The organism is Streptomyces sp. NPDC055966, assembly GCF_042269865.1.
Lineage (GTDB): Bacteria > Actinomycetota > Actinomycetes > Streptomycetales > Streptomycetaceae > Streptomyces.
This window is the reverse complement of sequence record NZ_JBHJYK010000001.1, coordinates 620062-677732: the sequence shown is the minus strand read 5'-3', so window position 1 is coordinate 677732 and position 57671 is coordinate 620062. Positions and strand designations below refer to the sequence as shown.

47 protein-coding genes and 1 pseudogene (2 of these 48 only partly in view) are annotated in these 57671 nt (G+C 71.8%); 24 read left to right on the top strand and 24 right to left on the bottom strand.

The features are described from left to right. The 3 genes from ACFC8N_RS03100 to ACFC8N_RS03090 all read left to right on the top strand — a co-directional run. A protein-coding gene (locus ACFC8N_RS03100; RefSeq protein ID WP_356023189.1) for a class II aldolase/adducin family protein crosses the window boundary here: on the top strand, window positions 1–123 show its 3' portion. 549 nt of this gene lie to the left of the window's left edge; 123 of the gene's 672 nt are visible here — the last part of the coding sequence; its start codon lies off the left edge, out of view; the stop codon is at window positions 121–123. Beyond that, the gene (locus tag ACFC8N_RS03095; RefSeq protein WP_376285835.1) at window positions 120–695 is read left to right on the top strand and encodes a cupin; all 576 of its coding nucleotides are present in this window, start codon (window positions 120–122) and stop codon (window positions 693–695) included. Before ACFC8N_RS03100 ends, ACFC8N_RS03095 begins: the two co-directional genes overlap by 4 nt. Window positions 696–1102: 407 nt before the next feature. Then, window positions 1103–2551, top strand: a complete 1449-nt coding sequence (locus tag ACFC8N_RS03090) for a helix-turn-helix domain-containing protein (RefSeq protein ID WP_376286262.1) — start codon at window positions 1103–1105, stop codon at window positions 2549–2551. 87 nt (window positions 2552–2638) lie between these two features. On the opposite strand, the gene ACFC8N_RS03085 is transcribed toward ACFC8N_RS03090, so the two are convergent. Continuing rightward, window positions 2639–3250 carry a helix-turn-helix domain-containing protein gene (locus ACFC8N_RS03085; RefSeq protein WP_356023276.1) on the bottom strand — a complete coding sequence of 204 codons (612 nt, stop codon included), beginning with the start codon at window positions 3248–3250 and terminating at the stop codon, window positions 2639–2641. Between the two features lie 273 nt (window positions 3251–3523). Here ACFC8N_RS03085 and ACFC8N_RS03080 point away from each other — a divergent pair, with 273 nt between their 5' ends. Next, window positions 3524–4210, top strand: coding sequence for a haloacid dehalogenase type II (locus ACFC8N_RS03080; RefSeq protein WP_376285832.1), 687 nt, complete (start codon window positions 3524–3526; stop codon window positions 4208–4210). Between the two features lie 24 nt (window positions 4211–4234). Here the strand turns inward: ACFC8N_RS03080 and ACFC8N_RS03075 are convergent, their stop codons facing one another. Genes ACFC8N_RS03075 through ACFC8N_RS03065 form a run of 3 tightly spaced genes read right to left on the bottom strand, consistent with a single transcriptional unit; the run spans window position 4235 to window position 8432 of the window. Then, complete coding sequence (locus ACFC8N_RS03075) at window positions 4235–5920, bottom strand: thiamine pyrophosphate-binding protein (protein ID WP_362819696.1); 1686 nt, start codon at window positions 5918–5920, stop codon at window positions 4235–4237. 23 nt (window positions 5921–5943) lie between these two features. Then, complete coding sequence (gene speB / locus ACFC8N_RS03070; RefSeq protein WP_376285829.1) at window positions 5944–6912, bottom strand: agmatinase; 969 nt, start codon at window positions 6910–6912, stop codon at window positions 5944–5946. 56 nt (window positions 6913–6968) lie between these two features. After that, window positions 6969–8432: a sodium:solute symporter gene (locus tag ACFC8N_RS03065; RefSeq protein ID WP_376285826.1), complete on the bottom strand. Its 1464-nt coding sequence runs from the start codon at window positions 8430–8432 to the stop codon at window positions 6969–6971. Window positions 8433–8624: 192 nt separating this feature from the next. Between ACFC8N_RS03065 and ACFC8N_RS03060 the strand changes: the two genes are divergently transcribed. Beyond that, window positions 8625–10130, top strand: coding sequence for a helix-turn-helix domain-containing protein (locus ACFC8N_RS03060; RefSeq protein WP_376285824.1), 1506 nt, complete (start codon window positions 8625–8627; stop codon window positions 10128–10130). 219 nt (window positions 10131–10349) lie between these two features. Here ACFC8N_RS03060 and cyaB read toward each other — a convergent pair whose 3' ends face one another. The 5 genes from cyaB to ACFC8N_RS03035 all read right to left on the bottom strand — a co-directional run bounded on the left by cyaB (window position 10350) and on the right by ACFC8N_RS03035 (window position 14864). Continuing rightward, entirely contained in the window at window positions 10350–10910 is a 561-nt protein-coding gene (cyaB, locus tag ACFC8N_RS03055) for a class IV adenylate cyclase (protein ID WP_376286259.1), read from the bottom strand. 309 nt (window positions 10911–11219) lie between these two features. After that, entirely contained in the window at window positions 11220–13487 is a 2268-nt protein-coding gene (locus ACFC8N_RS03050; RefSeq protein ID WP_376285821.1) for a glycosyltransferase family 39 protein, read from the bottom strand. A gap of 129 nt (window positions 13488–13616) precedes the next feature. After that, on the bottom strand, window positions 13617–13817 hold the full coding sequence (locus ACFC8N_RS03045; protein WP_356023167.1) for a DUF397 domain-containing protein: 201 nt from the start codon (window positions 13815–13817) through the stop codon (window positions 13617–13619). A gap of 22 nt (window positions 13818–13839) precedes the next feature. Continuing rightward, window positions 13840–14040 (bottom strand): DUF397 domain-containing protein, encoded by a 201-nt coding sequence (locus ACFC8N_RS03040; protein WP_376285818.1) that lies wholly within the window; start codon window positions 14038–14040, stop codon window positions 13840–13842. Then, complete coding sequence (locus ACFC8N_RS03035) at window positions 14037–14864, bottom strand: helix-turn-helix transcriptional regulator (protein WP_376285815.1); 828 nt, start codon at window positions 14862–14864, stop codon at window positions 14037–14039. Before ACFC8N_RS03035 ends, ACFC8N_RS03040 begins: the two co-directional genes overlap by 4 nt. 551 nt (window positions 14865–15415) lie before the next feature. On the opposite strand from ACFC8N_RS03035, the gene ACFC8N_RS03030 reads away from it, so the two are divergent. Then, complete coding sequence (locus ACFC8N_RS03030; protein WP_376285812.1) at window positions 15416–15736, top strand: hypothetical protein; 321 nt, start codon at window positions 15416–15418, stop codon at window positions 15734–15736. Here the strand turns inward: ACFC8N_RS03030 and ACFC8N_RS03025 are convergent. Next, window positions 15705–16034 (bottom strand): hypothetical protein, encoded by a 330-nt coding sequence (locus ACFC8N_RS03025; RefSeq protein WP_356023158.1) that lies wholly within the window; start codon window positions 16032–16034, stop codon window positions 15705–15707. The two genes, ACFC8N_RS03030 and ACFC8N_RS03025, sit on opposite strands and share 32 nt — an antisense overlap. A 134-nt stretch (window positions 16035–16168) precedes the next feature. Between ACFC8N_RS03025 and ACFC8N_RS03020 the strand changes: the two genes are divergently transcribed. The 3 genes from ACFC8N_RS03020 (at window position 16169) to ACFC8N_RS03010 (ending at window position 21448) form a co-directional block, all read left to right on the top strand. Continuing rightward, on the top strand, window positions 16169–17092 hold the full coding sequence (locus tag ACFC8N_RS03020) for a serine hydrolase (RefSeq protein WP_376285809.1): 924 nt from the start codon (window positions 16169–16171) through the stop codon (window positions 17090–17092). 121 nt (window positions 17093–17213) lie between these two features. After that, the gene (locus ACFC8N_RS03015) at window positions 17214–20933 is read left to right on the top strand and encodes an ABC transporter ATP-binding protein (protein ID WP_376285806.1); all 3720 of its coding nucleotides are present in this window, start codon (window positions 17214–17216) and stop codon (window positions 20931–20933) included. A gap of 122 nt (window positions 20934–21055) precedes the next feature. Continuing rightward, entirely contained in the window at window positions 21056–21448 is a 393-nt protein-coding gene (locus tag ACFC8N_RS03010; RefSeq protein ID WP_356023151.1) for a hypothetical protein, read from the top strand. Between the two features lie 10 nt (window positions 21449–21458). Here ACFC8N_RS03010 and ACFC8N_RS03005 read toward each other — a convergent pair whose 3' ends face one another. Then, the gene (locus ACFC8N_RS03005; protein WP_376285803.1) at window positions 21459–22019 is read right to left on the bottom strand and encodes a hypothetical protein; all 561 of its coding nucleotides are present in this window, start codon (window positions 22017–22019) and stop codon (window positions 21459–21461) included. 115 nt (window positions 22020–22134) lie between these two features. Further along, the gene (locus ACFC8N_RS03000; RefSeq protein WP_376285800.1) at window positions 22135–24078 is read right to left on the bottom strand and encodes a glycoside hydrolase family 3 protein; all 1944 of its coding nucleotides are present in this window, start codon (window positions 24076–24078) and stop codon (window positions 22135–22137) included. Between the two features lie 108 nt (window positions 24079–24186). On the opposite strand from ACFC8N_RS03000, the pseudogene aroA reads away from it, so the two are divergent. After that, window positions 24187–25301: pseudogene (gene aroA / locus ACFC8N_RS02995) on the top strand (3-phosphoshikimate 1-carboxyvinyltransferase); the annotation flags it as partial. Between the two features lie 91 nt (window positions 25302–25392). Here aroA and ACFC8N_RS02990 read toward each other — a convergent pair. Continuing rightward, the gene (locus ACFC8N_RS02990; protein WP_356023144.1) at window positions 25393–26193 is read right to left on the bottom strand and encodes a sugar phosphate isomerase/epimerase family protein; all 801 of its coding nucleotides are present in this window, start codon (window positions 26191–26193) and stop codon (window positions 25393–25395) included. A gap of 18 nt (window positions 26194–26211) precedes the next feature. Next, a complete protein-coding gene (locus ACFC8N_RS02985; RefSeq protein WP_376285796.1) occupies window positions 26212–26979 on the bottom strand; it encodes a GNAT family N-acetyltransferase in 768 nt (255 codons plus the stop codon). A 254-nt stretch (window positions 26980–27233) separates the two neighbouring features. On the opposite strand from ACFC8N_RS02985, the gene ACFC8N_RS02980 reads away from it, so the two are divergent. Then, window positions 27234–27566 (top strand): hypothetical protein, encoded by a 333-nt coding sequence (locus tag ACFC8N_RS02980; RefSeq protein ID WP_356023139.1) that lies wholly within the window; start codon window positions 27234–27236, stop codon window positions 27564–27566. Between the two features lie 129 nt (window positions 27567–27695). After that, window positions 27696–28961, top strand: coding sequence for an FAD-dependent monooxygenase (locus ACFC8N_RS02975; RefSeq protein ID WP_356023137.1), 1266 nt, complete (start codon window positions 27696–27698; stop codon window positions 28959–28961). A gap of 71 nt (window positions 28962–29032) precedes the next feature. Here the strand turns inward: ACFC8N_RS02975 and ACFC8N_RS02970 are convergent, their stop codons facing one another. After that, window positions 29033–30082: a LacI family DNA-binding transcriptional regulator gene (locus ACFC8N_RS02970; protein WP_376285792.1), complete on the bottom strand. Its 1050-nt coding sequence runs from the start codon at window positions 30080–30082 to the stop codon at window positions 29033–29035. Window positions 30083–30305: 223 nt separating this feature from the next. On the opposite strand from ACFC8N_RS02970, the gene ACFC8N_RS02965 reads away from it, so the two are divergent. From ACFC8N_RS02965 to ACFC8N_RS02940, 6 genes are all read left to right on the top strand, one after another. Continuing rightward, window positions 30306–31457: a Gfo/Idh/MocA family protein gene (locus tag ACFC8N_RS02965; RefSeq protein ID WP_376285789.1), complete on the top strand. Its 1152-nt coding sequence runs from the start codon at window positions 30306–30308 to the stop codon at window positions 31455–31457. Next, window positions 31454–32605: a dihydrodipicolinate synthase family protein gene (locus ACFC8N_RS02960; protein ID WP_376285786.1), complete on the top strand. Its 1152-nt coding sequence runs from the start codon at window positions 31454–31456 to the stop codon at window positions 32603–32605. The genes ACFC8N_RS02965 and ACFC8N_RS02960 overlap by 4 nt, the downstream gene beginning before the upstream one ends. After that, complete coding sequence (locus tag ACFC8N_RS02955) at window positions 32602–33441, top strand: sugar phosphate isomerase/epimerase family protein (RefSeq protein ID WP_356023125.1); 840 nt, start codon at window positions 32602–32604, stop codon at window positions 33439–33441. The genes ACFC8N_RS02960 and ACFC8N_RS02955 overlap by 4 nt, the downstream gene beginning before the upstream one ends. A gap of 193 nt (window positions 33442–33634) precedes the next feature. Next, window positions 33635–34534: a LysR substrate-binding domain-containing protein gene (locus ACFC8N_RS02950; protein WP_376285783.1), complete on the top strand. Its 900-nt coding sequence runs from the start codon at window positions 33635–33637 to the stop codon at window positions 34532–34534. Window positions 34535–34629: 95 nt separating this feature from the next. Continuing rightward, window positions 34630–34812 carry a 4-oxalocrotonate tautomerase DmpI gene (dmpI, locus tag ACFC8N_RS02945; protein WP_356023120.1) on the top strand — a complete coding sequence of 61 codons (183 nt, stop codon included), beginning with the start codon at window positions 34630–34632 and terminating at the stop codon, window positions 34810–34812. A gap of 51 nt (window positions 34813–34863) precedes the next feature. Next, window positions 34864–35298: a nuclear transport factor 2 family protein gene (locus ACFC8N_RS02940; RefSeq protein ID WP_376285780.1), complete on the top strand. Its 435-nt coding sequence runs from the start codon at window positions 34864–34866 to the stop codon at window positions 35296–35298. Between the two features lie 15 nt (window positions 35299–35313). Here the strand turns inward: ACFC8N_RS02940 and rbsD are convergent, their stop codons facing one another. The 5 genes from rbsD to ACFC8N_RS02915 form a co-directional block, all read right to left on the bottom strand. Continuing rightward, window positions 35314–35694 carry a D-ribose pyranase gene (gene rbsD, locus ACFC8N_RS02935; protein ID WP_356023115.1) on the bottom strand — a complete coding sequence of 127 codons (381 nt, stop codon included), beginning with the start codon at window positions 35692–35694 and terminating at the stop codon, window positions 35314–35316. Then, window positions 35691–36593, bottom strand: coding sequence for a ribokinase (locus tag ACFC8N_RS02930; RefSeq protein ID WP_356023273.1), 903 nt, complete (start codon window positions 36591–36593; stop codon window positions 35691–35693). Before ACFC8N_RS02930 ends, rbsD begins: the two co-directional genes overlap by 4 nt. 89 nt (window positions 36594–36682) lie before the next feature. Beyond that, window positions 36683–38632 carry a substrate-binding domain-containing protein gene (locus ACFC8N_RS02925; protein ID WP_376285777.1) on the bottom strand — a complete coding sequence of 650 codons (1950 nt, stop codon included), beginning with the start codon at window positions 38630–38632 and terminating at the stop codon, window positions 36683–36685. Then, a complete protein-coding gene (locus ACFC8N_RS02920; RefSeq protein WP_376285774.1) occupies window positions 38622–40160 on the bottom strand; it encodes a sugar ABC transporter ATP-binding protein in 1539 nt (512 codons plus the stop codon). The genes ACFC8N_RS02925 and ACFC8N_RS02920 overlap by 11 nt, the downstream gene beginning before the upstream one ends. After that, window positions 40157–41173 carry a LacI family DNA-binding transcriptional regulator gene (locus ACFC8N_RS02915; protein ID WP_376285771.1) on the bottom strand — a complete coding sequence of 339 codons (1017 nt, stop codon included), beginning with the start codon at window positions 41171–41173 and terminating at the stop codon, window positions 40157–40159. The genes ACFC8N_RS02920 and ACFC8N_RS02915 overlap by 4 nt, the downstream gene beginning before the upstream one ends. Window positions 41174–42300: 1127 nt before the next feature. Between ACFC8N_RS02915 and ACFC8N_RS02910 the strand changes: the two genes are divergently transcribed. The 5 genes from ACFC8N_RS02910 (at window position 42301) to ACFC8N_RS02890 (ending at window position 50552) form a co-directional block, all read left to right on the top strand. Further along, on the top strand, window positions 42301–44337 hold the full coding sequence (locus ACFC8N_RS02910) for an FAD-dependent oxidoreductase (RefSeq protein ID WP_356023102.1): 2037 nt from the start codon (window positions 42301–42303) through the stop codon (window positions 44335–44337). Further along, window positions 44334–46163, top strand: a complete 1830-nt coding sequence (locus ACFC8N_RS02905; protein WP_376285767.1) for a thiamine pyrophosphate-binding protein — start codon at window positions 44334–44336, stop codon at window positions 46161–46163. Before ACFC8N_RS02910 ends, ACFC8N_RS02905 begins: the two co-directional genes overlap by 4 nt. Window positions 46164–46198: 35 nt before the next feature. Beyond that, a complete protein-coding gene (locus ACFC8N_RS02900; protein ID WP_356023098.1) occupies window positions 46199–46708 on the top strand; it encodes an inclusion body family protein in 510 nt (169 codons plus the stop codon). An 86-nt stretch (window positions 46709–46794) separates the two neighbouring features. Next, window positions 46795–49065, top strand: coding sequence for an ATP-dependent RecD-like DNA helicase (locus tag ACFC8N_RS02895; protein WP_376285764.1), 2271 nt, complete (start codon window positions 46795–46797; stop codon window positions 49063–49065). A 197-nt stretch (window positions 49066–49262) separates the two neighbouring features. Further along, window positions 49263–50552 carry a citrate synthase gene (locus ACFC8N_RS02890; protein ID WP_071372096.1) on the top strand — a complete coding sequence of 430 codons (1290 nt, stop codon included), beginning with the start codon at window positions 49263–49265 and terminating at the stop codon, window positions 50550–50552. 663 nt (window positions 50553–51215) lie between these two features. Here ACFC8N_RS02890 and ACFC8N_RS02885 read toward each other — a convergent pair. The 4 genes from ACFC8N_RS02885 to ACFC8N_RS02870 all read right to left on the bottom strand — a co-directional run bounded on the left by ACFC8N_RS02885 (window position 51216) and on the right by ACFC8N_RS02870 (window position 55599). Further along, window positions 51216–53480, bottom strand: a complete 2265-nt coding sequence (locus tag ACFC8N_RS02885; RefSeq protein WP_376285761.1) for a heavy metal translocating P-type ATPase — start codon at window positions 53478–53480, stop codon at window positions 51216–51218. Between the two features lie 86 nt (window positions 53481–53566). Further along, window positions 53567–53806, bottom strand: a complete 240-nt coding sequence (locus ACFC8N_RS02880; RefSeq protein WP_071386002.1) for a heavy-metal-associated domain-containing protein — start codon at window positions 53804–53806, stop codon at window positions 53567–53569. Between the two features lie 92 nt (window positions 53807–53898). After that, entirely contained in the window at window positions 53899–54849 is a 951-nt protein-coding gene (locus ACFC8N_RS02875; RefSeq protein WP_376285758.1) for a PrsW family intramembrane metalloprotease, read from the bottom strand. A gap of 84 nt (window positions 54850–54933) precedes the next feature. Beyond that, window positions 54934–55599, bottom strand: a complete 666-nt coding sequence (locus tag ACFC8N_RS02870; RefSeq protein ID WP_362819669.1) for a TetR family transcriptional regulator — start codon at window positions 55597–55599, stop codon at window positions 54934–54936. Between the two features lie 161 nt (window positions 55600–55760). Here ACFC8N_RS02870 and ACFC8N_RS02865 point away from each other — a divergent pair, with 161 nt between their 5' ends. Beyond that, window positions 55761–57671, top strand: the 5' portion of a protein-coding gene (locus tag ACFC8N_RS02865) for an MMPL family transporter (protein ID WP_376285755.1). It continues 330 nt past the right edge of the window; the window shows 1911 of its 2241 coding nt (coding positions 1–1911); it begins with the start codon at window positions 55761–55763; the stop codon falls past the right edge of the window.

The window sequence follows — 57671 nt, the reverse complement described above, 5'->3', positions numbered from 1 at the left end:
CTCGCCTGGGGCCGGGACACCGACGAGGCGCGCGACAGACTGGAGTGCATCGAGGAGCTGAGCCACTTCCTCCTGCTGACGGGCACCGGCACGGCCGGCGCGGTCACGGTGCATGCTCGGTGACGCTGTTGCAGATCATGCCGGAGGACGCGCCGGAGACGGTGCGGGTGCGGACCGGCGACGTGGACGTCATCCACAAGCAACTGCTCGGAATCGGCGTGCGTTTCGCACGCTGGCACGCCGCCCGCCGGCTCCCGGCCGACGCCGACGACGCCACCATCAGACATGCCTACCGGAGCCACATCGAGCATCTCGGTGCCGAGGGCTACCCGGTCGCCGACATCGCGCGCGTGACCTCCTCGCCGGGCGACCGGGACCGTCCCCGGCGGACACGTCCGGCCCGTGCGAGGTTCCGTGCGGAACACTTCCACGACGAGGACGTGGTGCGCTTCGTGGTGCACGGGGCCGGCTGCTTCTACCTCCATGTCGCCGGACAGGTGCACGCGATGCTGTGCACGGCGGGCGACCTGCTGTCCGTGCCCGGACGGACGGCGCACTGGTTCGACGCGGGAGCGCGCCCGTGCTACACCGCGATCCGCTTCTTCCAGGAGGCCGGCGAGCGCCCGGTCCGGTTCCTGCCGGACGGCATCGCCGCCCGCTTCCCGGCCTTCGACGAACTGCCGGCGACGTCATGAGCCGCGCCGTCCGCACCACTGTCCGGGCCGGGCGATGTCGCGGCTGCGGCGAGACGCCCGACGCGCCGGACCCGCACCGCTCGTGAGATCCGCGGCGGACAGCTCGCCGACGCGTCGCCGCCCACGGCCCACGGCCGGCCGCTCCGGCAGCGGGAGGCCCGCTCTTCCCGCCCGGCACGTCCCGGGGCCGCCACCGGCTCACTGACCACCGCGCCGCAGGAGCCGGACGGGGGCTGGACGGGGCAGGACGAGGGACGCGGCCGGCGTCGGCCATCACGTGCTCACCAGGGACTCGGGGACGAGTACGCCCTGCCGGCACACCCGCGCAACCCGCCTGGACCGGCTCGGAGTACGCGACCTGGCGTGCCGGGCCGATTCGGACCATTCGTACAACAGGGGGCTTGACAGTGGTACGGGAACTGGCACAGGACACGGCAGCGACGCACTCTTCGCGCACGGGAGCCGGCTGTCCCGCGGGTGCCGGCGCCGCGGGGACGTTCGGGCAGCTGCTCCGCGCCCACCGGCAGCGGCGAGGGCTCTCGCTCTCGCAGCTCGCCGCCCGGATGCACTTCAACCGGGGGCACCTCAGCAGGATCGAGACGGACAAGCGGCTGCCCTCGGTGAGCTTCGCGAAGGCCTGCGACCGGGTGCTGAGCGGGGGCAGGACCTTCACCACCATCGCCCTGGCCCTGGAAGCGGCGGCCCGTCAGCAGCAGGGATGGGTCCAGCCCGCCCAACTACCGGCGGCCAAGCGGCACTTCGTGGGCCGCCGCGGTCATTTCGACCGGCTGGACAGGCTGCTGCACGGCCACGAGCAGTCCCTCGCGGTACCCGTCGCGGTCATCAACGGGCCGCCGGGCGTGGGAAAGACGGCGCTGGCCGTGCAGTGGGCCCACCAGGCCGTCAGCGACGGCCGGTTCGCCGACGGACAGCTGTTCGTCGATCTCCAGGGCCCCGAGCCGGGCGGCGCGGCGGCGCCGTACGACGTCCTGGCGGACCTGCTCCGCGCCGTGGGCGTGCCCGCCGAGCGCGTTCCGGCGGACCTGGACCAGCGGGCCGCCACCTTCCGTTCCTATCTGCACGGCCGTGAGGTGCTGCTGGTCCTGGACAACGCCGCGGACGCCCAGCAGATCCGCCCCCTGCTCCCGGGCTCCGCGGGCTGTGCCGTCGTGGTGACCAGCCGCTCACGACTGCCCGGACTGATGTCCCTGACCGACGCGGTCACCCTGTCCCTGCGGGAGCTGTGCCGGCCCGAGGCCGCCCTGCTGATCCGCTCGGCCATCGGCGGCGCACGCGCCGACGCCGACCCCGCCGCGGTGGCCGTACTGGCGGAACGCTGCGGGCATCTCCCCCTCGCGCTGGTCCTGGCGGCCGAGCGCATCGTGAGCCATGAGCACCACAGCGCCGACGCCCTGGCCACCGAACTCAAGCAGGAGCACGCCCGGCTGGAGCTCGCCGAGGGCGACGTCGTGCTCCGTGACGCGTTCGACGCCTCCTACCAGGCGCTCGACGAGCAGACCGCCCGGGTCTTCCGGCTGCTGGGGCTGCTCCCGGGCCGGCTGATCGACGCCGCCGCCACCGCGGCGAGCGCGGGCGTCAGCCAGGACGAGGCCGCACGGCTGCTGCGCAGCCTCGCCGGCGCGCATCTGATCCGGAGCCAGGACGAGCGCCACTACCTCATGCACGACCTGCTGCGGGCGTACGCCGCCGACCTGGCCAGGCGGCTGGACGGCAACTCCGCCGGCGGCCGGGTACCCGCTCGGCGAGCGGAACGGAATTCGCGTTTCGTCCCGGCGCGTGCCCGTGTCGCGTCCGGGACCGGAAAGCCGGTTCCGGTGAACACCGGTATTCGGTGAGGAGAGCGGGCGTGAGGGCGAGAGAGCGAGAGGAGCGGAAAGAGAGACACGGGCGGGGCGGGTGAAAAGGGTGCCCGTCGTGGCGTGTTACCGCGTACGCGCCCTTTCGACCAGGACGCGGGCGACCTGCTCGGCGTGATCGACCGCGCGGCCCACCGACCCCATGGAGTCGGCGACGCAGGCCCCCTCGTGCAGGATCAGCACCTGGGCGGCCAGCGTGGCGGGATCCCGGAGGCGGGCCTGTGCCGCGAGGTCCTCCAGGTAGGCGAGGAGCCAGGACTTCTGGTCGCGGGCGACCTCCCGGCCCGGGTGGTCCGCCGGCAGCTCCACGGAGGCGTTGATGAAGGCGCAGCCCCGCAGGCTGCGCTCGCGCATCCAGTCACGCAGGGCGCCGAACGTGGCCAGGATCTTCTCTTCCGCGGGCCCGTCATGGCCGTTGACGTGCTTCACCAGCGTGGAACGCCAGAGGCCGTCGCGCGTCCGGAGATAGGCGACGACGAGGTCTTCCTTCGAGCCGAAGCGGTCGTAGATGGTCTTCTTGGTGACGCCCGCCTCCTCGGCGATCGCCTCCACGCCGACCGCGCGGATCCCCTGCTCGTAGAAGAGCCGGGAGGCGGTCTCCAGCACCCGGACACCCGCCGGCGTCAGGTGCCGCATGCCGCGCCGCTTGCTCCCTCGACCGACGGTCTCGCTGTTCATCGCCACGCCGTAACGGTACACCCAGCGGTATAGTTACAACAGTCGCCGCGACCCGCCGGTCCCGGCAATTCACACGCCTCCTTTTGTGAATTGGCCGATGATTCCGGCAACGCCCGTGAATTCCACCGGGATTCGGACGCGCTGTTTTCCGACCGGAATGCCCAATGCCGGTTCCGGCCGCCTGTGACATGCCGCCGATGGGGTAATGGCGGTCCTGGACAGCCGGTTCGGGCCACGCTGGGTGCCGCCGGAACGCGACGACGAGGAGGCGGGATGACCCGGGCGCCCGACATCGAGGTGGTCGTCCTCGACGTCCTCGGCACGATGGTCGACGAGCCCGGCGGACTGCGCGCGGCCATCCATGACGCCCTGCCCGCGTCCGACGAGGCGACCGTCGAGCGGCTGCTGACCGTCTGGCAGGAGTACGTCGAGCAGGCCCAGGACGGCATCAGGGAGAAGCGGCGGGGCTACGCCAACTCCGATGTCATCGACCGGGAGGCGGCCGAGCGCGTGGCCGCGGGCGCCGGGCTCACCGACCCGGCCGCCCTCGCGCGCCTGGCCACCGCCGCACGGCGCCTGAGCCCCTGGGCCGACTCCGCCGCCGGCCTGGCACGCCTCGCCGGGCGCTTCCCCGTGCTGGCCCTCACCCACGCCAGTCGCGCGTGCCTGCTGCGCCTCAACGCGCATGCGGGCCTGCGCTGGCACCAGGCCCTGTCCGCGGAGGACGCACGGGCCTACAAACCGGCACCGGAGATCTACCGACTGGCCCTCGACGCGGCGGGGTGCCCGCCGGAGCGGGTGCTGATGGTCGCCGCCCACGCCTGGGACCTGCGCGGAGCCCAGGCGCTGGGCATGCGAACCGCGCATGTCCGGCGACCGGTCGGGGACCCGCCACGGGACACCGACACCTTCACCTGGCGGACCCACGACCTGACCGAACTGGCCGAGGCCCTGCCCTAGTCCACGTGCGTCAGCCCAGGTGCTTCAGCCCAGGTGCGTCGGCGCGAACATCCGCAGTACCGCCGGGAGTACGACCACCGACGGGCCCGGAGCCGCCAGGGCCTTCGTCAGGTCCTCCGCCAGGGTCTGCGGGGTCGTGCGGACGCCGGGTACGCCGAACGACTCCGCCAGGGCCACGTAGTCCGGCCGGGTCAGTTCCGTCGCGGTCGCCTGGCCGAAGGCGTCCGTCATGTACTCGCGGAGGATGCCGTAGCCGCCGTCGTCCACGATCAGCCAGGTGACCGGGAGGCCGTACTGGCGGGCCGTGGCCAGTTCCGCGATCGAGTACAGGGCGCCGCCGTCGCCCGAGACCGCCAGGACCGGTCGGGTCGGGTCGGCCGCCGCCGCGCCGAGGGCCGCCGGGAAGCCGTAGCCGAGGCCGCCGGCGCCCTGGGCCGAGTGCATCGTGTTGGGGCCCTGCGCGTCGAAGGCCGACCAGGCCCAGTACGCCAGGATCGTCATGTCCCAGAAGGACGGGGAGTCGGCGGGCAGGGCGCTGCGGACGGCCGCCAACACCTGCTGTTCCAGGGTGAGTTCCTGGGACGCGATCCGGGCGGCCACCTTGGCCAGCAGCTCCCGCACCCGCTGCGGGGCCGACGCGTCGCTCCGCTCCGCCACGGTCTCCAGCAGGGCCTGCAGGGCCAGGCGGGCGTCCGCGTGGATGCCGAGGGCCGGGTGGTTGGACTCCAGCTTGCCGAGGTCGGCCTCGATCTGGATCACCCGGCCCCGGGGCCTGAACGTGTGGTAGTTCGAGGACAGTTCGCCGAGGCCCGAGCCCACGACCAGCAGGACGTCCGCGTCCTCCAGGAAGTCCGTCGTGTGCCGGTCCTCCAGCCAGGACTGGAGCGAGAGCGGGTGCTCCCAGGGGAAGGCGCCCTTGCCGCCGAAGGTCGTCACGACCGGCGCGTCCAGCTTCTCGGCCAGCGCCCTCAGCTTGCCCGAGGCGTCCGCGCGCACGACCCCGCCGCCCGCGATGATCGCCGGGCGCCGCGCGCGCGACAGCAGGTCGGCCGCCACCGCCGTCAGTTCGGGGCGCGGGACCAGGTCGTCCGGTGTCGCGTCCATCGCCGTCACCACCGGCAGGGCGGCCGGCGACAGCAGGACGTCCTGCGGGATCTCCACCCACACCGGGCCGTGCGGAGCCGTCAGCGCCGACTTCCAGGCCGCCGCTATCGCGGACGGGATCTGGGACTGCGTACGGACCGTGTGGACGGACTTGACCACGCCCCGGAACGAGGCCGACTGGTCCGGGAGTTCGTGCAGATAGCCGTGGCGGCCGCCGCCCAGGCCCGCCGTCGGGACCTGGCTGCTGATCGCGAGGACGGGAGCCGAGGCCGCCGCCGCCTCCTGGAGCGCGGCGAGCGACGTCAGGGCGCCCGGACCCGTCGAGAGCAGGAGCGGCGCGGCCTCGCCGGTGACACGGCCGTACGCGTCCGCCGCGAAGCCCGCGTTGTTCTCCACGCGCAGGCCCACATAGCGGAGCGACGAGCGGCGCAGCGCGTCGAACATGCCGAGCGCGTGCTGGCCGGGCAGGCCGAAGACCGTCGTCGCGCCGAGCCCGGCCAGGGTCTCCACGACCAGGTCGCCGCCGCTCCGGCCGGGAGGGGGATTCAGCGCGGCCGCCGTCTGCCGGTCGGTCGGGCGGAGTACCAGGTCGTGGTCGTGAGTCACTGCTCTCGGTCCCCTAAGGAGAATCAGGCGTTGCGGGCCGCCGCGATCTGGCGGCTCATGATGGTGGTCAGTTCGTAGGCCGTGTGGGAGGCCGCGACCGAGGTGATCTCGGCGTGGTCGTACGCCGGGGCCACCTCGACGACGTCCGCCGAGACCAGGTTGCACGAGGCCAGGCCGCGCAGGATCTCCAGCAGCTCCCGCGAGGTCATGCCGCCCGCCTCCGGGGTGCCCGTGCCGGGGGCGTGGGCCGGGTCCAGGCAGTCGATGTCGATGGAGATGTACAGCGGGCGGTCGCCGATGCGCTGGCGCAGCTGGTCGGCGACCTCGTCGGCGCCGCGGCGGTAGATGTCCGCCGAGGTGACGATGCCGAAGCCCATCTTCTCGTCGTCCGTGAGGTCCTGCTTGCCGTACAGGGGGCCGCGGGTGCCGACGTGGGACAGCGCCGAGGTGTCGAGGATGCCCTCCTCCACCGCGCGGCGGAACGGGGTGCCGTGGGTGTACTCGGCGCCGAAGTAGGTGTCCCAGGTGTCGAGGTGGGCGTCGAAGTGGAGCAGGGCCACCGGGCCGTGCTTCTTCGCCACCGACCTCAGAAGGGGCAGCGCGATGGTGTGGTCGCCGCCCAGCGTCATCAGGCGGGCGCCCGTGCCGAGGAGGTCGTCGGCCGCGGCCTCGATCGTCTCGACCGCCTCGTTGATGTTGAACGGGTTCACGGCGATGTCGCCGCCGTCCGCGACCTGGGCGAGCGCGAAGGGGGAGGCGTCCTGCGCCGGGTTGTACGGGCGCAGCAGCCGGGACGCCTCGCGGATGGCGTTGCCGCCGAAGCGGGCGCCCGGCCGGTACGAGACGCCGGAGTCGAACGGCACGCCGACGACGGCGACGTCGGCGGTGCCGACCTCGTCCAGGCGGGGCAGCCGGGCGAAGGTCGCGGGGCCGGCGTAGCGCGGGACGCGGGAGGAGTCGACGGGGCCGCGGGGCGTCTCGTTGCTGCTCATGGTGAAATGCCTTCTTTCCTGCGCTTCGTCGCGCATGCACTGCTTTCCATACGACTCTACTGGGGAGCCGCTACCGGTTCGGACGGGAGTTCGGGGGCGGGCCGTCCGGCGAGGCGCTCGCGCCAGAGCGCGAGGACGGCCGCGTCGGTGGGCCTGGTCGCCAGGGACACGGCGACGTAGGCGGCGAGGGAGGCGAGCAGGCCGTAGTAGACGGGCTCGTCGGCGAGGATGCCGTACCCGGCCATCAGGCCGACGACCGCGAGGCCGCCGACGATCACCGAGGCCAGCGCGCCCTGCGCCGTGCCGCGCTTCCACAGCAGGCCGCCGAGGATGGGGACGAGCAGACCGGCGACGAGCAGGTTGTACGCCACGGTCAGCGCCTCGACCACGTTGTTCAGCGCGATGGCCGTGCCGATCGCCGCCACGCCCATGATCAGGATGAAGGCGCGGTTGCCCTTGACCTCGTCGTGTTCCCCGGCGGCGGGCTTGACGGCGCCCCGCAGCCGCGACCAGATGTCGTTGTTGGCGACGGTCGCGCAGGCGATCAGCGCGCCGGAGGACGTGGACATCACGGCGGCGAGGGCGGCGGCGAGCACCAACCCCCTGACGCCGACGGGGAGTTCGTCCTTGACGATGGTCGCGAAGGCGTCGTCCGGGCTGCCCAGCTTCGGGTACAGCACCTTGGCGGCCGTACCGATCACCGCGCCGGCGAGGGCGTAGGCCAGACAGTAGGTGCCGGCGACCGTGCCGCCCCACCGGGCGGTCGAGTCGCTGCGGGCGGTGAACACGCGCTGCCAGATGTCCTGGCCGATCAGCATGCCGAACGTGTAGATCAGGACGTAGGTGAAGATCGTCTCGCCGCCGATGCCCAGCGGGTCGAAGTACGAGGTCGGCAGCTTGGCCCTCATCGCGCCGAAGCCGCCCGCCTTGACGACCGCGATCGGCAGGAGGAGCAGGAGCACGCCGATCGTCTTGACGACGAACTGGACCATGTCCGTCAGGGTGATCGACCACATGCCGCCGAGCGTGGAGTACGCGACCACGATCGAGCCGCCGATGACGATCGCGAGCGTCCGGTTCATGTCGAAGAGGACGTCGAAGATCGTGGCGTAGGCGATCGTCGAGGTGACGGCCAGCATGAGGGTGTACGCCCACATGACGATGCCGGAGATCATGCCCGCCCGGCCGCCGTAGCGCAGGTCCAGCATCTCGGAGACGGTGTAGACCTTCAGACGGGCGATGCGGGCGGAGAAGAAGACCGACAGCGCGAGCAGGCCGAGCCCGATGGTGAAGACCATCCACGCGCCGGACAGCCCGTACCGGTAGCCCAGCCCCACCCCGCCGATGGTGGACGCGCCGCCGAGGACGATCGCCGCCATGGTGCCGGAGTACATGGCCGGTCCGAGCCGGCGGCCCGCCACCAGGAAGTCGCTCTTCGACCTGGCGCGGCGCATGCCCCACCAGCCCATGGCCAGCATTCCGGCGAGATAGAGGACGATCACTGTGTAGTCGACGGCCATGGGGCCCTCCTTCGCGCGCTGTCGGTGGCGTGTCGTGCAGATACATGGGGGGTGGCGTGCCGGCAGCGGATCGCGGGGACATCCGCCCGTACCCGCGGCTGCCGTGCTGACTTGACACTAGGTGGCCGGAAAGCGACTGCGAAGTGTACGTTTCATCCATACGAACGGGGTGGAGTGGAGGAAACGCACACCATGCCGGATGCGCTCGCCCCAGCCGTCCCGCCGACCCCACCCGTCCCGCTCTCGGCCCTGCTGGCCCGCGAGGACCTGGGCCTGCGGCAGATCGCGGGCCCGGCGGATCCGTCGGTCGTGATCCACTGGGCGCACACGTCGGAGATGGCCGACCCGTACCCGTATCTGCTGGGCGGGGAGCTGCTGCTCACGGCCGGGGTGCAGATCCCGGAGGCGGCGGGTTCGGATGGGGGCGCCCCCGGTCGAGCGAATTCGAGACTGGGGGACTACTTCGACGACTACGTCGCCCGGATCGTCGAGGCGGGCGGCGCGGCCCTCGGCTTCGGCGTGGCACCGGTGCACGACACGGTCCCGCGCGCGCTGGTCGCCGCCTGCGACCGCCACGGCCTCCCGCTCCTGGAGGTCCCGCCCCGGACGACGTTCTCCGGCGTGGCGCGGGCGGTGTGGCAGCTGATGGCGCAGGCCAGGCTGGCCGAGCTGCGGCGCGTCACCGAGGCGCAGCAGAGCCTCGCCTCCGCCGCAGCCCGCCCCGACCCGGTCCCCTCCGTGCTGCGCCAGCTGGCCCAGCGGCTGACCGGCCACGCGGTGCTGTACGGCCCCGACGGCACGCAGACCGCCTCGGCGGGCCGGGAACCGGCGGCGGTACGGCAGGCGCTGACGCACCTGGCGGAGGTGGTACGACCGGGCGGAACCGGCACCCCGGGCCCCACGTCGGCCACCGACACCCTGGGTGACACGCACCTGGCCGCCTACGCGCTGGGGACGGGTTTCGTCCTCGCCGTGGCGAGCACCCGGCGCGAGCCCGGCGACCACACCATCGCCTCCGTGGCCTCCGTCCTGCTGTCCTTGCTGACCGGCGAGCACCAGAGCGGCGCCGGTGCCGCCCGCTCGTCCGCCTTCGTCCGCCTGCTGCTCGGCGCGCGCCCGCAGGAGGTCGCGCCGCTGCTCGGGGAGGGCAGGTGGGTCGTCGTCCACGCCCGGCCGGAGGCGCAGCTCCCGGACGCCGTGGCCGCCTCGGCGCTCGGGGCGGCGCTGGGGTCGCCGCTGGTCGACCTCGCGCGGGACGTCGTACGGGTACTGGTGCCGGGCGGGCGGGAGCCGGCGGCGCAGCCCGGCTGGACGCTCGGGGTGAGCGCCGCCGTGACCCCGGACGCCTGGCCGGACGCCGACGCCCAGGCGGCCCGCGCCCTGGCCAGGGCCCGCGCCACCCGCACCCCGCTGGTCCGGCACGGGGCCCGGCCGGGCCTCGCGGACCTGCTCCCCCGCGCGGACGCCGAGTCCTACGCCCGCACCCTCCTCGCCCCCCTCACCGACCACCCGGCCCTCACCGAGACCCTGCGCAACTGGCTCGCGTTGCACGGCAGTTGGGACCGCACGGCGGTCGCCCTGGACGTCCACCGCAACACGGTCCGCCAACGCATCACCCGCTGCGCCACCCTGCTGGACACCGACCTGGACGACCCGGACGTCCGGATGGAGCTGTGGTTCGCGCTGCGGAACGGCTAGCGACGACGCGGCGCGCCAAGGGGACAGATCCCTTGGCGCGCCGCGCTGTTCGGGGGGCGGGGGTTTCCGCGTAGGCAGAGGACGAGGAGGAGCTCGGGGCCGCCGTCCGTCATGCCGCCGCCGAGCTGGATGTAGTGCAGAGGACCTGCGCAAGGCGCCGGCGACTCCGGGCCCGTCGGTGGTCGTGCTCTCTCAGAGGACGTGAGGTTGCGCTGAGGCTCATGAAGTGGTGCAGTCCATGGCCAGATCGCGGTAGGGCAATTCGACAGTCGGCAGGTCGGCCACGCCGAGCCGCCGCTCGATCGTTGCCACGGTGTGGGATGCCGTCTCCGGGTCCGCGCTGATGACCTCCGTTTCGACGAAGACGCCGACGCCTGCCACGGTGTCGATGTTCACGCTGACGTTCGGGTGCTGCGGATGCCGGTAGGCCGCTCGGTGTTTTCTCACCTGGACCAGGCGTCGCATGCCGATGTTCTCCAGCAGCTGGTCGGCCCGCTGTGCCTGGTCGAAGGCGAGCAGGACGTTCGTCTCCTTCTTGGAGATGACGCCGTCGCTGCTGTGGGTGGCCTCGGTGGACGGGGGCTTGTAGGTGATCTCGCAGAAGTCGCCGCGGCGCCTGACGCGCAGGCACTCCACCGTCTGCATGTAGTCGACGTCGGGGCGGCTGTAGTACGTGTCCACTTCGGTCACCGGCGTGTCCGGCTGCCAGCCGAGCCCGGTGAGCATCCGTGCTACGAACGACCCATCGTCTTCGTCCGGGAGGCGCCGCTTGCGCTCCACTTCGATGTGCCCGTCCAATGCTGGTCACCCTCCTGAATTGATCGCTGAGTACACGCGGGCCAAGCTGCCCTTGCTGCACCACTGCTGGAGACAGTGCATCCCCTCTGACAACGAACGGGTGTCACCGACGGGGATGTTGGTGAAAAGGACCAGTTGCTTGGCGTCGCGGAGGGGCTGGTGGTCGAGGTGAACGAGATGACGCTGGACTCGTCGGCGTATGTGCTGGAGTACGACTTCGAGGCCTGAGATGTGAACGCGCCAGGGGCCCGTGGGCCCCTGGCGCGGGTGGTGCGGTCGGTGGGCGGTGCGTCAGTTCAGTTCCGACGGATCCAGGCGGTAGAGCGTGGACTGGTTCGTGGTCGAGGAGGCGGAGGACGACGTCTTCGACGCGGAGGACGACGCCGAACTCTTGCTGTACGCGCTCTCCTTCACCAGCGTGCCGTGCTTCTTCACCCAGGCCGTGACCTCGGAGGACACGCTGTTGGTGGAGCCGCCGGGGCCGCCGCCCATCATGCCGCCGCCGAGCTGGATGTAGTGCAGCTCGCCCTTCTTGACCAGTTCCTCCAGCTTGGCGACGGTCATCGCCTTGTCGGTGCCGGTGAAGCCCCACATGGAGATGACGGGCACCTTCGTGGTCAGCTCGATCGAGGCCGCGCTCTGCGAGTTGGAGACCGCGAGCAGCCAGGTCGCGCCGTCCCGGTGCTTCTTCAGGTAGGCGATGAGGCCGCTGTCCGCGCCGCCCATGCCGCCGCCCATCATGCCGCCGCCCATCATGCCGCCGCCCATGGCACCCCGCATACGGCCGCTTCCGGTCGTACCGCCCGGGGCGCCACCGGCCTCGGTGGCGGTGCCGGTCGGGGGCGTGCCGCCCTGTCCGCCCGTACCGGGGAAGCCGCCGCTCGGCATGTTGCCGCTCTGCCCGGTACCGCCGGGCATCTCGCCGTTCGCCGAGCCGCCGGGGAAGCCGCCGCCCGCCTCCGCGTTCCGGCTGCCGCCCGGCATCTCGCCGCCGCCCGGGAAACCGCCCCGGCCGCGGCCCCCGCCCATGCCGCCGAAGCCGCCTCCCGTCGAGGGGCCGGCCGTCGGGTTCACGCCGCTCATGCCGCCGCCCGAGCCGGACGGCACCGACCAGGCGTACGCCGCCGGGCCCGCGAGCGCCGCGATCACGGCCGCCGTCGCGGCGGCTGCCGACAGGCGGGCGCGGCCCGCGGAGCGGGACAGGAACAGGCCCACGATCGCCGCCGCCATCAGCACGCCCACCGTCGGCCACAGCCAGGTGTTCCAGCCGGAGGCGCGGCGCAGGAGGACCACGGCCCAGACCGCCGTGACCGCGAGAGCGGCCGGCAGGACCCACACCCAGCGCTTGTCGGCGCGGAACGCGCGCAGCAGCAGTACGCCACCGCCGCCGCACAGCGCCGCGATGCCGGGCGCGAGGGCGGTCGTGTAGTACGGGTGCATCGTGCCTTCGGCGGTCGCGAAGGTGACGTAGTGCAGGACCGTCCAGCCGCCCCAGAGGACGAGCGCGGCCCGGGTGAGGTCGGTGCGCGGGGCGCGGCCGCACAGGATCAGGCCCGCGACGAGGGCGATCAGCGCGAACGGGATCAGCCAGGAGACCTGGCCGCCGAGGATGGTGTTGAACATCCGGCCGAGGCCCGCGGAGCCGGAGAAGCCGCCTCCGCCGCCCCCGCCCCCGCCGCCGTTGCCCTCGCCGCCGAGGATCCGGCCGAGGCCGTTGTAGCCCATGATCAGGTTCCAGGCGGTGCCGTCCGTCGAACCGCCGATGTACGGCCGCTCGGAGGCGGGGACCAGGGAGACGGCGATCGCCCACCAGAAGCTGGCGACCGCGAGGATCACGCCCGCGATCAGCAGGTTCACGATCCGCTTCACGAGCGTCGGGCGCGCCGCGAGCAGGTAGACCGCGAAGACGGCGGGCAGTGCGATGTAACCGGCCAGCATTTTCGTGTTGAAGGCGAGGCCGAAGCAGACCGCCGAGCCGAGCAGCGGCAGCAGCCTGCCGGTGCGCGTGGCGCGCAGGGCGAGCGCCGCGCCGCCGACCATCAGCAGGACGAGGATCGTGTCGGGGTTGTTGTCCCGGTTGATCGCGACCGTGATCGGGGTCAGCGCGAGGACCAGCGCGGCCACCGTGGCCGCCGCGTGCCCGAAGGACCGCTTCACGGAGGAGTGCAGGATCCAGATCGCGCCGAGCCCGGCCGCGACCTCCGGCAGCATCATCTGCCAGGTGCCGAAGCCGAAGATCCGGCACGACAGGCTCATGACCATGTCGGCGAAGGGCGGCTTGTCGACCGTGAGGAAGTTGCCCGCGTCGAGCGAGCCGAAGAACCAGGCCTTCCAGTTCTGGGTGCCGCTGTAGATGGCCGCGCTGTAGAAGCTGTTGAGGCTGGAGCCGGACAGGTTCCAGGTGTACAGCAGGGCCGCGAGCAGCATGATCGCGAGCAGCGCGGGCAGCGACCAGCGCGGCGCGCGCTCCGGACCGGTGTCCGGCGGTGTCGGCGTCGGCGACGGCGGACCCGGGGTCGCCGTCATGGCGTGGGGGAGGGGATCGGTGGCAGATGTCACCACTGCACCCTGCAGACCGGCGATGGGTACGCGCTGTGCCGTACCTGGGCGGAAGCTGTGGGTCTGTGTCCCGTCCGGGACTCGGCGGCGCCGCTTTGACACTGCCGAGTCCGTGTTCGTTCCCGGTGGTCAGACCTGAGCGTCCTTCGCCAGGGCCACGAAGTGGGACCATGCGTGGGCGGGGAGGCTCAGTACCGGGCCGTTGGGGTTCTTGGTGTCACGGACGGGGACCAGGCCGTGCGGGGCGGCAAGGTTCACGGCGACCTCGATGCACTGGCCGCCATTGCCGCTGTAGGAGGACGTGATCCAACGAGGGGATTCGGTCGTCACCGGGAATCCTTCCTTCCGGCGCTCAGACCTGAGTGCCCTTCGCCAGGGCTACGAAGTGGGACCACGCGTGGGCGGGGAGGCTCAGTACCGGGCCGTTGGGGTTCTTGGTGTCACGGACGGGGACCAGGCCGCGGGTGGCGGCGAGGTTGGTGGCGACCTCGATGCACTGGCCGCCGTTGCTGCTGTACGAGGACGTGAACCACTGCGGGGCTTCGGTCGTCACGGATTGCCCTTTCGTAACTGGCTGATCATTGCCACAGAGGCCGCTTGCGAGAGCGCTTCGGCCTGCAACTGATGGTAGGCGCGCAGCAGGGGCTGAACGAACCCAGTATCCCGCTCCAATCGGCCCTGTAGGGCGGACTCGGCGTACGCGACGTAGGACCAGTTGGGCAGGGTCAACAGGGTTACGGGGAGATCGAACGCCCGGCGCTCACCGAGATCGTACGGCGCCACCTGGAGGACTGTGGAAGGCAGTTCGGCGAACGCGATCAGCCGGTCCAGTTGGGCCGTCATGACCTCGGGACCGCCCACGACTCGCCGGATGCAGCCCTCGTCCAGGACCGCGTAGACCATGGGCGTCGGTGTGCGTTCCAGGGCCGCCTGGCGCTCCGCGAGCTTCGACAGCCGTTCCTCTGCCTGGAATTCCGAGATGGCGCCTCGCCGTACTTCACCCGTGGTGACGGCGGCGGCGTACTCCGGGGTCTGGAGCAGCCCGGGAACGATGGTCAGCTCGAAGAGGCGGATCTCGGTCGCCTGGACCTCCTTCTCCACGAAGTCCGGGAATCCGTCCAGCAGCGCCGTCTCCCGTACGGCCTTCTCCTGGCGGGCGAGCAGGCTGCCCGTGCCCAGCGCGTCGTCGGCCTTCTTCGCGAAGCGACGAGTTGGAGAGCGGCGGCCAACTTCTACGGCCGAGATGTGCGTGCCCGAGTACCCCATCCGCAAGCCCAGCTCGTCCTGGGTCCAGCCGCGTTCGTCCCGCAGCCTGCGCAACCGTTCCCCGAACGCGTCGAGGGGTGACTTTTCGGGGTTCAACTCTTTTCGGTTCAACGGCTACCTTCCAACTCCCCGTGCAAGCGCCGCAAGTTGAAGACACTCCGACTATAGGCCACGCTGAACCCGCTTGGTAGTCATACCGCTACGGAGAGGAGTTCCCGTGTCCGAAGTTGCCCGGAATCAGGTAGAGGCCTTCCCCAAGTGCCACGGGTCGCTCGTGGAGTTACGGGAAGCCTTGGCCGGCGCCGGTGTCTCCCTTCCCGGCCTCCGCCTCGACCCGGCGTCCTTCGACGACGGGGACGGGATCCCTCTCTTCGACCTCGGCCGCTGCAACATGACCAACGCGGCTCGACTGGTCGAAGCGCTCAGGAGGGGAGCTTCGCCACCCGGAACAACCAGTGCAAGGGAGTTGACGACATGCGTCACCGCATCGCCCGCCTCCTCAAGTCGCCGCTGCTACGGCGCCACAGGCCGACCGGCTACGGAGCCGGACCCCGGCCCCCACGGCCGCAACCGCAACCGCAACCGCAACCGCCGCTCCCCGCCCGCGTGCCCGGCATCGGCATGGGGTCGTGCGGGATGCCGCCCGCCGGGGAGGTGACCCGGTGAACGGCGGCACCAGCGCACGCCTGCTGCCCTGGGCCGGGTCGGAGGGCAAGCCCTGCATCCTCGTGACCGACGGCACCGGCCCTCTCTCCAAGGTGGCCGACACCGTCGAGAGCGTGCAGCTCGGGATGGCGGCCGATCTGCTCGGCCACGCCGCCGAGTTGATGGCCGACCACCGGGCGACATCCGCCCAGCTGCGGTTCCTGCTCGCCAGGATGCGCGAGGCGTTGACCGACGTGCACCGGATCGCCGCCAGCCGGGGTGCCCGCCTCGCGGAGCGGACCGGCATCAGGGCAGCAGGTCCGGGAAGTCCTTCCTGAGGGCCGCCAGCTGGGCCTCGTACCCCGCGACGAAATCCGGGCGGCGATCGTCGCCGAGGGTGCCCGTGGACGGAAGCGGGCCCCGTTCCAGGAGTTCGGGCAGCGCGCGGAACACCGCCGTTGCCGCCTTCCAGCGCGCGTCATCGCGCGTGCGGGCCCGCAGCAGGGCGTCGTACGGATTCGACTTCAGGTCGTTGATGCGCTGTGCCGGGACGAACTTGCCCGTGAAGGCGTCCGCGCCGGGCAGGGGCTCGCCCGGGTCGGCGAGGGAGCGCAGCACCGCCACGGTCGCGAACAACCGTCCCCACCGTCTGACGTGACTCTCATTCACCGCCGGCATGAGCGAATCATTGCCGGATTCCCAACCTTTCGAACTTCCTTGGTGAGGCCGCGTGTGCAACCATCCGGCCGCCTCGGCGAGTCCACTGGGGCATGGACTCCCGAATACCCATACGTACCGGCGCGCTCGCCGCCGTGCTCGGTGCCGCCCTGCTCGTACCCACCGCGCTCGCCGCCGCCCCCGCCGCCGCGGCCACGCCCGCCGTCAGCTGCACGTCCGCCAAGGCGGGCCTCGCCGCGAAGCTCCAGAACGACATCACCGCCGCCCTCGCGAACCGCAAGGGCACCGTCGCCCTCGGTGTGTACGACCGCAGCACCGACACCACCTGCACCCTGCGTGCCACCAGCTCCTACGACTCGGCCAGCACCGTGAAGGTCACCGTGCTCGCGACGCTGCTGTGGGACGCCAAGAAGCACAACCGCTATCTGACGAGCACCGAGACGAAGCTCGCCACGGCCATGATCACCCAGTCGGACAACGCCGCGACCAGCACGCTGTGGAAGCAGCTGGGCCTGACGAAGATCAAGGGCTTCCTGTCCGCCGCCGGGATGACGAAGACCGTGCCGGGCACGGGCGGCTACTGGGGGCTGACCCAAGAGAACGTCACCGACGAGCAGAAGCTGCTGAAGCTCGTCACCGCCAAGAACAGCGTGCTGAGCGACAACTCCCGCGCCTACATCCTGAAGCTGATGGGCGAGGTCATCTCCGCGCAGCGCTGGGGCACCCCGGCCGGCGCCCCCTCCACGGTCGCGGTGCACGTCAAGAACGGCTGGCTGCAGCGTGCGACGCACGGCTGGCGGGTGCACAGCCTCGGCACCTTCAACGGCGCGGGCCACGACTACATGATGTCGGTGCTGACCCAGGACAACAGCACCATGGACTACGGCGTGACCACCATCCAGAACGTCGCCAAGGTCATCCACAAGGACCTCGTGCCGACCACGACGGCCACCAAGGTCTACGTCCCGACGAGCAGGCCGAGCGAGGCCTTCGTCGCCGTACCGCCGCAGGGCTGAGGCGCGGCACACGGCATACGGCCGGACCCCGCGGAGCGTTTTGTTGCAGCGGGATGAAATCCGGCCCCGCCGGCGTTGGTGCCTTCCGGCAGAGCAGGTCAGGCGAACGGAAGGCACCGGCGTGGCAGCGCAACGGGGATGGGCACGGCGTCTGGCGGCTTACGCCTGGCGGTATCCGAAGGACGTGATCCTCGCCCTCGGCTCCTCCCTCGCCGGCATGGCGGTCATGGCGGTCGTCCCGCTGATCACCAAGGTGATCATCGACGACGTGATCGGGAACCACACCCGCACCATGGCCCCCTGGGCCGGCGCCCTGATCGGCGCGGCCCTGCTCGTCTACGCCTCCACCTACGTCCGCCGCTACTACGGCGGCCGCCTCGCCCTCGACGTCCAGCACGACCTGCGGACGGAGATGTACGGCACGATCACCCGGCTCGACGGGCGGCGGCAGGACGAGCTGTCCACCGGGCAGGTGGTCGGGCGCGCGACCAGCGACCTGCAGCTGATCCAGGGCCTGCTCTTCATGCTCCCGATGACCATCGGGAACGTCCTGCTCTTCCTGATGTCCCTGGTGATCATGGCCTGGCTGTCGCTGCCGCTGACCCTGGTCGCCCTCGCCGTCGCGCCCGCCCTCGGCTGGATCGCCCGCCGCAGCCGCAGCAAGCTGCACCCCGCCACCTGGTACGCCCAGGCCCAGGCCGCCGCCGTCGCGGGCGTGGTCGACGGCGCGGTCAGCGGCGTCCGCGTGGTGAAGGGCTTCGGGCAGGAGGACCAGGAGACCGGGAAGCTGCGGGAGGTCGGCCGCCGGCTCTTCGCCGGGCGGCTGCGCACCATACGGCTGAACAGCAGGTTCACCCCCGCCCTCCAGGCCGTACCGGCCCTCGGCCAGGTCGCCATGCTGGCCCTCGGCGGCTGGCTGGCGGTGCGCGGGCACATCACGCTCGGCACGTTCGTCGCCTTCTCCAGCTACCTCGCCCAGCTCGTCGGCCCGGTCCGCATGCTCGCGATGGTCCTCACCGTCGGCCAGCAGGCCCGCGCCGGCACCGAACGCGTCCTGGAGCTGATCGACACCGAGCCGACGATGCAGGACGGCGGCAAGACCCTCCCGGCCGACGCGCCCGCGACCGTCGAGTTCGACGACGTGTCCTTCGGGTACGGCAGCGGCTCCCCGGTCCTCGACGGGCTCAGCTTCGAGATACGCGCCGGCGAGACCCTCGCCGTCGTCGGCTCCTCCGGCTCCGGCAAGTCCACCCTCTCGCTGCTCCTGCCGCGCTTCTACGACGTCACCCGCGGCGCCGTCCTGATCGGCGGCCACGACGTGCGCGAGCTGACCCTCGACTCGCTGCGGGCCGCGATCGGGCTCGTCCCCGAGGACTCCTTCCTCTTCTCCGACACCGTCCGCGCCAACATCGCCTACGGCCGCCCGGACGCCACCCAGGAGGAGATCGAGACCGCCGCCCGCGCCGCCCAGGCGGACCGTTTCATCGCCGAGCTCCCCGAGGGCTACGACACCAAGGTCGGCGAGCAGGGCCTGACCCTGTCCGGCGGCCAGCGCCAGCGCGTCGCGCTCGCCCGCGCCCTGCTCACCGACCCGCGCCTGCTCGTCCTGGACGACGCCACCTCGGCCGTCGACGCCCGCGTCGAGCACGAGATCCACGAGGCCCTGGGGCACGTCATGCAGGGCCGCACCACGCTCCTCATCGCGCACCGCCGCTCCACTCTCAACCTCGCCGACCGCATCGCCGTCCTCGACGGCGGCCGGCTCGCCGACCTCGGCACGCACGAGGAGCTCCAGGAGCGGTCGCCGCTGTACCGCAGGCTGCTGACCGACCCGGACGAGCTAGGCGGCGTCTCCCCGGGCCACGCCCCGTCGGCCGGTCCCGAGGAGGACACGACCCTGCGTGAGGAGCTGGACGCCGAGTTCGACGCCGAGCGGGGCGTCACGCCCCGGCTGTGGACCGGTGACCGGGAGCCCAAGGACCCGGCGATGTCCGGCACCCCGGCCACCCCGGAGCTGCTCGCCCAGGTCGAGGCGCTGCCCCCGGCCACCGACACCCCGGACGTCGACGAGGCGCGGGCGGTGCGCCGCGAGGACTCCTACGGGCTGCGCCGGCTGCTGCGCGGCTTCGGCGCGCCCCTGCTGATCAGCCTGGGGCTGGTCGCCGTGGACGCGGGCGCGGGGCTGCTGCTGCCGGTGCTGATCCGGCACGGCATCGACGCGGGCGTGACGAAGATGGCCCTCGGCGCGGTCTGGGCGGCCTCGCTGCTCGGCCTCGCGACCGTCCTCGTCCAGTGGGCCGCGCAGATCGGCGAGACCCGGATGACCGGCCGTACCGGCGAGCGCGTCCTGTACACCCTGCGGCTGAAGATCTTCGCCCAGCTCCAGCGGCTCGGCCTCGACTACTACGAGCGCGAGCTGACCGGCCGGATCATGACGCGCATGACGACCGACGTCGACGCCCTGTCGACGTTCCTCCAGACCGGCCTGGTCACCGCGTTCGTCTCCGTCGTCACCTTCTTCGGCATCATGCTCGTCCTGCTGCTGATCGACGTCCAGCTCGCGCTCGTCGTCTTCGCGACCCTGCCCCCGCTGATCGTCGCGACGTTCTTCTTCCGCCGGGCGAGCGTGAAGGCGTACGAACTCGCCCGCGAGCGCGTGTCCGTGGTCAACGCCGACCTCCAGGAGTCGGTCGCCGGGCTGCGGATCGTGCAGGCCTTCCGGCGCGAGCGGGACGGCGGGGCGCGGTTCGCCGGGCGCAGCGACGACTACCGCCGCGCCCGGATCCGCGGCCAGTGGCTGATATCGGTCTACTTCCCCTTCGTGCAGCTGCTGTCCTCGGTCGCCTCGGCGTCCGTGCTGATCGCGGGCGCGCACCGGGTGGAGGCGGCCACCCTGACGACGGGCGCCCTGGTCGCCTACCTGCTCTACATCGACCTGTTCTTCGCGCCCGTCCAGCAGCTGTCCCAGGTCTTCGACGGCTACCAGCAGGCCACGGTCTCGCTGGGCCGCATCCAGGAGCTGCTGCGCGAACCGGCGTCCACGAGGTCGGCGGACGAACCCCTGGAGGTCCTCTCCCTGCGCGGCGAGATCGCCTTCGAGGACGTGCACTTCGCGTACGGCGCCGAGGAGGAGGCGCTGACCGGCATCGACCTGACGATCCCCGCCGGGCAGACCGTCGCCTTCGTCGGCGAGACGGGCGCGGGCAAGTCCACCCTGGTCAAGCTGGTCGCGCGGTTCTACGACCCGACCGGCGGCCGGGTCACCGTCGACGGCACGGATCTGCGCGCCCTCGACCTGACCTCGTACCGGCACCGGCTCGGGGTGGTCCCGCAGGAGGCGTACCTCTTCCCGGGCACCATCCGCGACGCGATCGCCTACGGCCGCCCCGACGCGAGCGACGCCGAGGTGGAGGCGGCGGCGCGGGCGGTCGGCGCGCACGAGATGATCGCCGGGCTGGAGAGCGGATATCTGCACGAGGTCGCCGAGCGCGGCCGCAATCTGTCGGCCGGTCAGCGCCAGCTGATCGCGCTCGCCCGCGCCGAGCTGGTCGACCCCGACGTCCTGCTCCTGGACGAGGCCACGGCCGCCCTGGACCTGGCCACGGAGGCCCAGGTCAACCAGGCCACCGACCGGCTGGCGGGCCGCCGTACGACGCTGGTGGTCGCCCACCGCCTGACCACGGCGGCCCGCGCGGACCGGGTGGTGCTGATGGCCCAGGGCCGGGTCGCCGAGGACGGCACGCACGCGGAACTCCTGGCAAAGGGCGGCCGGTACGCCGAGCTGTGGCGGACCTTCGCCGGCGGGGCCGAGCCGGAGGAGCCGGTCGCCGCGACCGCCTGACGCGCGCCACTGACGGTCGTGCAACCTTCCGACACACTCACGCGTCCCGTACATCAGTACGGGCCGTCGGGGGAAGGTGACCGTGCCACGGGGTGTGACGGGTGATACGGGGAGGAACAGCTGTGGACATGGGTGCAATACGCCGACGCCTGGCGCTCGGGGCGGCCGTACTGGTGGGGTCCGGGACGCTCGCCCTCCTGGCGTCCGGTGTCGCCGAGGCGGCCCCGGCGGACACCTGCGCAGGGCGGGAGGTGCGGACCCTGTCGTTCAGCACCGGCGTCACGCACATCTACAAGCGCGACGGCTACGTCTGTGCCATGACCGTCGCCAGACGTGCCGGCGCCGTCCAGACGATGTCCGTGAGCGTCCAGGCCCGCGGCAACCGCCCGGTGATCGACAGGGGCGGCTACCGGTACGAGGCGGGTCCGGTCACCGTGCACGCCGGCCACCGCTGCGTGTGGATCAAGGGCTCGGTGGGCCCGGGCTCGGTCGACTCGGGCTGGATCATGTGCTGAGCACCGGGACTCACAGCCGGCGGGCGCAGCCCACCGGCCTGTCCCCGCCCAGCTGTACGTACAGCACCGTCGACGGCGGGCACCCGGACCGGGTCCGTGCCGCCGTGGTGATCCGGTACTGCGGCGGGTGTGCGCCCGCGCCGTCGCACCGCGTCTCGCGGACCTGGCCCGTGCCGGAGGTGTAGACGCAGTCGCCGGGGATCGTGCGCGGGCCGCCCCCGCCGCCGGGGTCGCCGGGGTGCGGTGGTTCCAGAGCGCGCATGCAGGCGTAGCCGTCGGTGCCGATGTGCAGCACGAAGTCGGTGGTCGGCGGGCACAACGGGCCGTCGCCCGGCCCGCCCTCGTAGCGGGCGACGACCCGGGCCGCCGCCCGCTCGCCGGTGCAGGGCACCTCGGTCACGTCGGTCGTGCCGAAGGAACTGCACGCGCCGACCGCGAGGAACCCGGCGCCGTAGCCGCCGCTATCGGTCGGGCGGGCGTCGCCCACCGGCGCGCCCGCCCCGCCCCGGCAGCCGGTCAGCAGGGCGGCCAGCAGCAGGCACACCAGCTGTGCGGCACCTTTCCCGCGCATCGTCATTCCCCCCGGCATCCCCGCCCAGCGTGGCCCGGGACGCCGGTGCCACGCCAGACGGCGTGGGAGGGTTTCCGCCTGCCTGCGGTGGTACGACCGATCTATGGGCGTACGCCTAGTACGTCAGCCCGTGCCCGATCGGGTACAGCACCTGTGCCGGATCGTCCGCCCGGGGCACCGGCACCGGCAGCTTCCCGCGCGGCGCCACCCGCCCGGCGAGGACCCGCGCGGCCGCGCGCACCTCGACGTCGGTCCAGCCGTACGACGTCAAGCAGGCCTTCACGGCGGGGAGTTGTGCCACGTCGTAGGGGTTGCGGACGGCGAGGGCCGCCACCGGCCGGCCCGTGGCCAGCAGGCGCTCCACCAGCGTGCGCTGGGAGCTGCCCGCCGTCACGTCGTACGTCGCCACCACCACCGCGTCCGCGTCCTGTGCCGCCGTGACCGCCCGGGCGACGGCGGCGGCGGAGGGCGAGGTGCCGGTGGACAGGGCCGTGGCGGTGAAGCCCAGTTCGGTGAGGGCGGCGGCCAGGACGCCGGTGGGCGGGCCGGTGGTGCCGGTGGGGGAGTCGGGGTCGGCGCCGACGACCAGGATCCGGCGTGCGGTGCGGGGCGTGAAGGGCAGGGTGCGATCGTCGTTGACGAGCAGGGTCGTGGTGCGCTCGGCGATCCGGTCGGCCGTCGCCAGGTGCGCCTTCGTGCCCACCGTGCGCTCCACGCCCGCCCGGGAGGCGTACGGCGCCTCGAAGAGGCCGAGCCGGGACTTCAGGCGCAGGATGCGCAGGATCGATTCGTCCAGCCGGGACTCGGTCAGCTCGCCGTCCTGTACGGCCTTCAGCACGGCGTGCCAGGCCACGTCGATCGAGGGCGGGTTGAGCAGCTGGTCCACCCCGGCCTTCAGGGCGAGCACCGGCACCCGGTCGTCTCCGTACTTGGTGCGCACGCCCGCCATGCCGAGGGAGTCGGTGATGACGACGCCGTCGTAGCCGAGTTCGCCGCGCAGGATGCCGGTGAGGACCGGGTGGGAGAGGGTGGCCGGGTCGCCGGAGTCGTCCAGGGCCGGGAACTGGATGTGCGCGGTCATGATCGAGTCGATGCCGGCGGCGATCGCGGCCCGGAACGGCACGGCGTCCAGCTTCTCCCACAGGTCCCGGCTGTGGGTGATGACCGGGAAGCCGGTGTGGCTGTCGGTGGCGGTGTCGCCGTGCCCCGGGAAGTGCTTGGCGGTCGCCGCGACCCGGGACTGCTGATAGCCCTTCACCTCGGCGGCCACCAGCTCGCCCACCGCCTCCGGGTCGGCACCGAAGGAGCGGACGCCGATGATCGGGTTGGCCGGGTTCACGTTGACGTCGGCGTCGGGGGAGTAGTCCTGGTTGATGCCCATCGCGCGCAGCTCGGCGCCCGAGATCCGGCCGAGGGTCCGCGCGTCGGACCGGGAGCCTCCCGCACCGAGGGCCATCGCGCCCGGGAAGAGCGTGGCGGGCTTGCCGACCCGGCACACCGCGCCGTGCTCCTGGTCGGTGGCGACGAGCACCGGCAGCCCGCGCGCCTGGTCCAGGGAGGCCTTCTGGATGCCGTCGGACAGCTCCGCGATCTGCTGCGGATCACGGGTGTTGTGCGCCCAGGTGAAGTAGATGATGCCGCCCACGCGGTACATCGCGATGAGCTCGGCGGCCGTGCGGACCCCCAGCTCCTTGAGATTGGCATCGATGTCGGCCTGGTCCGGGGCGGTGGCGGAGTGACCGTAGACCCGCATCACGAAGAGCTGGCCGACCTTCTCCTCCAGCGTCATCCGGGAGATCAGGGCGCGCAGCCGGCGGTCGTCGGGCGGGGTGCCGGGGGCGGCGGCGCGGGCGGTGGCGGTCGGTGCGGTCAGCGCGGCGGTGAGGCCCGCCGTGGCGGCGAGGACGGCGCGTCGGGACGGTCTGCCGGTGTCGGACACGTGCGCTCCTTCCGGAGGAGAACCGCTGAAGGAAACTTCCGAAGGGTCACCAATATCCGGGAAGTTTCTTTCCGTCAAGGGACTGCACAGTAACCGGAGGAGGGGTCGCCACCGGCGCATTGAGAGGGGGCGTGCCGATGGCGACGGGCGGGGATCCGGGCCGGTTCCCGTCGCGCCGGCGTCCCGGTTCATGGACATCGCGTCCCGGCGGACCGCCGTACGGCCATCATGGCGGCCGTGCCCGCAGTCGACATCCCCGGTTCCAAGTCCATCACCGCCCGCGCGCTCTTCCTCGCGGCCGCCGCCGACGGCGTCAGCACCCTCGTGCGGCCCCTGTGCTCCGACGACACCGAGGGCTTCGCCGAGGGCCTGACCCGACTCGGCTACCGGGTGGGCAGCACGCCCGACACCTGGCAGGTGGACGGCCGCCCGCAGGGGCCGGCGCGCGGAGGCCGACGTCTACTGCCGTGACGGCGCCACCACCGCCCGCTTCCTGCCCGCCCTGGTCGCCGCCGGCCACGGCACCTACCGCTTCGACGCCTCCCCGCAGAAGCGCCGCCGCCCCCTCGGCCCGCTGACCCGCGCCCTGCGCGACCTGGGCGTCGACCTGCGGCACAAGGCGGCCGAGGGCCACCATCCGCTCACCGTCCGGGCGGTCGGCGTCGAGGGCGGCGAGGTCGTGCTGTACGCCGGCCGGTCCTCCCCGTACCTGACCGCGCTGCTCCTGCTCGGCCCGCTGACCCGCACCGGCCTGCGGATCCGCGTCACCGAGCTGGTCTCGGCGCCGTACGGGGAGATCACGCTGGCCATGATGCGGGCGTTCGGGGCGCAGGTCGCCCGGGACGGCGACGGCTACGACATCGCACCGGGCGGCTACCGGGCCACCGCCTACCCGATCGAGCCGGACGCCTCCACCGCGAGCCACTTCTTCGCGGCCGCCGCCGTCACCCCGGGCCGCGAGGTGACCGTGCCCGGCCTCGGCAGGGGCGCGCTCCAGGGCGACCTCGGCTTCGTGGAGGTGCTGCGCCGGATGGGCGCCGAGGCGGAGCTCGAAGAGGACCGAACGACGGTACGCGGTACGGGAGTTCTGCGCGGACTCGCCGTCAACATGCGGGACGTCTCCGACACCATGCCGACCCTGGCCGCGATCGCGCCGTTCGCCGACGGTCCCGTCCGCATCAAGGGCGTGGCGAACACCCGGGTGAAGGAGTGCGACCGGCTGGAGGCCTGCGCGGACAACCTCCGCCGGCTCGGCGTGCCGGTGTCGACCGGCCCCGACCGACCCCGGCTGCGTCCGCAAGACCTTCCCGGGCTTCCACGAGGCGTTCGAGAAGCTCCGCCGAAACGCGCCCCAAAGGGGCGCGGGGAACTGCGCGATCAACCACAATGAACCCGCACCCGGCGTCCGCCAGTCAGCCCCGGGCTACCAGCCGCCTAAGCCGCCTCGTCGAGCAAGCGCAGCAGATGCTCCCGCCCGGCACCGAGAATCTCCTGGAGCGGCGCCGCCGCCTCGTACCACCGCTTCTCGTACTCCCAGCACAGCCATCCGTCCCACCCGTGCCGGCAGAGCTCGTCCACGCACTCGGTGAGCGGAAGCACCCCCGAGCCCAGCGGCAGCGGCATCGTGTCGTCGGCCGACGCGATGTCCTTGACCTGCACGTATCCCAGGTGCGGGGCGAGGGCGGCGTACGACTGCGAGGGCTGTTCGCCGCCCAGCCAGGTGTGCATGACGTCCCACAGCGCGCCGACGTGGCGGTGTCCGACGGGCCCCAGCACGCGGATCGCGGCGGCGCCGGTGCGGTGGGAGTCGTGCGTCTCCAGCAGGACGCGCACCCCGAGCGCGGCGGCGTCCTCGGCGACGGTGCCGAGCCGCCGCGCGGCCATCGCGTCGGACTCGGCGGCGGGCAGGTCCGGGTCGGCGCCGGGGAAGACCCGGACGAAGGGGGCGCCGATGTCGTGGGCGAGCTGCACCAGGGCGCGTACGGCGTCGACGACCGGGCCGTCCTCGCCGGGCGCGGCCACGCGCGCGTACCCGGCGACGGCCAGGATCTCGACGCCCGCCGCCTTGAACGCGGCGGCCACGTCCGCCCGTTGGGCCGCCGTGAGGCCCGGGTGCACCGGCTCCTCCGGATGGGCACGCAGCTCGACGCCGTGGTAGCCGTGCGTGGTGGCGAGCGCCAGCACGTCCGGCAGCGGAAGACCGGGAACTCCGAGGGTGGAGAAGGCTAGCTTCATGGTCACGGACCCTACTCGTCACTCGCCCGACCGGTGCAGATCCAGGCGCCAGTCCTGGCCGATCAGGTCTTTTCCGAAGGAGCGGTGCGGCTGCTCGGCGGTGAGCACGAAGCCGTGGCGTAGGTACACGCGCCGGGCGGCGCCGAGCACGTCGTTGGTCCACAGCACCAGGTCGCGGTAGCCGACCCCGCGCGCGAAGTCCACGACCGCGCCGACCAGCAGGTCCCCGATGCCGTGCCCCCGTGCCTCCGGCTCGACCAGCAGCAGCCGCAGCCGTGCGGTGCCCGGGGCGTCGTCCCGTACGCACATCACGCAGCCCACGGGCCGCCCGCCCAGCTCGGCGATCCACACCCGCTCCAGATGCGGATCGTGGTCCTCGGCGAAGTCGGCCACGATCCGGGCCACCAGCCCCTCGTAGTCGGCGTTCCAGCCGTACTCGGCGGCGTACAGCGCGGCGTTGCGCTGCACGATCCAGCCGAGGTCGCCGGGGCGGGGCTCGCGCAGCGCGACCTCGGCAGGTCCCTGCGGGGCCGTGTCACCGAGGACCGTACGGAGGGCGCGCAGGGCCTCGGCGGCGCCCTGTCCGCTCGCGGTGAGCACCACCCTCGTGCCGGAGGAGTCCCGCTCGACCAGTCCGGCCCGCTCGACCGCGTCGAGGATCCGGGTCAAGGTCAAGTGCCCGTCCGTCAGGCCGAGTCGGGCCCGCAGCCCGGCCTCGTCGGTGCCGTCGGCATGCGCGAGTTCGGACAGCACCCGGTCGACGGCGAGGATGTCCTGGACGGTCATGGCCGGCCCCCGTGGTTGGCGACGGTTCGCAGTGGTTGAACGATTCAAGTACGTTGATTTCCCTTGCTGGTTCCCCTCTTTCCCCGGTCCGGCCCGCCTTTGACTTCCCCGCCCTCTCATCGTAGGTTTAATGACGAACGTCACTTATGTCCGTTTGGCATCAAGAGTGACGGATCCGCCGTAGATCGCCCTTGCGAGCGGCGGACCCCGCCCGGAGCTGCGCGCAGGCTCCGGAGCGTCAGGAGGGCGGCCCCATGGCGGCCGCCGGACAGAAAAACCACACCCTCGGAGAGGGGCTCATCATGCGCGCGCACACCACCCGTATCAAGAGAGTGGCCCTCGTGGTCTGCTCGGCACCGATCCTGGCCCTCGCGGCCGGAGCCGGAGTCGCCAGCGCAGCCACCAGCTCCGCACCGACCGCGGCCGTCGCGTACGACCACGGTGGCGGTGGCGGCTGGGGCTGGGGTGACGACCACGGCGGTGGCGGCTGGGGCTGGGGCGACGGCGGCGGCTGGGGTTGGGGAGACCACGGCGGCGGCTGGGGCGACGGCGGTGGCTGGGGCGACGGCGGCGGCTGGGGCTGCTGACCCACCCACAGTGAACTGACCTCACACCCCCGACAGTGAAAGGTGGATCCGGGTGCCCGACCCATGGGCACCCGGATCCCTGTGACCAGCCGGTTCCACGGAGCCGACGGCCGTGAAGGCGGTGACCGGATGAGGATCGTCTGTGTGGGCGGAGGCCCGGCCGGGCTGTACTTCTCGATCTCGGCGAAGCTGCGGGACGCCGGGAACGAGATCACCGTGATCGAACGCGACCCGCCCGAGGCCACCTACGGCTGGGGCGTCGTGTACTGGGACGACCTGCTGGACATCCTGCACTCCAACGACCCCGAGAGCGCCCGCGCGATCAGGGCCGGCTCGGTCCTCTGGCAGGCGCAGGAGATCCAGGTGCACGGCGGCGGGCACGACGGTACGGCGTACTTCGGGGGCTACGGCTACAGCATGGGCCGCGCCGCGCTGCTGGAGATACTGACCCGCCGCGCACGCTCCCTCGGTGTGGACGTACGGCACGGAGAGCGCCTCGCCGACCCCGCCGACCTGCCCGAGGCCGACCTGATCGTGGCCGCCGACGGGGCGGGCAGCCGGATCCGGCAGAGCCGCGTCGAACGCTTCGGCACGAAGACGGAGACCGGCCGCAACCCCTACATCTGGCTCGGCACGGACCGGCAGTTCGACAGCTTCGTGTTCTGCTTCGAGAAGACCGAGGCCGGCTGGATCTGGTTCCACGCCTACCCGTCGATCCGGGGCATCAGCACCTGCATCGTGGAGTGCTCCCCGGAGACCTGGCAGGGCCTCGGCCTGGACTCGACGGAGCCCGAGGAGGCCGTGCCGCTGCTGGAGAAGATCTTCCACCGGGCGCTCGACGGCCACTCCCTGATCAGCCGGTCACGCGGCGCCCCGGCCCAGTGGCAGCGCTTCACGCACCTGCGCAACGAGACATGGGTCGACGGCACGGATCGCCACCGCCCCGTCGTCCTGGCCGGCGACGCCGCACACACCACCCACTTCACGCTCGGCTCCGGCACCCGGCTGGCGATGATCGACGGGATCGTGCTGGCCCACAGCCTCGCGCACCACGCGGATCTGCGGGCGGCGCTGCGGGCGTACGACGAGCACCGGCGCGCGGAACTGCACCCCGTACAGGCCGGCGCGCGCTCCAGCATGGCCTGGTTCGAGCGCCTCGACGACTACCTGGAGCGCGACCCGGTCTCCTTCGCCTACGCCATGGCCGTCCGCACCGGCCGCCAGTCCCCCTGGCGCTACCAGGCCCACCTGGCCAACCAGATCCCCGCCCTGCGCAAGGCCCGCCTGGCCTACGACACGGGCCGCCGCTGGTACCGGGACCGCAGAAGGGGCCAAACCCCGCTGCCACTCCTGGGCCGCTCCGTCCCGCCCGGGACCCCCTCGAAGACCCCCTGAGCATCGGCCCCCGTCTCCGTCAAGGGCAACGGCACCGTCGTCAGCGGGGGAGGGGCGGCCGGGCCGCTCCCTCACCCCCGGGGTGCCCCCGAGGACCCCCTGACCATCAGCTCGCCGCGGACGGTCGCGATGCCGCCGGGGGGTGGTTCCTCGCCCCCCATGGCGATCCGCCCGGCCCTGGCCCCCGCTTCCGCCAGCGGCAGCCGCACCGTCGTCAGGGCAGGCACCGCGTCGATGCTGAACGGCAGGTCGTCGAAGCCGGCCACCGAGACGTCCTCCGGAATCCGCAGCCCGGACTCGCGCAGCGCCGCGCACGCCCCCAGCGCGACGGAGTCGTTCGCGGCGACGATCCCCGTCAGCCCCGGATCCCGCCGCAGCAGCTCCAGCGTCGCCTCGTACCCGGACCGGCGGTCGTAGCGGCCGTACACCGTCCAGCGCGGATCCTCCTCGACCCCCGCCGCCGCCAGCGCCTCCCGGTGTCCCTCCAGCCGGTGCCGCGTCGTCGTCCGCTCCTCGGGTCCGGCGATGTAACCGAGCCGGCGATGCCCGAGCCCCAGCAGATGCTCGGTCAGCCGGCGCGCACCCCCGCGGTTGTCGAACGTCAGGGCCACGGCCCCGGTGTCCTCTGCCTGCGGCCGCCCGCACAGCACCACGCGCGTCCCGGCCTCCGCCAGCTTGCGCAGCTTCGCCGCGACCGCCGCCGCGTGCGGCGCGTCCTCCACGGCACCGCCGGTCAGCAGCACCGCCGCCGCCCGCTGGCGCTGCAGCAGGGTCAGATACGTCAGTTCACGCTCGGGCGACCCGCCCGTGTTGCACACGACCGCCAGCCGCTCACCGCCCGCCCGGCCCCCGCCCGTGCCCCCGATCTCGGCCTGGATCGCGGACGCCATGATCCCGAAGAAGGGGTCGGCGATGTCGTTCACCAGGATTCCGACCAGGTCGGAGGTGGCGGCGGCCAGCGAGCTCGCCGGGCCGTTGAGGACGTAGTCCAGCTCGTCCACCGCCCGGAGCACCCGCTCGCGTGTGGAGGTGGCCACCGGGTAGTTGCCGTTCAGTACGCGCGACACCGTCGCGGGGGAGACCTGGGCGCGGGCCGCCACATCCGCCAGGGTCACCGTCATGTCGTCGTCCTCCGGTCGTGCTTCGTGTCGTACGCCCTCGTAGACAGCCAGTTCCTGCTCGTGGTTCCGAGCGGACGTCCAGCAGACCTTAAAGCCATCGACCCCGGATGTTCGCCCCCTCGAACAACTCGAAGGGGCAACGGTCTTGTACAGACCACTGTTCAGAGGCTAGCTTCTCCGTGTGTAGAAAGCGCTTGCTGCGAGTGGTGCAGAGGGGACTCACGTGACACGCAAGACGGTGCGCATCGCCATGAACGGCGTGACCGGACGCATGGGCTACCGCCAGCACCTCGTCCGGTCGATCCTCGCCCTGCGCGAACAGGGCGGCCTCGACCTGGGCGACGGCACCGTGCTGTGGCCGGAGCCGATCCTGCTCGGCCGCCGCGAACACGCGCTCCGGGAGATCGCCGAGCGCCACGGGCTGGACGAGATCTCGACGGACGTCGACGCGGTGCTGGCGGATCCGTCGGTGGACATCTACTTCGACTCCCAGGTCACCTCCGCGCGCGAGGAGTCGATCAAGAAGGCGATCGCCGCCGGGAAACACGTCTACACCGAGAAGCCGACGGCGACGGGCCTGGCCGGCGCCCTCGAACTCGCCCGGCTCGCCCACGACAGGGGCATCAAGCACGGCGTCGTCCAGGACAAGATCTTCCTGCCGGGCCTGCTCAAGCTGAAGCGGCTGATCGACGGCGGCTTCTTCGGCCGGATCCTGTCCGTCCGGGGCGAGTTCGGCTACTGGGTCTTCGAGGGCGACTGGCAGCCCGCCCAGCGCCCGTCCTGGAACTACCGCGCCGAGGACGGCGGCGGCATCGTCGTCGACATGTTCCCGCACTGGGAGTACGTCCTGCACGAACTGTTCGGCCGGGTGACCTCCGTCCAGGCCCTCGTCACCACCCACATCCCGCAGCGCTGGGACGAGAACGGCAAGCCCTACGACGCGACCGCGGACGACGCCGCCTACGGCGTCTTCGAACTCGACGGCGGCGCCGTCGCCCAGATCAACTCCTCCTGGGCGGTCCGCGTCAACCGCGACGAACTGGTCGAGTTCCAGGTCGACGGCACCGAGGGCTCGGCGGTCGCGGGTCTGCGCAACTGCCGTGTCCAGCACCGCAGTTCCACCCCCAAGCCGGTCTGGAACCCGGACGTCCCCGCCACCGAGGTCTTCCGCGACCAGTGGCAGGAAGTCCCGGACAACGGGGACTTCGACAACGGCTTCAAGGCCCAGTGGGAGCTGTTCCTCAAGCACGTCCACGCCGACACGCCGTACCACTGGGACCTGCTGGCCGGCGCCCGTGGCGTGCAGCTCGCCGAACTGGGCCTGAGGTCCTCCGCCGAGGGCCGCCGCCTCGCCGTACCGGAGATCTCCCTGTGACCATCCAACTCCCTTCCGCAGACGGCGTGTTGCGGACGTACGAGCCCCGCACGGAACCGTTGGCGCTCTCGCCGGGTACACCCTTCACCTCCCGTACGGTCTTCTCGGCGGCCCACGCCGTCGCCGACCCGTACGCCGACGTCTCGCCCGACTCGCCGGCCGCCGTCGACTGGGACGCCACCCTCGCCTTCCGCCGCCATCTGTGGTCCCACGGGCTGGGGGTCGCGGAGGCCATGGACACCGCCCAGCGCGGCATGGGCCTGGACTGGGCGGGCGCGGCCGAGCTGATCCGGCGCAGCGCCGCCGAGGCGAAGGCGGTGGGCGGCCGGATCGCCTGCGGTGCCGGCGCCGACCAGATCACCGGCGGGTCTCTCGTGGAGATCCGCGCGGCCTACGAGGAGCAGCTCGCGGTCGTGGAGGAGTCGGGCGCCCAGGTGATCCTGATGGCGTCCCGGGCCCTGGCCGCCGCGGCCCGGGGGCCCGAGGACTACCTGGAGATCTACGGCCACCTGCTGCGCCAGTCCGCCGAGCCGGTGATCCTGCACTGGCTGGGCCCGATGTTCGACCCGGCGCTGGCGGGCTACTGGGGCTCCGCCGACCTGGACGCGGCCACCGACACGTTCCTGGAGGTCATCGCCGCGCACCCGGACAAGGTCGACGGCATCAAGGTGTCGCTCCTGGACGCGCGGCGCGAGGTCGACCTGCGCCGCCGTCTCCCGCGCGGGGTCCGCTGCTACACCGGCGACGACTTCCACTACCCCGAGCTGATCGCGGGCGACGGCCAGGGCTTCAGCCACGCCCTGCTCGGCATCTTCGACCCGCTGGGCCCGCTGGCGGCGCAGGCGGTCCGGGTCCTGGACACGGGGGACACGGCCGGTTTCCGTGGCCTGCTGGACCCCACGGTCGCCCTGTCCCGCCACCTCTTCCAGGCCCCCACCCGTTTCTACAAGACCGGCGTGGTCCTCCTGGCCTGGCTCGCGGGCCACCAGGCGCACTTCACGATGGTCGGCGGCCTCCAGTCGGCCCGCTCCCTCCCGCACCTCGCCCGCGCCTACGAACTCGCCGACGGCCTCGGCCTGTTCCCCGACCCGAAGCTCGCCGAGGAACGGATGAAGAACCTGCTGTCCCTGTACGGGGTGACCTCATGACACCGCCGGATCTCTCGCGATTCAGCATCAACCAGATGACGGTGAAACAGCTGTCGCTCCCGGAACTGGTGTCGGCCTGCGGCGAGTCGGGCGTGACCCAGGTGGGCCTGTGGCGCGAGCCGGTCCAGGAGTACGGCGTGACGGAGACGGCGAAGCTGATCCGTGAGGCGGGCCTGACGGTGACGACGCTGTGCCGGGGCGGCTTCTTCACGGCGATCGACCCGGAGGCGCGGGCAGCGGCCCTGGCGGACAATCGACGCGCGATCGAGGAGGCGGCGACGCTCGGCACCGACACGTTGGTCCTGGTCTCCGGCGGCCTCCCGCCCGGCAGCAAGGACCTGCGGGCGGCGCGCGAGCGCATCGCCGACGCCCTCGCCGAACTCGGGCCGTACGCCGAGCAGCACGGCGTACGCCTCGCCATCGAGCCCCTGCACCCCATGTACGCCTCCGACCGCTGCGTCGTCTCGACCCTGGCCCAGGCCCTGGACCTCGCCGAGCGCTTCCCGGCGCACCAGGTCGGGGTGACCGTGGACACCTACCACATCTGGTGGGACGACCAGGCGCCCGCGCAGATCGCCCGGGCGGGGGCGGGCGGCCGTATCCACACCTTCCAACTCGCCGACTGGGTCACCCCGTTGCCCGAGGGCGTCCTCAACGGCCGGGGCCAGATCGGCGACGGCGCGATCGACATGCCCGAGTGGCGGGGGTACGTGGAGGCGGCGGGCTACTCGGGCCCGATCGAGGTCGAGCTCTTCAACGACGAGCTGTGGGCCCGGGACGGGCGGGAGGTGCTGGCGGAGACGGTGGAGCGGTTCCTGACACGCACCGGGAAGTGAACCGGACGGCCCGGCCCCTGAACGGGCATGTCCATGGGGCCGGGAGCCTTTTTTGGTCAGCGCCAACACCTCCGCGCGGCCGCGCACTCCCGGGTGCCGGCGGTCTCGGTCCGTTGACGACTGGATGAACTGGGCGGCTCGCCCGGATCCCGGTCCGGGCGAGCAGCTCGCAGGTCACTGCTTGACTGGGCACATGGAACTGCGTCAACTTCGCTATTTCGTGGCGGTGGCCGAGGAGCTGCACTTCGCCCGTGCCGCCGAGCGGCTGCTGATCGCCCAGTCGGCCGTCAGTCAGCAGGTGCGGCGGCTGGAGCGGGAGTTGGGGGCCGGCCTCTTCGACCGGTCACCGCGCCGGGTGCGGCTGACCGAGGCCGGGCAGCGGTTTCTGCCGGCGGCGCGCGAGGTGCTGGCCGCCGAGCAGCGGGCGCGGGCCGCGGTGGCCGACTACGCCGCCGACCGCGGTGAGCGGTTGCGGGTGGGCACCAGTACGGGAATGGGGGACCGGCTGGACCAGGTGCTGGAGGCGCTGGCCGGGGTGGCTCCCGAGCTGAGGGTGGAGCTGGCCTCCGCCCCCACCGCCGTACGCCTGGAGCAGGTCGCCCGCGGGGAACTGGACGCCGCGTTCGTGCGCGGGGTGGAGGAGGGCCCCGACGGGGTCCGGCTGGTCCCGGTGTGGCAGGACCGGCTCCTGGTGGTCCTCGGTGCGCGGCACGCCCTCGCCGGTCAATCACGGCTGGAGCTGGGTGAGTTGAGCGGTCTGCCGCTGTATCTGACCGCGCGGCGCAACAATCCGCCGCTCGTCGACCTCGTCGTGGGCGCATGCCGGGACGCCGGCTTCGAGCCCGTACCCGGGCCGGCGGCGAGCTCGTTGCAGGACACCCTGGCCGCGCTGGGCGCGGGCAGCCCCGGCTGGAGCGTGGTGTACGCCTCGCACGCCGCGCAGCTGGCCACCGGGCGGGTCTCCTTCCTGCCGGTGAGTTCCCCTCTCGTCCTGCCGACGGCGCTCGCCGTTCCCCGCACCGCACCTGCGGCCCGGGTCGCGTCCCTCCTGGAGGCCTGCCGGGCGATCGGCGCGAGCGATCGCGCATCGTGAACGCTGCGTGCGCGAAGTGCCCCTGGGTGCCGGGCCCCGGATCGGGTGGACTGGGAGTCGAAGCAAGCACCGACCATCGACTCCAGGAGCTGACCATGCCCATCGTCACCGTCCAGCAGGGCCCCCGCAGCGTCGAGCTCAAGCGCGAGCTGATCGCCCGCATCACGGACGCCTTCGTGGACGCCTACAAGATCCCCGCCGACACCGTCCAGGTGTGGATCAACGAGACCCCGGCCGACAGCTGGGGCTCGGCCGGCGTCCTCACCGCCGACAGGTAGCCGTCCGACCAGCCATCTGCCCGCCCCCGCCGCGAGAGGAACCACGACCTCATGGCCACCGCCGACCGAACCGACCGCACCGAGCCCGACGCGCCCAGGGGCGTGGTGCTGCGCTACTTCGAGGCGCTCGCCGCCGGGGACCAGGAGACCATCCGGAACAGCTGGGCCGAGGACGGCAGTTGCTGGTACGGCGGTGACCTGCCCATCTCCGGCACCTGGCAGGGCCGGGACCAGGTGATCAACGGCTTCCTGGCGACCGCCTTCGCCCACCTGGACCCCGACCGCGAGATCGGCCTGAAGGTCACCAACGTCTTCGGCGAGGGCGAGCAGGTGCTGGTCGAGTTGGACTCCTGGGCGACGGGAAGGACCGGCAGGGCCTACCACGAGCACAACATCGGTGTCTTCACCGTCCGCGCCGGAAAGATCGTCAACATGCGCGAGTACGCCGACACCCAGCACTGGGAGCGGGCGCTCGTCGCCCCGTAGGCGGGAACGACATCCCTAGAAGAACACCCCGCACCGCAGCAGCACGTTCGCGTACGGCCGTGCCTCCCCGGTGCGGACCACCAGCCGGGCGCCCGCTGACAGCTCCTTCAGCCGCTCGTGCGGCACCAGCTCCAGGTCGCGGAAGTGACCGTCCAGCAGCGCCCGGTTGGGGCCGCGCAGCTCCCGAGCCGCCGTCGCACCCTCCACCACCAGCTCCGCCAGCAGCCCCTCCAGCACCTCCGCGAACGACGGCACCCCGGCCCGGAACGCCAGGTCCACCACGCGCGGCCCGGCCGGGATCGGCAGGCCGACGTCGCACACCAGCACCCCGTCCCCATGACCCAACTCGGCCAGCGCCCCGGCGAGATGACGGTTCAGGATCCCCGCCTTCTTCACCGGGCGTCGACCTCCCGCGCCGTCGGGTACGACTCCTGCGCGCCCCGCTTCGTCACGGCCGCCGCGCCGACCCGCGCCGCGTACCCCGCGGCCTCGGCCGGCGAGGCCCCCGACCCCAGCTTCCAGGCCAGTGCGGCGGTGAAGGCGTCGCCCGCGCCCGTGGTGTCCACCGCGTCCACCTTCACCGACGGCACGCGCGTCACCCCGGAGGAGTCGCACACCAGCGCCCCCTCCGCGCCCAGCGTCACCACCACCGAGCGCGGGCCCCTGGCCAGCAGCAGCTTCGCCCAGTCCGCGGGCTCGTCGCTCACGCACGCGTCGCCGAGGACGATCCGGGCCTCGTGCTCGTTGACGATCAGCGGGTCGCAGGCCGCCATCACCTGTGCGGGAAGCGGGCGGGGCGGCGACGGGTTCAGTACGAAGCGGGTGTCCGGGGGCAGTTGCCGCACCACCTCCGCGACCGTCTCCAACGGGATCTCCAGCTGCGCCGACACCACCCGCGAGGCGTGGAAGAGGCTGCCCGCCGCCCGGACGTCCGCCGGGGTGAGCCGGGCGTTGGCGCCCGGCGACACCACGATGCTGTTGTCCCCGGACGGGTCGACGGTGATCAGCGCCACGCCCGTCGGCGCCCCGCCCACCAGCACGCCGACCGTGTCGACGCCCGCCGCGCGCAGGGAGTCGAGCAGCAGCCGGCCGTGGCCGTCGTCGCCGACCCGCGCCAGCAGGGCCGTGTCCGCGCCGAGCCGGGCGGCGGCCACCGCCTGGTTGGCGCCCTTGCCGCCCGGGTGCACGGCCAGGTCGCCGCCGAGCACCGTCTCCCCGGCGGCGGGCCGCCGTTCGACGTCGATCACCAGGTCGGCGTTGGCCGACCCGACGACCAACAGGTCGTAGTCGTACATCAGTTGACTCCCCTTGATGCCCATGGACGCCCGTGATGCCTGTCGATGCCCGACGTCCTGGGTGTCGATTCTCCCTGGACGCCCCGGCGTCAGCCGGTGAACCCGGCCACGTTGTCCTTCGTGACCACCTTCACCGGCACCTTCACCGTCGGCTCCACCTTCTTGCCCTGTACGGCCTTCAGCGCGTTGTCGACGGCGATCCTTCCCAACTGGCTGGGCTGCTGGGCGACCGAGGCGTACAGCGTGCCGTTCTTCACCGCCGTCAGCCCGTCCGGGGTGCCGTCGAAGCCGACCACCTGGACCGACTTCCCGGCCTTGGAGCCGAGCGCCTTGATCGCGCCGAGCGCCATCTCGTCGTTGGCGGCGATGACGCCCTGCACGTCCGGGTGGGCCTGGAGCAGGTTCGACATCACGTCGAGTCCCTTGGTGCGGTCGAAGTCGGCGGGCTGCTGGGCCACCACCTGGATGCCCGGGTAGGCCTTCAGGCCCTGGGCGAAACCGGCCGCTCGCTCGCGGGCCGCGGACGTACCCGCCTGGCCCTGAAGGACGACGATCTTCCCCTTGCCGCCGAGCTTCTCGGCGATCGTCCTCGCGGCCAGCTCACCACCGGCCACGTTGTCGGACGCCACCAGGGTGTTCACATCCGCCTTGTTCACCCCGCGGTCCACGGCGACGACCGGGATCCCCGCCTTGTCGGCGGCCTTCACCGAGTTGCCGGCCGCGTCCGAGTCCACCGGGTTGACGATGATCGCGCCGAGGCCCGAACTGGTGAAGTTCTGCAGCTGGTTGGCCTGCTGGGAGGCGTCGTTCTGGGCGTCGGTGACGGTCAGGTCCACGCCCAGCTTCTTCGCCTCGGCCTGGGCACCGGCCCGGATCTGCACGAAGAAGGGGTTGTTGAGGGTGGACAGCGACAGACCCATGCGCGGGGCCGTGGACGAGGACGAACCCGTGTGCAGGAAGGAGGTCGCGCCGACGACCGCCACGGTCACGACGGCCGCGAGCGCGTACGTCGCCGCCTGCTTGCCCTTGCCGCCGCCGGGGCCGTTCGCCACCGGGCTCGCCCCGGCCCTGCGGCGCACGGTGTCCAGCAGCACCGCCAGCGCGATGACGACACCGATCACGACCTGCTGCCAGAACGCCGACACGGACAGGAGGTTGAGGCCGTTGCGCAGCACCGCGAGGATCAGCGCGCCGATCAGCGTGCCGGACGCCTTGCCGGTGCCGCCCGCGAGCGAGGCACCGCCGATGACGACCGCGGCGATCGCGTCCAGCTCGTAGCCGTCGGCGGCCTGCGGCTGGGCGGAGGACAGCCGGGAGGCCAGTACGACACCGGCGACCGCCGCGAAGAGACCGGACAGCGCGTAGATCGCGAGCTTCTGCTTCGGCACGCGCAGACCGGAGAGCCGGGCCGCCTCCTCGTTGCCGCCGATGGCGTACATGGAGCGCCCGATGTACGTCCGCCCGAGGACGACGGCGGCGACGATCCCCATCACCACCATGACCAGCACCGGCACCGGCAGCCAGCCGCCGAGCGTGTCACCGAGGTGCGAGACCGAGCCGGGGAAGGCGATCGGCGAACCCTGCGAGATGACGAGGGCCAGGCCACGCCCCACCGACAGCATCGCCAGCGTCGCGATGAACGGCGGCAGCTTGCCGTAGGCGATGAGGAAACCGTTCACCAGACCGGCCACGACACCCGTGCCGAGCCCGAGCACAACGGCGACCGCCACCGGCACCCCGTGCTGCGTGGCGCTCCAGGCCAGCACGGTGGCCGACAGCGCGGCGACCGACCCGACCGACAGGTCGATGCCGGCCGAGACGATCACGAAGGTCACACCGAAGGCGAGGATCGCCGTCACGGCCGCCTGCACACCGATGTTGAGCAGGTTGTCCGTCGTCAGGAAGTCCCCGGACAGCGCCGACAGGGCGATGACCAAGGCGATCAGCGCGGTGAGCGCGCCGTTGTCGAGGAGCAGCCGGCGCAGGCCGCCGGTGGCGCCACCCGCGCCCGTCGTGCTCTTGAGCGTGTCAGTGGCCACGGCTGGCCTCCTTGTCGGACGTGTCGGTCTTGCTGCTGGTGGGGGTGGAGACGGCGAGCGCCATCACGGCGTCCTGGGTGGCGTCGGCCGCCGACAGCTCGCCCGCGATCCGGCCCTGGGCCATGACCAGCACCCGGTCGCTCATGCCGAGCACCTCCGGCAGATCGCTGGAGATCATCAGTACGGCGGCTCCGGCCGCGGTCAGTTCGTTGATCAGCTGGTAGATCTCGACCTTGGCGCCGACGTCGATCCCGCGCGTCGGCTCGTCGAGGATCAGCACCTTGGTGTCGGCCAGCAGCCACTTGCCGATGACGACCTTCTGCTGGTTGCCGCCGGACAGGGTCCGCACCTGCTGCCCGAGGCCCGCCATCCGCACCCCGAGCTGCTCGGCGATCCGCCGGGCGGCGTCGTGCTGGCCCTTGCGGTCGACGAATCCGCCCCGGCTGGCGGCCCGCATGGTCACGAGCCCGAGGTTCTCCTCGACCGAGGCGTCCAGCACGAGCCCCTGCCCCTTGCGGTCCTCGGGGACGAGCCCGATCCCGGCCGCCATGGCCGCGTTCACGTCGTGCCGCCTGAGCCGGTCGCCGGACACCCGCACGACCCCGCCGTCGTACGGATCGGCCCCGAACACGGCCCGCACGACCTCGGTCCGCCCGGCCCCGACGAGCCCGGCGATCCCGACGACCTCACCGGCGTGCACCTCGAAGCCGACGTCGTGGAACACCCCGTCCCGGGTGAGCCCCTCGACGGACAGCAACGCCGCGCCGCGCTCGGCCCGTTGCCGGGGATACTGCTGCTCGATCGACCGCCCGACCATGAGCCGTACCAGCTCCTCCTCGGGCGTCGCCGCAGGCACCTCTCCGACGCTCCTGCCGTCCCGGATGACGGTGACCCGGTCGCCCAGGGCGGCGATCTCCTCCAGGTGATGGGTGATGAAGACGATCCCGACGCCGTCCGCGCGCAGCGAGCGCACGATGCCGAAGAGCTTCTCGACCTCCTCCGACGTGAGCACGGCCGTCGGCTCGTCCATGATGAGCACGCGCGCGTCCAGGCTGAGCGCCTTGGCGATCTCGACCATCTGGAGCCGGGCGATGCCGAGTTCACGCACATGCGCGCGAGGCGACACATCGACCCCCACGCGCGCGAGGAGGGCTGCGGCGTCCGCCTCCATCGTCTTCCGGTCGATCATCCCGAAGCGCCGCGGCTGCCGCCCGAGGAAGATGTTCTCGGCGACGGTGAGGTCGGGCACCAGGTTGAACTCCTGGTAGATGGTGGCGATGCCGAGCCGCTCGGCGTCCTGCGCACCGTGGATGCGCGTCTCCCGGCCGTCGACGAGAATCCGTCCGCCGTCGGGCGTGTAGGCCCCGGAGAGCATCTTGATCAGCGTGCTCTTGCCGGCGCCGTTCTCACCGAGCAGCACATGGACCTCGCCCCGGCGCAGATCGAAGTCGACGCCGTCGAGCGCGACCACGCCGGGGAAGGTCTTGCGTATGCCCTCGATGCGCAGCAACTCGTCCGGGTTGCTCACGACGTGCTCCTGTTCCTCGGGAGGTGCTCGCCGCACGAGCGGCGCACGACGAGCCGGGCGAAGAGGGCGACGGACGCGCCGGCCCGCCCCTCGATGCGGTCGACGAGGGCCCGCACGGCGGCCCTGCCCAGGTCACCGGTCGGCTGGGCGATAGCGGTGACGGGCGGATCGGTGTGCACGAACCAGGGGATGTCGTCGAACGCGGCCAGCGCGATGTCGTCCGGCACACGCAGCCCACGCGCGCGTACGGCATCGAGCGCACCGAGCGCCATGAGGTTGTCGGCCGCGAAGACGACCTCCGGCGGCTCGGGCAGATCCAGGAACCCCTCGGTGACCCGCCGCCCGCTCTCGGCCTGGAAGTCGCCCTGGCCTATGTAGGCGTCAGGGAGCGGAAGGCCGTAGTCGGCGAGTGCGGCCCGGAAGGCCTCGACCCGCTCACTGCCGGTCGTGGTGGCGGCGGGCCCGGCGATGATGGCGAGCCGCCGGTGCCCGAGCGCGTGCAGATGCGCCACGAGATCCCGTACGGCGCCCCGCCCGTCGGCCCGTACGACGGGCACGTCCACCCCGGGGATCCACCGGTCCACGAACACCATGGGCGTCCCGGCCCGGACGGCGTCCAGCATGAGCGGGGAGCCGCCGTCGGTGGGGGAGATGAGCAGCCCGTCGATCCGCCGATCGAGCAGGTTCCGGACATGGTGATCCTGGATCTCGGGCCGCTCGTCGGCGTTCCCGATGATCACGCTGTACCCGAGCGCCCGGGCCTCTTCCTCGACGGAGCGGGCCAGCTCGGTGAAGTAGGGGTTGAGCACGTCGCTGATGACGAGCCCGAGGGTGTGGGTCTGGTCGGTCCGCAGGGACCGGGCGACGGCGTTCGGCCGATACCCCAACGCCTCGACGGCGGTCAGCACACGCGCGCGTGCGTCCGCACTGACCGACGGATGCTCGTTCAGGACACGCGACACCGTGGCCACGGACACCCCGGCCGAGGCGGCGACATCCTTGATGCTCGCCAACGCCGACTCACCTCCTCGTGAGACTCGTGGACGGCCCCGCGTGTAATCGTTTCCACGCCGAGCCGTCAGGGAGGATTGGAAACGATTACACGGCGCGCGGGCAAGGGGCTGGAGATGGCCGAAACCCAATCGTGACCGAGGCCTGGCCGGGCCCGACCGGGGTCCGCCCAGGGCCCATGGCCACCCTGCGAGGGCGACAACTGGCAGCTTTGGGCCACCCCCGAATGGAAACCGGCCCTGGGTCCAGCCCCCAGCCAACCCCCTGGCCCAAACCTGCCCATCCCCCCGACAGCCCGACCTCCCGCCCCTCACCACCCCACCCCGTGCCCACTCACCCGCAGTCGCCGAACCACCCGGCGTGCCCGCGAGACGCGACCGCGCCCCCGCCCCTCACCACCCTCAGCCCACCCCGTGCCACCCACCCACTCACCCGCACCCACCGAACCCACCCCCACCCACCCGCGGCCCCCGCGCCCCCTCGCCAACGGAATCCACGCAGCCGACTCAAGGGCCCGGTACCGGCCAGGGCCACCGCCCTTCCGGGCCGCTCGCCCGCTTCTCGCACGGGCTGGAGCGAGGTGTGTAAAGGGCGGCCCGCAGGCTCATCGCCGAAGGCGACGCGAGAGTGGAGCGCAGCGGAACGGGAGCGCCCTTTACGCACCTCGCGGAAGCCCGACAATCCCGGGAAGCGAGCGGCCCGACGGCCACGTGCCCGTTCCTCTCGCCCTTTCGCCCCTTCCTCTCGCCCCTTCCTCTCGCCCCCTCCGCGAGCAACTCCGCCGCGCGCCCATGGCGTAACCCCGCCCACGGGCACGTTGGCCGGATGCATATGCCAACTCGCCACTCCAGCAGGCCAGTTGCGGGTGTCGGCTGACGGGTTTCCTCCCGGGACCATCCCCGCTGCCCGCACGCCTCCACCGCAGGAATTTCACATTCCGCAACATTCCACAAGCGAATTGTTTTTTCAGTTCCGCTCCCATTACTCACCCGCCCCTCGGGAATCAATCACCCTCGCCGGAGAAATCCGAGCAAGTCAAAATCCCGTCACACACCCCCCTCGGCGTTTTCCGGACTTTGTCCCCGAGGTGAACCGAGAAACCGTTTCCGCATATCTACGATCGCAGGCTATGACCGACACTCCACGGGACAACTCCGCCACCCGTGCCCGCTGGCAGACCTGTCTCAGGCTCGCCCGTGAACTCCTTCTCGTCGGACCCGACGGAAAGGACCTGAAACTCGAATACCTGCACACCCTGATAGACACGGGCCGCCTCGGCCCCACGCCCCACCCGCGCAAGAAGATTCTCGTCATCGGCGCCGGCATCACCGGTCTCGTCGCCGCCCGACTGCTCAAGGACGCAGGGCACGACGTCACCGTCCTGGAGGCGAACGCCAACCGTGTCGGCGGACGCATCAAGACCTTCCGCACGACCAGGCACCACCAGCCCTTCGCCGACCCGGCCCAGTACGCCGAGGCCGGAGCGATGCGGCTGCCCGACTTCCACCCGCTCGTCCTCGCCCTGGTCGACAAACTCGGGCTCGGCCGCCGCCAGTTCTACAACGTGGACATCGACCCCCACACCGGCAGCGGCCCGGACGTCCCCGGCCCTCCGGTGTCGTACACCTCGTTCACCGGGCAGACCTGGACGTACGGCGACGACAGCCCGGACTTCCGCGAGCCCGACAAGCGCGGCAACTCCTGGATCCGCGCCAACCGCGTCCAGGTGCGGCGCGCCGACTACGCCGCCGGTCCCGAGCGGATCAACGAGGGCTTCCACCTCACCGACGACGAGGTCCGCGCCCCGGTCGTGAAGATGGTCGACGACGCGCTGGAGAGCGTGCGCGACTACTACTCCGACGTCGTCGACGGCAAGCGGGTCAACAAGCCCTTCGACGAATGGGTCGAGGGATGGGCGCGGGTGATCCGTGACTTCGACGGCTACTCGATGGGCGCCTTCCTGCGCGAGCACGCCGGGCTCAGCGACGAGGCGATCGAGGCCCTCGGCACCCTGGAGAACATGTCCTCGCGGCTCCACCTCTCCTTCTTCCACAGCTTCCTGAGCCGCAGCGACATCAGCCCCGGGGTGCGCTACTGGGAGATCCCCGGCGGCAGTTGGCGCCTGCCGCACGCCCTGCACCAGGGCCTGCGCGACGAGGTGCGGTTGGGCGAGCGGGTGATCCGGATCGAGTACCACGACCCCAGCCGCGACACCGACCCCGAGGGCACCGGTGCGGTCGGGGCCGACGGGTGGGGCGTGGCCGTACAGACCGTCGACGAGGCCGATCCGAAGGAACTGCCGCGGCTGTGGACGGCGGACCTGGCGATCGTCACCGTCCCGTTCTCCGCCCTGCGCTTCGTGGAGATCGTCCCCTCGATGTCGTACAAGAAGCGCCGCGCCGTCATCGAGACCCACTACGACCAGGCCACCAAGGTGCTGCTCGAATTCAGTCACCGGTGGTGGGAGTTCACCGAGGACGACTGGCGCGACGCGCTGGAGGGCATCGCGCCCGGGCTGTACGCGTACTACCGGCGGGGAGGCGAAGTGGACACCGCGTCCGTGCCCACGCTGCCCGAGCCGGGGGCGGCCGGGCTGCTCGGTGTCGCCGTCAAGGACAGCGGCGTCACGGAGGAGATGCGGCGGATCGACGGCAGCCTGCCGCTGCGCGGGCCCGCCGTCCGGCCCGCCACCCACTGCTTCGGCGGGGGCTCCGCCACCGACAACCCCAACCGGTTCCTGTACTACCCCTCGCACCCGGTCGAGGAGAGCATGGGCGGCGGCGTGGTCCTCGCCTCGTACTCCTGGTCCGACGACGCCGCCCGCTGGGACTCCATGCCGAACGCGGAGCGCTACGTCTACGCCCTGCGCAATCTCCAGGCCCTGCACGGCCGGCGCATCGAGGTGTTCTTCACCGGCCGGGGCGCCACCCAGAGCTGGGCGCGCGACCCGTACGCCTTCGGCGAGGCCGCCATCTACACCGCCCACCAGATGACCAGCTTCCACCTGGACGTCTCCCGGCCCGAGGGTCCGCTGCACTTCGCGGGGGAGCACACCTCCCTCAAGCACGCCTGGATCGAGGGCGCCCTGGAGAGCGCGGTGCGCGCCGCCCTCGCCGTCCACCGGGCCGCGCCGGTCACCACGGCACAGGAGGGGGAGCCCGCATGACCGAGAGCCTCCCGGCCTGCACGGTGGCCCGCTATCTCGCCCTGCGGCTGGCCGAGTTGGGCATCACCCACCTCTTCGGCGTCCCCGGCAACCACCTCGGCCCGTTCCTGACGGCGCTCCGCGCGGAGGGCGACGTCGAGTGGGTCGGCACGCCGACCGAGGGCGGCGCGGGCCAGGCCGCCGACGCCTACGCCCGCATCCACGGCGTGGGCGCGGCGGCGGTCACGTACAGCGTCGGCGCGTTCAATCTCCTGGGCGCCTGCGGCGGCGCGTACGTCGAGCAGATCCCGATCGTCGCCGTCAACGCCTGCCCGCCGTACGAGCAGTGGCAGAACTACCGTGCCGTCGGCCTGCTCACCTCGCACATGAGCCCGCGCGCGGAGAGCAACCTGGACGTCTACCGGCAGGTCACCGTGGACGCGCAGGTCATCTCCAACCCGGGCCTCGCGCCCGCCCAGATCGACTCGGCGCTCACCGCGTGTCTCTCCGAGCGCAGGCCGGTCTACCTGGAGGTCATGGAGGACCTGTGGGACGAGCCCTGCCCCGAGCCCGCAGAGCCGATCGTCCGCCGCGAACGGCCGTTCAGCGCGCGCAACCAGCCCATGCTGGAGAACGCCGTGCACGCGGTCCTCACCCTGATCGAGGAGCACCCCGGCCCGGACGGCCGGCCCCGCCCGATCGTGTGGGCCGGTGAGGAGATCGACCGGTACCGGCTCGGCGGGCAGCTCACCGACCTGGTGGAGGCCACCGGGGTGCCGTTCTGCACGACGGTCGGCGCCAAGGCCGTCGTGGACGAGGACCTGCCGCAGTTCCACGGCGTCTACAACGGCAGGGCCAGTCACCCGGACGTGTACGGAGTCTTCAAGGAGTGGGCCACCTGCCGGATCGGGCTCGGCGCCTGGTCCACGTCGAAGAACCTGGGCGGCGAGCAGAGCGTCGGCACCGACTGGGTGATGGCGGCGCACGGCGGCGTCAGCGTCGGCACCTCCTACTTCCCCGACGTCCAGCTCGCCCACCTGCTGCCCGCCCTCCAGGACGCGCTGGTGAAGGAGTACGGCTCCGGGGGCCTCGCCTCCGACTACTACGCCGAGTCCTACAGCCACCGGGGCGCACCGGCCGGCCGCCCCGCGGGCCTGGCGCAGTACCGCGCCTCGCTGAACCTCGACGGCACCCGGTCCCGGGGCGGTGAACACCTCACGTACGACGGCCTGTTCGACCGGATCAACCACTTCCTGGGCGAGGAGACCCGGGAGGACTGGACGGTCGTCTCGGACGCCGCGTTCGCCCTCATCGGCTCGATGAACCTGGCCCTGCCCGCGGGCGGGTTCCTCTCCCAGATCAGCTGGCTGTCCATCGGCTGGTCGGTCGGCGCGGCCACGGGCGCCGCGCTCGCCCCCGAACGCGACGGCGCCCGCCCGATGGTGTTCGTCGGCGACGGCTCCTTCCAGGAGACCTGCCAGGAGATCTCCACCCACACCCGGCTCGGGCTGCCCTCGGTGGTGTTCGTCCTGGACAACGGGCACTTCTACGGCATCGAGCAGATGCTGGTGAACCCGGCTTACTACGCCGAACACTCCACCGCCGAACCGGACTTCTACAACGTCCTGCACCCCTGGCACTACGACCGTCTCGCGGCCGTCTTCGCCGGCGAGGACACCCCGGCGACCGGCGTCGCCATCGCCCACGCGGCCGAGCTGGACGCCCTGCTGGCCCGCCTCGCCGACCCGCACGACCCGGTCAACGCCGGGCCCCTCCTGGTCCGCGTCCGCCTGCACCGGCACGACTTCCCGCGGGCGATGGCCTACAAGGTCCCGAAAACTTCCTGAAAAGCTTCCGGAAAAGCTTCCCAAGGGGGAAAGAAATGGCTGACCTGAACGTCCTCATCGCCTTCGACGCGGCCACGATCGTCGAGCAGTACCCCAACGCGTCGAGGAACCCCGACGCGCCGACGTACGTCGACGAGAGCCTGATCTACATGACGACGCGGCACGACCACATCGTCGGCACGTCGGGCGCCGAGCTGAACCTGCGCGCCGAGCCCGGGGACAGCATCAGGTGGCGGGAGACGACGCTGTCGCTGGGCAGCGACTACAAGGCGCTGCTGTACCGGTACGTCAGCAGCGACCGCGACCACACGCTCATCAGGACGCCGGAGATCGAGGTGGTCGACGGCGTCTACCCGCTGCCGAAGGAGGGGAGCGAGGGCAGCCCGGACTTCGTGACGCAGAAGTACCAGGACCACTACTGGCGCACGACGGTCAAGAGCGTCGGCAAGGTCGTCTACCACTTCTCCTTCCAGATCCTGGACCGGCACCGGCAGTTGAAGGGCTACTTCCAGTGGGACCCCTTCATCACCATCGAGGACGCCTGACGGCCCGGCCGGGGGCGGTGGCCGCGAGCCGCCGCCCCCGGCCATGAGCCGCCTCGGCTGTCAGCGGTCACCGGTACCGTCGGACCATGGCTCACCAGGCGGGGAATCAGACGGCCGAGCGTCGGCTCGCCGTGCTCGAAGGCGTGCTGGAGCGGATCACGTACGCCAACGAGGAGAACGGCTACACGGTCGCCCGGGTCGACACCGGCAGAGGCGGCGACGACCTCCTCACGGTCGTCGGCGCGCTGCTCGGCGCCCAGGTCGGGGAGTCGCTGCGGATGGAGGGCCGCTGGGGCTCGCACCCCCAGTACGGCAAGCAGTTCCACGTCGAGAACTACACGACGGTCCTGCCGGCCACCGTCCAGGGCATCCGGCGCTACCTCGGGTCCGGCCTCGTCAAAGGGATCGGACCCGTCTTCGCCGACCGCATCACCCAGCACTTCGGACTCGACACGCTCCAGATCATCGAGGAGGAGCCGAAACGGCTCATCGAGGTCCCCGGGCTCGGGCCCAAGCGGACCAAGAAGATCGCCGACGCCTGGGAGGAACAGAAGGCGATCAAGGAGGTCATGCTCTTCCTCCAGACCGTCGAGGTGTCCACCTCCATCGCCGTGCGGATCTACAAGAAGTACGGCGACGCGTCCATCTCCGTCGTCAGGAACCACCCCTACCGGCTCGCCGCCGACGTCTGGGGCATCGGCTTCCTGACCGCCGACAAGATCGCCCAGTCCGTCGGCATCCCGCACGACAGCCCGGAGCGGGTGAAGGCCGGCCTCCAGTACGCCCTGTCCCAGTCCGCCGACCAGGGCCACTGCTTCCTGCCCGAGGAGCGGCTGATCGCCGACGCCGTCAAGCTGCTCCAGGTCGACACCGGGCTGGTCATCGAGTGCCTCGCGGAGCTGGCCGAGCCGGGGGAGGACGGCGTGGAGCCGGGCGTCGTACGGGAGAAGGTCCCGGGGCCCGAGGGGGACACGGCCGAACCCGTCACGGCCGTCTACCTGGTCCCCTTCCACCGCGCCGAACTGTCCCTCGCCGCCCAGCTCCTGCGCCTGCTGCGCACCGGTCAGGACCGCATGCCGGGCTTCCAGGACGTCGACTGGGGCAAGGCCCTCGGCTGGCTGAGGACGCGCACCGGCGCCGATCTCGCGCCCGAGCAGGAGGCCGCCGTCAAGCTCGCGCTCAGCGAGAAGGTCGCCGTGCTCACCGGCGGGCCCGGCTGCGGCAAGTCCTTCACCGTGCGCTCGATCGTGGAGCTGGCCCGGGCCAGACGGGCCAAGGTGCTGCTCGCCGCGCCGACCGGGCGGGCCGCCAAGCGTCTGTCCGAGCTGACCGGCGCCGAGGCCTCCACCGTGCACCGGCTGCTGGAGCTGAAGCCCGGCGGGGACGCCGCCTACGACCGCGACCGGCCGCTGGACGCCGACCTGGTGGTCGTGGACGAGGCGTCCATGCTGGACCTGCTGCTCGCCAACAAGCTGGTCAAGGCCGTCCCCCCGGGCGCGCACCTCCTCTTCGTCGGGGACGTCGACCAGTTGCCGAGCGTCGGCGCGGGCGAGGTGCTGCGCGACCTGCTCGCCGACGGCAGCCCGATCCCGGCCGTCCGCCTCACCCGGGTCTTCCGGCAGGCCCAGCAGTCCGGTGTCGTCACCAACGCGCACCGGATCAACGCCGGACAGCATCCGCTCACCGACGGGCTGAAGGACTTCTTCCTCTTCGTCGAGGACGACACCGAGGAGGCCGGCCGGCTCACCGTGGACGTGGCGGCGCGACGGATTCCGGCCAAGTTCGGGCTCGATCCGCGGCGGGACGTGCAGGTGCTCGCGCCGATGCACCGGGGTCCGGCCGGCGCCGGGGCCCTCAACGGACTGCTCCAGCAGGCCATCACGCCCGGACGGCCCGACCTGCCCGAGAAGCGGTTCGGCGGCCGGGTCTTCCGCGTGGGGGACAAGGTCACCCAGATCCGGAACAATTATGAGAAAGGGAAGAACGGCGTCTTCAACGGCACCGTGGGCGTCGTCACCTCGCTCGATCCGGTCGACCAGAAGCTCATGGTGCTGACCGACGAGGACGAGGAGGTGCCCTACGAATTCGACGAACTGGACGAACTGGCACATGCGTACGCGGTGACCATTCACCGCTCGCAGGGGAGTGAATATCCCGCCGTGGTGATTCCGGTCACGACCGGGGCGTGGATGATGCTCCAGCGGAACCTCCTGTACACGGCGGTGACACGGGCCAAACGCCTCGTCGTCCTCGTCGGTTCACGCAAGGCGATCGGACAGGCGGTGCGCACGGTCTCGGCCGGACGGCGGTGCACGGCCCTGGATTTCAGGCTCGACGCGGGTCATCAGGAAAAATGATCGATCAAATGAGTCACGAAGGTCACAGAGCACTTCCAGATGCCGTTCAAAGGGGGCAGGATGGGCAAGTTGGCGGCACTGAGTGCCGCCGATGGGCCCAATGGTCGACCCCGAGTGCACTCTCCTGAGCCAAATGGGGGATGGTAGAGACAGTCAGGGCACCTCGAAGATGAGGCACTACGTCGGTGAGGGAAGACGTGAGCGACAACTCTGTAGTACTGCGGTACGGCGACGGCGAGTACACCTACCCGGTGGTCGACAGCACCGTCGGCGACAAGGGCTTCGACATCGGGAAGCTCCGCACCCAGACCGGTCTGGTGACTCTGGACAGCGGGTACGGCAACACGGCCGCCTACAAATCCGCTGTCACCTACCTCGACGGTGAGGCGGGCATCCTCCGCTACCGCGGCTACCCCATCGAGCAGCTGGCCGAGCGCTCCACCTTCCTCGAGGTGGCGTATCTGCTGATCAACGGCGAGCTCCCGACCGTCGACGAGCTGACGACGTTCCAGAACGAGATCACGCGGCACACGCTGCTGCACGAGGACGTCAAGAACTTCTACAAGGGCTTCCCGCGGGACGCCCACCCGATGGCCATGCTGTCGTCGGTCGTCTCGGCGCTGTCCACCTTCTACCAGGACAGCCACAACCCGTTCGACGAGAAGCAGCGCAACCTCTCCACGATCCGGCTGCTCGCCAAGCTGCCGACGATCGCGGCGTACGCGTACAAGAAGTCGATCGGCCACCCGTTCGTCTACCCGCGCAACGACCTCAGCTACGTCGAGAACTTCCTGCGCATGACCTTCTCGGTCCCCGCCCAGGAGTACGACCTCGACCCGGTCGTCGTCGCCGCGCTGGACAAGCTGCTGATCCTGCACGCCGACCACGAGCAGAACTGCTCCACCTCGACGGTCCGCCTGGTCGGCTCCTCGCAGGCCAACATGTTCGCGTCGATCTCGGCCGGCATCAGCGCCCTGTGGGGCCCGCTGCACGGCGGCGCCAACCAGTCCGTGCTGGAGATGCTGGAAGACATCCAGGCCAACGGCGGCGACGTCGACTCCTTCATCCGCAAGGTGAAGAACAAGGAGGACGGCGTCCGTCTGATGGGCTTCGGCCACCGGGTCTACAAGAGCTTCGACCCGCGCGCCAAGATCATCAAGGCTGCCGCGCACGACGTCCTCTCCGCCCTCGGCAAGTCCGACGAGCTGCTGGACATCGCGCTGAAGCTGGAGGAGCACGCGCTCTCCGACGACTACTTCGTCTCGCGCAACCTCTACCCCAACGTCGACTTCTACACCGGTCTGATCTACCGGGCCATGGGCTTCCCGACCGAGATGTTCACGGTCCTGTTCGCCCTCGGCCGTCTGCCGGGCTGGATCGCCCAGTGGACCGAAATGATCAAGGAGCCGGGCTCCCGCATCGGCCGCCCGCGCCAGATCTACACGGGCGTGGTCGAGCGCGACTTCGTACCGGTCGAGGCTCGCTGACACCTGCCGGCGAGGGGCGTCGTCCGAATGGCGCCCCTGGTTGGCCGCTTGTCTTCAGGGTGTCGGCCGACGACGGCTGACGCAGTCGGGGAATGCTGAGGCACTGAGTGTCAGGGCCTGCCTCATGGGTGGGCCCTGCGGTGGCCGTACAGACGAATAAGCGGAAGGCGCCCTGCGCCGGTCCCCCCACGGGCCGACGATCAGGGCGCCTTCCCGTGTCCCGGTGCGGATTCCCCCCACGGGATCCGGCCGGGCGCTCGGAGAGACAGCGCCTGAATCGCTGTCTGGTGAGCAGAACGAGCAAAACTCGTCCCACTCCGGTGATGCGGTGCGATCTGCCGGGACAACGCACGCAGGGAGGGCCGCTCAAAGCTTCCCGGTGTACGTGCCCCGGCAACGCATCTCTGAGGCAGTCCCCCAAGACAACCCCAGACGCCGGCAGACGCCCCCCAAGACGCCGAACCGACATCGCCAACTTAGACCTTCGAACCCCTTCGATGGTTACGTTCGCATCACTGTGATCTGCGTCTCTTGCATATGTCCTTTAGGTACGCAAGAGCCCCGATACGACGATCGGAGCCCAAGCGTAAGGAAGATGCGCGAGCCTTGTGAAGAGCTTATGTGGTGCGCGCGTCCGACTCCAGAGGGTCTCCTACTTCGGTCTCAGCGGAATCGTCGCAGCCGCAGGCTGTTGGTCACCACGAACACCGAGGAGAAGGCCATCGCCGCGCCCGCGATCATCGGGTTGAGCAGTCCGGCGGCGGCCAGCGGCAGCGCGGCCACGTTGTAGCCGAAGGCCCACACCAGGTTCCCCTTGATCGTGGCCAGCGTCCGCCGGGACAGCCGTATCGCGTCCGCCGCCACGCGCAGGTCCCCGCGCACCAGCGTCAGATCGCTCGCCTCGATCGCCGCGTCCGTCCCGGTGCCCATCGCCAGCCCCAGATCGGCGGTGGCCAGCGCGGCCGCGTCGTTGACGCCGTCGCCGACCATCGCCACCGCGCGCCCCTCGTCCCGCAGCCGCCGTACGACGTCCACCTTGTCCTCGGGCAGCACCTCGGCGTACACGTGCGCCGGGTCGATGCCGACCGTCCGCGCGACCGCCTCGGCGACCGTCCGGTTGTCGCCGGTGAGCAGCACCGGCGTGAGTCCGAGGGCGCGCAGCTCACGGATCGCCTCGGCGCTGGTCTCCTTGACCGTGTCGGCGACGGCGAGGACCCCGCGGGCCCGCCCGTCCCAGCCGGCCACGACCGCCGTACGGCCCTGCTCCTCGGCCTCGCCGGCCGCCTGGACCAACGAGTGCGGCAGGACGTCGTACAGGCGCCCCACGGCCACCTCGCGGCCGTCCACGCGCCCGCGTACGCCCCGCCCGGGGACGTTCTCGAAGTGCTCGACCTCCGGCAGTGTTCCGGCGCGCTCCTCGGCCCCCGCGGCGATGGCGCGGGCGACCGGGTGCTCGGAGGCATGCTCCAGGGCGCCGGCCAGCCTGAGCAGCTCCTTCTCGTCCTCGCCGGCGGCGACGTGGACCGCCTGGAGCGTCATCCGGCCGGTGGTGACCGTGCCCGTCTTGTCGAGGACGACCGTGTCGACGCGGCGCGTGGACTCCAGCACCTCGGGGCCCTTGATCAGGATGCCGAGCTGGGCGCCGCGGCCGGTGCCGACCATCAGCGCGGTCGGCGTGGCGAGGCCCAGCGCACAGGGGCAGGCGATGATCAGGACGGCGACGGACGCGGTGAACGCGGCGACCGCGTCCCCGGTCAGGCCCAGCCAGACGCCGAACGTGGCGAGCGCGATGCCGATGACGACGGGCACGAACACGGCGGACACCCGGTCGGCGAGCCGCTGCACCTCGGCCTTGCCGTTCTGCGCGTCCTCCACCAGCTTCGCCATGCGCGCGAGCTGGGTGTCCGCGCCGACCCGGGCGGCCTCGACGACCAGCCGCCCGCCCGCGTTGACCGTGGCGCCGGTGACCCGGTCGCCCGGCCCGACGTCCACCGGCACCGACTCGCCGGTCAGCATGGACGCGTCCACCGCGGAGACGCCCTCGACCACGGTGCCGTCGGTCGCGACCTTCTCGCCGGGCCGTACGACGAACCGGTCCCCGACCGACAGCGACGCCACGGGGATCCGGACCTCACGCCCGTCCCGCAGCACCGCCACGTCCTTGGCGCCCAGTTCCATCAGCGCGTGCAGGGCCGCCCCCGCCCGGCGCTTGGAGCGGGCCTCCAGATAGCGGCCGAGCAGGATCAGCGCGACGACCCCGGAGGCGACCTCCAGGTAGATGGTCGAGGCGCCGTCCATGCGCGAGATCGTGAGGCGGAACTCGTCGTGCATGCCGGGCATGCCGGCGTCGCCGAAGAACAGTGCCCACAGCGACCAGCCGAAGGCCGCCAGCGTGCCGACCGAGACCAGGGTGTCCATGGTGGCGGCGCCGTGCCGGAGGTTGGTCCACGCGGCCCGGTGGAAGGGCAGGCCGCCCCAGACGACGACGGGCGCGGCGAGCGTGAGCGAGAGCCACTGCCAGTTGTCGAACTGGAGTGCCGGGATCATCGCGAGCAGGACGACGGGCAGCGCGAGCAGCGCGGAGACCAGCAGCCGCTGCCGGAGCGCGCCGAGTTCGGCGTCGTGCGCGGGAGGCTGCTGCGCCGTCGCCTCGGGCTGGGGCGGGGCGGGTTCCTCGGCGGTGTAGCCGGTCTTCTCCACGGTGGCGATCAGGTCGGCGACCGCGACGCCCTCGCCGAAGGAGATCCTCGCCTTCTCGGTGGCGTAGTTGACGGTGGCGCTGACGCCGTCCATCCGGTTGAGCTTCTTCTCCACGCGCGCGGCGCAGGAGGCACAGGTCATCCCGCCGATGAGCAGCTCGACCTCGTCGGCCTCGGAGGGGGTCCCGGCTGTCGACGGGGCCTTGTCTGTACGGGTGGTGCTGGTCATGTCCGGACTCCAGACATCGGACCGGACCGTACGGAGCCAGTATCAGCTGGTCGGTACGGCCCGGTCGGGGGAATCGAAGGTGTTGCTCAGGCGCGGCCGGCCAGCTCGAAGCCGGCCTCGTCCACGGCGGCGCGCACGGCCTCGTCGTCCGGCTCGGACGTGGAGACGACGGTCACCTCACCGGTCGACGCCACGGCCTTCACCGAGGTGACACCGGGGATCTCGGAGACCTCGGCGGAGATGGCGCCCTCGCAGTGGCCACAGCTCATGCCGGTCACCTTGTAGACGGTGGTGACGGAGCCCGGGGTGTCGGTGTGGGTGGTCATGTCGTTACTCCTCGTCGAGGCGTAGGGGGCCGGTGGGGTCCGCGAGGCCATCGGGGCTGCGGGGGAACCCCCATGTTTCTCAGACTATACCCCTAGGGGGTATTTCTCCAAGAGGTGTTCCGCCGCGCCAGCACGCGCACCCAGCCGACCCCGGCCAGCGCCACCAGCGCCAGCCCGCCGACCGAGAACAGGGTGAACAGGTGCTCCTGTGGGGCGCTCGGCCGGGCGAGGTACGCGTGCGTGAAGAGCGGCCGGTTCGACCCTGCGCCGGTCAGCCGGGCCGTCGCCCGGATCGCGATGCCGTGCGTCGCGTCCCACAGGGTGTGCAGCAGGGAGGTGCCGAGGCAGGCGCCTACGGCCGGTGCGGTGAGGCGGAACTGCCCGTTCGGCCGGCGCCGGGACAGCAGGGCGGCGCCCGCGATCGCGGTCCACAGGCCGTGCCCGAGGGGCGTGAGCACCCCGCGCAGCATCTCCGTCTCCAGCAGCGTGCGCAGGGCCACGCCCTCGGTGGAGACGGCCGCGTCGAACGCGTACCCGGCGCTCTCCAGGGCCGCGAAGCCGAAGCCGACGGCCGCGCCGAGCACCAGCCCCGCGCGCGTGCCGCGGACGCCGGGCTGGCCGCGCAGTGCGATCACCAGGGCCCCGAGCTTGGCGGCCTCCTCGATCAGGGCGACGCCGAGGGACAGCCCGAAGGAGGGGTGCGCCAGATACGACACCGTCAGCGAGGCGCCGAGCACCCCGAGCGTGGCGCCGGCCAGGAAGCAGCCGAGGATCGCGCTGACGCCCAGGTCGCGGCCGTGCCGCTCGTACGCCCACAGTACGAAGGCGACCGGCGCCAGAAAGCTGCCGAGCAGGATCAGCGTCGGCAGCGGCGTGCCGTCACGGGTCTCGTACGTCACCCACGCCGTCAGCGCCCACAGGGCGAGCCCGCCGCCCAGACAGCGCCGCCACAGACCCGCACGGATGCGGGGGTACGGCGGCGGGGGCTGCTGCGGGCCGGGTATGCGGGCCCTGGGGGTGCCGGGCGGCGGGGAGTGGGTCACGGGAGTCCCCTCGACTGCTGCTGGGCGATCTCTCCGCACTGTAGGCAGATGTGCCGGACGGCGCAGTCCGGGTGACTCCCGGGGTCACCCGCCGGCGGCCCCGGGGCGGCCCTGGCCGATCCGGTCGCCGACCAGCGGTTCCAGGTAGCGGGTGAGGACGTTCTTGATCTCCTGGATGTATGCCGCGCGCTCGGGGCCCTCGTGGGTGAGGACCAGCTCCAGGCCCGCTTTGTAGATGCCGAGGCAGACGTGCGCCGTGCGGGTGATGTCCACCGGGGAGGCGTCCGGCACGAGGGAGGCGAGCAGGCCTTCGACGCGGCCGATCAGCGAGGTGTGCAACTGGTCGTGCGCGTCGGCGATCCCGCCGGGCATGTCCGGGCCGTGCATCAGCGCGAAGAACACCGGGTGGTCCGTGTTGAACGCGACGAACCGGTCGACGGCGGACCCGACGGCCTCCTCCAGCGGGGTGGCGGGGTCGACCGGCGCCAGGGCCTCGCCGTAGGTGTCGCGCATCTCGTGCATGAGCCGGTCGCCCAGCTCGATCGCGATGGCCTCCTTGTTCGGGAAGAACTGGTAGAGCGTGCCCGGTGAGACCCCGGCCTCGCGCGCGATGGCGTTGGTGCTGGCGGCGGTGTAGCCGGTGGTGCAGAAGACCTGGGCGGCCGCTTCGAGCAGCTGGGCGATACGGCGCTCGCCGCGGGCCTGCCGGCGGCGCGGCTGCTCGTTCTGTGTCTGCGGGTTGTCGGGCACGCGTTATCCCCAGATCTCCGAACGCGATTGACAAACGCGAGCAGTCGCTCGCATTCTTGTGAAACGCGAGCGATCTCTCGTGTTTGCCAGCTTACGGGCAACGACCGACTCATGCTGCCTGCCTGCACGGACATGAGCCAAGGTGAAGGGGACACCGCACGATGACCGAAGTCAACAGCCCACCCCGGCCCGGCGGCTGGACCCGGTTCGTCACCGCCCGCCCCCGTCTGTCGCTGCTCGTGGCCCTGGTGCTCACCGCGCTCGCGGTGGTGGCCGGCAGCGGGGTCGCGGACCGCCTCGGCAGCGGCGGCTGGGAGGACCCGGCCGCCGAGTCGTCGTACGCGACCAAGGCCCTGGAGCGCGCGTTCCCGGACTCGCAGCCGAACCTGCTCCTCCTGGTCGACGCGGGCCACTCCTCCGTCGACGCCCCGGATGTCGCCGCCCGGGCCCGCGACCTGACGCGCCGGCTCGCGGCGGAGAAGGGGGTGACCGGCGTCGGCTCCTACTGGCAGGCCGCTCCCGCGCAGGCCCCCGCCCTGCGTGCCGAGGACGGCCACGAGGCGCTGATCGCCGCCCGCATCACCGGCGACGAGAACGCGACGGCCAGGACCCTGGACCGGATAGCCCCGCACTACCGGGGCACGCACGGACCGGTGCAGGTGAAGCTCGGGGGCGTCGTCGCGGTGCGGCAGGAGATGCAGACCATCATCAAGGAGGACCTGACCCGCGCCGAGCTGATCGCCCTGCCGGTCACGCTGGTGCTGCTGGTGATGGTCTTCGGCAGCGCGGTCGCCGCCCTGCTGCCGCTCGGCATCGGCATCGTCGCCATCCTCGGCACCAACGCCGTCCTGCGCGGCCTGACGACGTTCACCGACGTATCGGTCTTCGCGCTCAACCTGACGACGGCCCTCGGCCTCGGCCTGGCCATCGACTACGCCCTGTTCATCGTCCGCCGCTACCGCGAGGAACTGTCCACGGGCGCCGACCCGTCGACCGCGGTCGCCGCGACGCTGCGCACGGCGGGGCGCACGGTGCTCTTCTCCGCCCTCACGGTCGCGGTCTCCCTCGCCGCCATGATGGTCTTCCCGCAGTATTTCCTGCGCTCCTTCGCCTACGCCGGCATCGCCGTGGTCCTGCTCGCCGCGGCCGCCGCCCTGGTCCTGCTCCCGGCGGCCCTGGTCCTGCTCGGCCGCCGGGTCAACTCCCTGGACCTGCGCCGCCTGTTGCGTCGCGACCGCGCCCCGAAGGCCGACGGGGGCGCTGCCTGGGCGCGGACGGCCGCCCTGGTGATGCGCCGCGCCCCGCTCTTCGCGCTGGGCACGACCGTCCTGCTGGTCGTCCTCGGACTCCCCTTCCTGGGCGTCAAGTTCGGCACCGCAGACGACCGCCAGCTGCCCTCGACCGCCGAGTCCCACGTGGTCCAGCAGCACCTCCGCGAGAGCTTCCCGGGCAGCCCCGGCGGCGGTCTGGAGATCCTCGCCGAGGGCAGGACCGCCCCGGACCGGTACGCCGCCTACAAACAGCAGGTGGCCGCCCTGCCCGGGGTGGCCCGCGTCTACGGCCCGCTGGTCAAGGGCGATGCCGCCTACTTCACGGTGCAGCCCCGGGGCGAGGCCGTGGACGACCCGGCCCAGCGCCTGGTGGGCGACATACGCGCACTGCACGCACCGTTCCACACGAAGGTGACCGGCACGGCGGCCGTCCTGGTCGACACCAAGCACGCGATAGCCGAGCGCCTGCCCTGGGCGGCCGGGTTCATCGCCGTCGTCACCCTGCTCCTGGTCTTCCTGCTGACGGGCAGCGTGCTGATACCGGTCCAGGCGGTCGTCCTGAACGCGCTCAGCCTGACGGCGATGTTCGGTGCCGTGGTCTGGGTCTTCCAGGACGGCCACCTCTCCGGCCCGCTCGGCTTCACCAGCACCGGCTCCATCGAGACCACCCTGCCCGTGCTGATGTTCTGCGTGGCCTTCGGGCTCTCCATGGACTACGGCGTGTTCCTGCTGTCCCGCATCAAGGAGGAGTACGACCGCACGGGCGACCACGACGCGGCCGTACGCCACGGGCTCCGGCGC

Bases quoted from the DNA above. Each gene is read 5' to 3' on its own strand.
- ACFC8N_RS02985 (WP_376285796.1), bottom strand. From the start codon at position 26,979: ATGACCGTCCAGGACATCCTCGCCGTCGACCGGGTGCTGTCCGAACTC.
- ACFC8N_RS02940 (WP_376285780.1), top strand. From the start codon at position 34,864: ATGGCCACCGCCGACCGAACCGACCGCACCGAGCCCGACGCGCCCAGG.
- dmpI (WP_356023120.1), top strand. From the start codon at position 34,630: ATGCCCATCGTCACCGTCCAGCAGGGCCCCCGCAGCGTCGAGCTCAAG.
- ACFC8N_RS02950 (WP_376285783.1), top strand. From the start codon at position 33,635: ATGGAACTGCGTCAACTTCGCTATTTCGTGGCGGTGGCCGAGGAGCTG.
- ACFC8N_RS03085 (WP_356023276.1), bottom strand. From the start codon at position 3,250: ATGAACAGCGAGACCGTCGGTCGAGGGAGCAAGCGGCGCGGCATGCGG.
- ACFC8N_RS02880 (WP_071386002.1), bottom strand. From the start codon at position 53,806: ATGACCACCCACACCGACACCCCGGGCTCCGTCACCACCGTCTACAAG.
- ACFC8N_RS02895 (WP_376285764.1), top strand. From the start codon at position 46,795: ATGGCTCACCAGGCGGGGAATCAGACGGCCGAGCGTCGGCTCGCCGTG.
- ACFC8N_RS02990 (WP_356023144.1), bottom strand. From the start codon at position 26,193: ATGAAGCTAGCCTTCTCCACCCTCGGAGTTCCCGGTCTTCCGCTGCCG.
- ACFC8N_RS02955 (WP_356023125.1), top strand. From the start codon at position 32,602: ATGACACCGCCGGATCTCTCGCGATTCAGCATCAACCAGATGACGGTG.
- ACFC8N_RS03080 (WP_376285832.1), top strand. From the start codon at position 3,524: ATGACCCGGGCGCCCGACATCGAGGTGGTCGTCCTCGACGTCCTCGGC.
- ACFC8N_RS02900 (WP_356023098.1), top strand. From the start codon at position 46,199: ATGGCTGACCTGAACGTCCTCATCGCCTTCGACGCGGCCACGATCGTC.
- ACFC8N_RS03000 (WP_376285800.1), bottom strand. From the start codon at position 24,078: ATGCGCCGGTGGCGACCCCTCCTCCGGTTACTGTGCAGTCCCTTGACG.
- ACFC8N_RS02905 (WP_376285767.1), top strand. From the start codon at position 44,334: ATGACCGAGAGCCTCCCGGCCTGCACGGTGGCCCGCTATCTCGCCCTG.
- speB (WP_376285829.1), bottom strand. From the start codon at position 6,912: ATGAGCAGCAACGAGACGCCCCGCGGCCCCGTCGACTCCTCCCGCGTC.
- ACFC8N_RS03005 (WP_376285803.1), bottom strand. From the start codon at position 22,019: ATGCGCGGGAAAGGTGCCGCACAGCTGGTGTGCCTGCTGCTGGCCGCC.
- ACFC8N_RS03065 (WP_376285826.1), bottom strand. From the start codon at position 8,432: ATGGCCGTCGACTACACAGTGATCGTCCTCTATCTCGCCGGAATGCTG.
- ACFC8N_RS02910 (WP_356023102.1), top strand. From the start codon at position 42,301: ATGACCGACACTCCACGGGACAACTCCGCCACCCGTGCCCGCTGGCAG.
- ACFC8N_RS02970 (WP_376285792.1), bottom strand. From the start codon at position 30,082: ATGACGGTGACCCTGGCGGATGTGGCGGCCCGCGCCCAGGTCTCCCCC.
- ACFC8N_RS02885 (WP_376285761.1), bottom strand. From the start codon at position 53,480: ATGACCAGCACCACCCGTACAGACAAGGCCCCGTCGACAGCCGGGACC.
- ACFC8N_RS03060 (WP_376285824.1), top strand. From the start codon at position 8,625: ATGCCGGATGCGCTCGCCCCAGCCGTCCCGCCGACCCCACCCGTCCCG.
- ACFC8N_RS02930 (WP_356023273.1), bottom strand. From the start codon at position 36,593: ATGTACGACTACGACCTGTTGGTCGTCGGGTCGGCCAACGCCGACCTG.
- ACFC8N_RS02975 (WP_356023137.1), top strand. From the start codon at position 27,696: ATGAGGATCGTCTGTGTGGGCGGAGGCCCGGCCGGGCTGTACTTCTCG.
- ACFC8N_RS03020 (WP_376285809.1), top strand. From the start codon at position 16,169: ATGGACTCCCGAATACCCATACGTACCGGCGCGCTCGCCGCCGTGCTC.
- ACFC8N_RS02980 (WP_356023139.1), top strand. From the start codon at position 27,234: ATGGCGGCCGCCGGACAGAAAAACCACACCCTCGGAGAGGGGCTCATC.